Here is a 54085-nt window from a genome sequence, read left to right on the forward strand (position 1 = left end):
CCCGCCGCGCCCACGCTGCTCCTCCATGTCCGTCACGCTGGACGCCGGGTGCCGGTGGCGGCGTCACCCGGCGAGGTCATCACACGTACTCCCCTGGAAGTACGCGTCGGCGCGGGCGGCGGAACGGTGAGAGGGCGGGGGTTACGACGCCGCCGGCAGGCCGACCGAACGGGCGAGGCGGTCCACCGCGTGCCGGAAGAACCTCTCGCGGTCCTCCACGACCCGGTGGAACTGCCCGAACAGTTCGAACCCGACCAGCCCGAACAGCTCGGCCCAGGCCGCCACCATCGCCACCACCACCTCCGGGGGGAGATCGGGCGCGAGGTCGGCGGCCATCCGCTCGGCCTCCGGCCGCAGGCCGGCCGACAGGGGCGGCAGCGCCAGAGCGGAGCAGCGGTGTGCGTCCCGCAGGATGTCGAAGGCGAGGAAGGCCAGGCGGGAGGCGGCCGGCACGGTGGTGTCGGGTGCCTTGTAGCCGGGGACCGGCGAACCGTAGATCAGCGCGTACTCGTGCGAGTGCCCGAGCGCCCAGGTACGCGCGCCCTCGCACATCACGGTCCAGCGCCGGGCCGGCGAGGTGTCGGCGACCTCGTCGTGGACCGTTTCGACGGCCTCGCCGAGGGAGTTGTAAGCGTCGATGATGAGAGCGGTCAGCAAGTCGTCGCGGCTGGGGAAGTACCGGTACAGGGCGGAGGACGCCATGCCCAGTTCACGGGCCACGGCTCGCAGCGAGAGCTTGGCGGCGCCTTCCGCCGCGAGCTGTCTGCGGGCCTCCTCCTTGATCGCCGCGGTAACTTCGATCCTGGCCCGTGCACGGGCGCCGTGTGCGGTGCTCATGGAATCAGTCTTCCATGAAATCAGAGCGCCGCACACAAACAAGAGCGGCAGACGCAAAAGAGAGCAGCGCTCTTGCCTGGCAGCGTCAGGCCATGCAGACTGGCATCAACAAACAGAGAGCAGCGCTCACAAAAAGGGGCGGCGCTCTCCATGCGTTCCGCATCTCCTTCGCCACGCCACTTTGGCGACCCGACTTGTTCTCACCTGGAGGCCCTCATGTCCACGCACGTCAAGAAGCCCGGCTGGTTCACCGTCAACGTCCTCAACCGCCTCGTGGCGTGGCTGACCCGCCGCGGGCTGAGCGTCTGGGGGTCCAGGGTGCTTGCGGTCCGCGGCCGCAAGAGCGGCCAGTGGCGGACCACCCCGGTCAATCTGATGACCCTGGACGGTGCTCAGTACCTCGTCGCGCCCCGGGGCCACGTCCAGTGGACGCACAACATGCGGGCGGCCGGCGGCGGCGAACTGCACCTCGGGAAGGACGTCGAGGTCTTCACCGCGACCGAGGTCGCCGACGACGACAAGCCACCGCTGCTGCGCGCCTACCTCAAGCGCTGGAAGGCGGAGGTCGGTGCCTTCTTCAACGGAGTGGGCCCGGACTCCTCCGACGAGGAGCTGCGCCACATCGCCCCCGACCACCCGGTCTTCCGGATCACGGTCACGAACTGACGGACGCGCCCCCTGCCTCGGAACCACTCCCGGTCCCGGAACCACTCCCGGCACCGGAGCCGTCCCCGGCACCGGAGCCACCACCCGAAGGACGCCGGTCCAGCGCGGTCATGGCGCGGTGGACCAGCGGATGGGTACGGACCAGCTCGCCGAGCGTCGTCGAACCGCGGGTGATGTCCCGGAAGGCGTTCCAGGCCGGGCGGAAGCCGGTGAGGACGGCGTGGAACACCCCGGGGCGCCGCTCGAACGCGGCCAGCATCCGCTTGCCCACGCTCATCTCGGTACCGAGCCCCGCCTTGACCGCGAAGGCGTAGTTCAGCGCCTGCCGGCGTGTGTCCACGGCATCGTGGGCCTCGGCGATGCGCACCGCCCACTCCCCCGCCAGCCGGCCCGAGCGCAACGCGAAGGAGATGCCCTCGCGGGTCCACGGTTCCAGAAGCCCGGCGGCGTCCCCGCACACGAGCACCCGTCCGCGCGACAGTGGAGAGTCGTCCGCCCGGCACCGGGTCAAGTGGCCGGAGGAGATGCTCGGTTCGAAGCCGGCGAGACCGAGCCGTCCGATGAAGTCCTCCAAGTACCGCTTGGTCGCGGCGCCTTCACCACGCTGGGAGATCACGCCGACGGTCAGCGTGTCGCCCTTGGGGAAGACCCAGCCGTAACTGCCGGGCATCGGGCCCCAGTCGATGAGTACCCGCCCCTTCCAGTCCTCGGCGACGGTGTCCGGCACCGGGATCTCCGCCTCCAGGCCCAGGTCGACCTGGGCCACCTTGACCCCGACGTGTGCTCCTATGCGGCCGGCGCTGCCGTCCGCGCCGACCACGGCCCGCGCGAGCACGGTCTCGCCGCCCTGCAGGACAAGCGCGACCGTGCGGCGGTCCGGTACCGCCGAGCCGTGCTGCTCGACCCGCTGCACGGCGGCACCGGTGCGCACCTCGGCGCCGGCCTTCTGCGCGTGCTCCACCAGTTGGTGGTCGAACTCGGGCCGGTTGATCAGCCCGAACAGCATCTGCCGGGACCGGCGGGTACGGGGGAAGCGGCCGTTGATCGAGAACGTCACCGCGTGCACCCGGTCCTTCAGCGGAAGCTCGAAGCCGGGCGGCAGGGAGTCCCGCGAAGGGCCGATGATGCCGCCACCGCACGTTTTGTAGCGCGGCAGTTCCGCCTTCTCCAGCAACAGCACGCGCCGTCCCGCGACCGCTGCCGCGTAGGCGGCCGAGGCCCCCGCGGGCCCCGCGCCCACCACAACGACGTCCCATACCTGCCGCGCGTCGTCCGCCGAAGAGTTCTCGCTGCTCACGATGGTCTACTGCTCCCGATCCAGCCGCCTGCCTCCCCCGTGCTCTCGGCTTCACTCGAGCAGGGGGTACCCCATCTGTCCACCGCATACTACGGCGACGATCACTCGAAACCGCTGTGGGAGGATCGTGCGGCATGGGTGCCCCGTACACCGGACCTCACCCGTGCTCCACGATCGCCTCGCCCACGAACGTACGCACACGTACAACGTCGCACCCACAAGGAGCGTGCCCATGTCGTCGAATCCGGTCGCCGTGACCGTCGCCTCACTGATGCCCAGGGCGAAGGAGGAGCTCGCCGAACTGGTGGCCTTCAAATCGGTGGCGGACTTCGGCCAGTTCCCGCGCAGCGAGAGCGAAGGCGCCGCCCGCTGGGTCGCGGACGCGCTCACGGCCGAGGGATTCCAGGACGTGGCCCTCCTCGACACCCCCGACGGCACCCAGTCGGTGTACGGCTTCCTTCCCGGCCCCGAGGGCGCCAGGACGGTGCTCCTGTACGCCCACTACGACGTGCAGCCGCCGCTGGACGAGGCCGGCTGGGACACCCCGCCGTTCGAGCTCACCGAGCGGGACGGCCGCTGGTACGGGCGCGGGGCCGCCGACTGCAAGGGGGGTGTGATCATGCACCTGCTGGCGCTGCGCGCGCTCAAGGCCGACGGCGGCGTTCCCGTCAACGTCAAGGTGATCGCCGAGGGTTCGGAGGAGCAGGGCACCGGCGGCCTGGAACGGTACGCCGAGCAGCACCCCGAACTGCTGGCGGCCGACACCATCGTCATCGGCGACAGCGGCAATTTCCGCGCCGGTCTGCCGACGGTGACCGCCACCCTTCGCGGTATGACGCTCCTGCGGCTGCGTGTCGACACACTCGAAGGCAACCTGCACTCGGGCCAGTTCGGCGGCGCCGCGCCGGACGCCCTGGCCGCCCTGGTCCGCGTCCTGGACTCGCTGCGCGCCGAGGACGGCAGCACGACCGTCGACGGGCTGCCCGGCGACAGCGCCTGGGACGGGCTGCAGTACGACGACGAGCAGTTCCGCAAGGACGCCAAGGTCCTCGACGGCGTGGAGCTGATCGGCTCCGGCACGGTCGCCGACCGCATCTGGGCGCGCCCGGCCGTCACCGTCCTCGGCATCGACTGCCCGCCGGTCGTCGGCGCCACCCCGTCCGTGCAGGCGAGTGCCCGCGCACTGATCAGCCTGCGCGTGCCGCCGGGTGTCGACGCGGCCGAGGCGACCACGCTGCTCCGGGCGCACCTGGAGGCGCACACGCCGTGGGGTGCGCGGGTGAGCACCGAGCACATCGGACAGGGGCAGGCGTTCCGCGCCGACACCACCAGCCCGGCCTACCGGGCCATGGCCGACGCGATGGCGGTCGCGTACCCGGGCCAGGAGATGAGTTACGCGGGGCAGGGCGGATCCATCCCGCTGTGCAACACCCTCGCGGGCCTCTACCCGCAGGCGGAGATCCTGCTCATCGGCCTGAGCGAGCCGGAGGCGCAGATCCACGCGGTCAACGAGAGCGTCTCACCCGACGAGCTGGAACGGCTGTCGGTCACGGAGGCACTGTTCCTGCGCAACTACGCGTCCGCGGCCGAGTCCACGGGCTGATCCCGCCCGCGCGGCACGGCTGCGGTGCGACGCCCGGCCGGGGAACCACGTGCCGGGCCGGGCGTCGCAGTCGCACCGGAAACAGGCCGCGCCAGGCCGCGCGGGGTCCGGCCGCGTTCCGGACGTCAGCCGACCGGTACCCCCGCTTCCAGATACATCGCCTTCCCCCGTTCCCGTGCCCGCAGGGCGCGGCGGAGCCGTTCGTAGCGCACCGGCGGCAGCATGTCGGCGGCCTCCGTTTCGGAGACGAAGCGCCAGTCGCGGAGTTCGGGGCCGGGCAGTAGCAGCCGCGCGGCATCGGCGGCGTGGAGACGGCCACCGTCGAAGAGCAGGCGCAGGCCGCCGTAGGCGGGCGGCGCGGGCGGCTCCCAGTCGACGACGAGCAGGGCCGGCACGTCGTCGAGGCGGATGCCGGTCTCCTCGGCGACTTCGCGCATGCCCGCGCGCGCGGGCGCCTCACCGGGTTCGACGACCCCGCCGGGGAACTCCCAGCCCGGCTTGTAGGTCGGGTCGACGAGCAGCACTCTGTCGCGCTCGTCGAAGAGGAGGACACCGGCGGCTACGGTCTCGGCGCTCGGCTCGGGCGTCTGCACGATGTCGCAGGCGGGCGCCTCGCCGCTGCCGACCGCCTCGGCGATCCGGACGGCGGTGTCGTACGGGCTCAGCGGGCCGGTGCCGACCGGATAGGCGTCGGCGGTGAGCCAGGAGGCCAGAGCGGCTTTGTACGGCTCGATGTGGTCGTAGGACCACTGCCGGATCCGTATCTCGCCGTCCGGGAGGTCCGGCGGAACCTCCCGGCCCGCTATTCGCTCACGCAGGATCGTTTCCGCCGGAGCGAGGAGGACATGCCGGACCGGAATACGGCGGGCCGCGAGGCCACCGAAGATCTCGTCGCGGTAATCCTGTCTCAGCAGGGTCATGGGAACGACCAGGGTCCCCCCGAGTTCGGCGAGCATCGCCGCCGCCGTGTCGATCACGAGCCGGCGCCAGATGGGAAGGTCCTGGAAGTCGCCGGCCTCGGCCAGGCGTTTGGGCGGAAGCAGATGACTGAGCGCCCCGCCGACGACCTCGGGGTCGAAGAGCGCGCTGTTCGGGATCAGTTCGATCAGTTCCCGTGCGATCGTGGTCTTCCCCGCACCGAACGCACCGTTGATCCAGACGATCACGGTTCCCCCCTCTTCTGTTGGGCCCCCTGTGGCTTGCCCGCTCCACCCTGCCACGGAAACCAGCCCCAGTTGAGAACGCACACCAACGGCGCCGGTGCCCCTTTCGGAAGGAGGCGCCGACGCCATGGGGGGGGTGCGGTGGGCCCGTCAGCCCTTGGCCTCCCGGTCGCCGTCGGCCGCGTCGGCCGGGCCGTCGTCGGTGACGGTGTGGTCGAGGGTGCTGAGTGCGTCGCCGACGGGGAGGCCGTCGAAGCCCTCACCGTGCGCGTGCGACGGAGTGACCGCCGCGACGACGAAACCGGTGGCCAGGGAGGCGATGGCAAGCATGCTGCGCTTCTTCATGCCGGGCTCAACGGCCGAAGCCGCCCCGGGGTCACGCACGGACACGTACGACGCGTGAACGCTCCTGCGGGCACCCGTGCCCCGGCCGCGGTCAGACGCCCGCCGCCGCCGGGTCCGTCCGCCGCGTCAGGGCAGCCGCCGCGGCGCCCACCAGCCCGGCGTCGGTGCCCATCCGCGCCGGTGTCACCACGAGACGCTGGACGAACGACAGCGTCGCGTACTCGGTCAGGGCCTGGCGCAGGGGGGCGAAGAGGACTTCGCCCGCCTTGCCCACTCCCCCGCCGACCACGGCGATGTCGATCTCGACGAGCGTCGCGGTGGCCGCGATTCCGGCGGCCAGCGCCCGCGCGGCCCGCGCGAACGACGCCACGGCCGCCGGGTCCCCGGCGCGGGCGGCGGTGGCCACCGCGGCGGCGGAGGTGTCGCTGTCCGGTCCGGGGAGCCAGCCGTTCGCCAGGGCCCGACGGGCGATGTTGGGCCCGCTCGCGATGCGCTCCACACAGCCGCGCGAGCCGCACGGGCACGGGTCACCGTCGAGATCCACACTGATGTGGCCGATGTGCCCCGTGTTGCCGGTCGGCCCGGGATGCAGTCGGCCGCCCAGCACGAGTCCGCCGCCGACCCCGGTCGAGACGACCATGCACAGCGCGTTGTCGTGGCCGCGGGCGGCGCCCTGCCAGTGTTCGGCCGCTGTGATCGCCACACCGTCGCCGATCAGTTCCACGGGCAGTCCACCGGTCGCCGCCCGGACCCCGGCGACCAGCGGGTAATCACGCCAGCCGGGCACGTTCACCGGGCTCACCGTGCCCGCGGAGGCGTCCACGGGGCCCGCGCTGCCGATGCCGACAGCGCTCGCGTGCCCCCACAGCGGGGACGCGGTGAGCTCGCCCAGCACCGCCTCGACCGCCCGCATCACGGTGTCGCCGTCCTCCTTGGCGGGCGTCGGCCGCTGGGCCCGGACCAGTATTCGGCCCTGCCCGTCCACCAGCGCACCGGCGATCTTGGTGCCGCCGATGTCGAGCGCTGCCACGAGGTCGGTGTGCATCAGTCTCGGTTCTCCCCGTCAACCATGAGAAAGGCGCTGAAACAGCCCGTGCGCGGCCACGAACCGACACACGGGGCGAGCCGCACCCCGATGTCGCGATCGCTCGCGGGCCAGGATGCGCGGTGGACAGTGTCCCTGAGCCTGACAACGTTGTCCAGGCTCTATGCTCGACGCCACATCCTCATACAACCCCATGGATCCACACAGCCCGTGGTCGACAGAACAGGACACCGCACCGTGCCGGAGACACCCCACCGCACCCACCGCCTCTCAGGGTCCCGTTACGGCAACCGTCCGACCATGAAGGACGTGGCGGCCCGTGCCGGGGTCGGCCTGAAGACGGTCTCCCGGGTGGTCAACGGCGAACCCGGGGTCACGCCGGAGACGGAGCGCCGGGTGCAGGAGTCCATCGAGGCCCTCGGTTTCCGCCGCAACGACAGCGCGCGAGTGCTGCGCAAGGGCCGTACCGCCAGCGTGGGCCTGGTGCTGGAGGATCTCGCGGACCCGTTCTACGGTCCGCTGAGCCGGGCGGTCGAGGAGGTCGCCCGCGCACACGGCGCGCTGCTGATCAACGGTTCCAGCGCGGAGGACGCCGACCGCGAGCAGGAGTTGGTGCTGGCACTGTGCGCCCGCCGGGTGGACGGCCTGGTGGTGATTCCGGCCGGTGACGACCACCGGTATCTCGAGCCGGAGCTCAAGGCGGGTGTCGCCACGGTCTTCGTGGACCGGCCGGCAGGCCGGATAGACGCCGACGTCGTCGTGTCGGACAACTATGGCGGCGCCCGTGACGGCGTGGCCCATCTCATCGCCCACGGGCACCGCAGGATCGGTTTCATCGGTGACATGCCCGGCATCCACACCGCGTCCGAGCGGTTGCGCGGCTACCGTACCGCCATGGAGGACGCGGGCATACCGGTGGAGGACGCCTGGATGTCCCTGGGGGTCACCGACCCCGAGCGGGTGCGCCGGGCCACCGAGGAGATGCTGTCCCGCCCTGATCCGGTCACGGCTGTCTTCACGGGCAACAACCGGGTGACGGTCACCGTGATCCGGGTCCTGAGCGAGCGGTCCCGCCCTGTCGCGCTCGTCGGCTTCGACGACATCGAGCTCGCCGATCTGCTCCGGCCTGGGCTCACGGTCGTCGCCCAGGACTCCGCGGCCCTCGGCCGGACCGCCGCCGAACGCCTCTTCCGCCAGCTGGACGGCACCCTGCTCGCCCCCGAGCGGATCGAGCTGCCGACCAAGCTGATCACGCGCGGCTCGGGCGAGCTGCCCCCGGCGGACTGAGCCCCCGTGTCCACGAGGATCCGAACGGACGGCGCACGCCACGCGGGTGACCGCTCCCGTTGCTCAAGTGACCGCGCACACCACACGAAGGACGCGGACCGTACGCTGCGGGCGCTGGGCCTGGCCGAGGCGCCGCGCGAGCATCCGTTGCGGTACCCGGGTTCGTGGCCGCGGGAGTCGGGGCTGCTGGACGGGGACCGGCTGCTGCCGCTGGACCGCCTGGTCCACGAGGACCGGGTGCCCGTCCTGGCCGTCGGGTCCAACGCCTCCCCCGGCCAACTGCGGTACAAGATGGATGAGTTCGGGGTCTCCTCACCCATCCCCATGGTGCGGGCCCGGGTGAGCGGCGTCGACGTGGGTGTCTCGGCGCATGTGAGCCGCATGGGATATGTGTCCGCGTCACCGGTCGACGCCCCGGGAACAGTAAGGGAGTTGTTCGTCATCTGGCTCGACGCCGAGCAGCTCGCGGTGATCGACGCGAGCGAGGGCGTACCCCTGCCGGACGGCAACTACGACCGCGTCTGGCTGCCCTCACCCGCCGTCCGCATCGAACTCCCCGACGGTACCGCGCTCCCCGGCAGCCACGCGTACGTCAACCGGCACGGCGTCCTCCACGACGGCACCCGGGCCCCACGCGGCCACCCCGGCCAACGTCCGCTGCTCACCGAACTCCTGCTGCGTTCAAGGGCATTGAGGGAACTGTTCGGCGTCTCCGCCGAACAGTTCAGCGCGCGGGCCCGCGCCGACCCGGCGCTCTGCGCGCGGGGCACCCGGGTCTTCGCCGAGGAGCGTCTGGTGACGGCGTCGGGTCTGGAGCGGTACGTACGGTCCCGGTGGACGGGAAGTCCGGGCACCGGCCTGTCGTTGCCGCCGCCCCTCACGTAGCCGACGCGAACGCGCCGGTCACCATGGAGCATCGCGGAACGCGGCTCCCGCACGACTGTTTCGCAGAGGTGGCGGCTACGGTGCGGAGGCCTTCGGGTCACCGCGGCGCGGGGACGCGAAGCCCTCCAGGTCGGTGCGGGTGAGACCGGTCGCCCGCGCCACCTCGGCGTGGTCCAGGGCGCCGCAGTCCAGGCCGCGCAGCAGGTGGCCGGCGAGGGCCTTGGCGGTGGCGGGCTCGTCCATGACGTCGCCTGCGGTCCGGGCGGTGTACCGGGCGAGCCGGGCGGCGGCCTGTTCGAAGCTCTCGCGGTAGAAGGCGAAGACGGCCGCGTAGCGGGTGGGCAGATGCCCGGGGTGCATGTCCCAGCCCTGGTAGTAGGCGCGGGCCAGGGCCCGGCGGGTGAGGCCGTGGTGCAGCCGCCAGGCGGCGTGGACCTGTGCGGTCGGGCCGACGGGCAGGACGTTGGTGGAGCCGTCCGAGACGCGTACGCCGGTGCCCGCGGCGGCGACCTGCATGACGGCCTTGGCGTGGTCGGCGGCCGGGTGGTCACCGGCCTGGTGGGCGGCGGAGATTCCGAGGCAGGCGCTGTAGTCGAAGGTGCCGTAGTGCAGCCCTGTGGCACGCCCTTCGGCGGCCTGGATCATCCGGGCGACGGTGGCGGTGCCGTCGGCGGCGAGAATGGCCTGGCTGGTCTCGATCTGGATTTCGAAGCCGAGTCGGCCGGGTTCCAGCCCGCGCGCCCTCTCGAATGCCTCCAGAAGCCGCACCATGGCGGTGACCTGCTCGGGAGAGGTGACCTTGGGCAGCGTCAGCACCAGCCCTCCGGGCAGCGGGCCGGCCTCGGCCAGGCCGGTGAGAAAGATGTCGAGGGTGCGGATGCCCCGGTCGCGCACCGCGGCCTCCATGCACTTCATCCGGATGCCCGCGTACGGGGCCGCCGTGCCGTCCCGGTGCGCCTCGGCGATCCGCCGCGCGGCGCGGGCGGCGGTCTCGTCCTCCTCGGCGTCGGGGCGGTTGCCGTAGCCGTCCTCGAAGTCGACGCGCAGGTCTTCCACGGGTTCGCGCTCCAGCTTGGCGCGGACGCGGCCGTACACCGCCTCGGCCAGGGCGGGGTCCATCCCGACGGCGGCGGCGAACGAGGCGGCGTCCGGAGCGTGTTCGTCGAGAGCGGCCAGGGCCTGATCGCCCCAGGAGCGGAGGGTACCGGCGGTGAAGACGTCGCCGGGGACGTAGACGGTGTGGACGGGCTGACGGGTGCCGGGGTCTCCGGGGTAGCGGCGCTCCAGCTCGGCGTCGACCGGCGCCAGGAAGGCGCTGATCTCCGCGCCGACGGCACCCGCGATACTCGTGGCCACCTGCTCCTGTCGGCCCTGGCTCATTCCACGCCCTCCAGATCCTTCACGCCCCGCAACACGCCCGCCCCACACTTTCCGCGATACGGAATCAACAATCCGTTGAATGAAGTTATCGGGCGGCCTTCGCGCCGGTCAACACCACCTCATGCCCCTCTTGCATCTCGATCCACTCCGCCATCTCGGCATGTTCACGTCCATCTGGCACCGTCTGACACGGAACCACGCACCGCCCGGCACCGCACCACCCCGCACACCGACGTACGTCCGGCTCGCCCGGACACCGCCGCGCAGCACCAGCGAAGGAGCTCCTGTGCCGAACCACAGCCGAGTCACGCGCCGCCTGGGACTGAAGACCGCGCTCGCCGCCTCCGTCGCCCTTCCGCTCTCCAGTACAGCACTGCCTCCCGAGCCCGCCTCGGCACAGGAACGCCAGGAACGCCCGGGCGGGCCGCTCGAGGTCATGTCGTTCAACCTGCGCTTCGCCAGTACGGTGGAGCCCCACAGCTGGGCCGCCCGCAGACCCGTGATGCGCCGACTGCTGCGCCGCGAGCGGCCGCACGTCATCGGCACCCAGGAGGGCCTCCACCAGCAACTGCGCGACATCGAGGCGGACCTGGGGTCGTCCTACGACTGGATCGGCACCGGCCGGGCGGGCGGCAGCCTCGACGAGTTCATGGGGATCCTCTACGACACCCGCCGGCTCGCCCCCCTGGAGTACGACCACTTCTGGCTCTCCGACACGCCGTACCTGATCGCCTCGAACACCTGGGGCAACGCCCACATCCGCATGGTCACCTGGGTCCGCTTCCGCGATCTGCGCGCCGGTGACCGGGAGTTCTACGTGCTCAACACCCACCTGGACAACGCGAGCCAGTACGCGCGCGAGCGGGCCGCCGCCCTGATCGCCGAGCGCGTCACCGGGCTGGCCCGCTCCCTGCCCGTGATCGTGACGGGGGACTTCAACGTCGCCGCCCACGGGAACCCGGTGTACGACACGGTGCTGGGCGCCGGTCTCGTCGACACCTGGGACGCGGCGGCCGAGCGGGGCGAGGCGTACGGGACGTTCCACGGGTACGAACCGCCGGTGCCGGGCGGTGCCCGTATCGACTGGGTCCTGGCCACGCCCGGCGTCAGGGTGCACCGGGCGTCGGTCAACATCTTCGCGCAGGACGGCCGGTTCCCGAGCGACCATCTGCCGGTGCAGGCGTCGCTCACCCTCGGACAGCCGGGGCAGCCCCGTTCCTGAACAGGCGAAGGCTCCTACGACCGCGTCGGACGAGGTCGTAGGAGCCCGGTGGCCTTGTACGGCCGGGAAGGGATCAGCCCTTGCGGGTGTTGATCTCCTCGGTGAGCTGCGGGACGACGTCGAACAGGTCGCCGACGACGCCGTAGTCGACCAGGTCGAAGATCGGGGCCTCGGCGTCCTTGTTGACCGCCACGATCGTCTTCGAGGTCTGCATGCCCGCGCGGTGCTGGATCGCACCGGAGATGCCGGAGGCGATGTACAGCTGCGGCGACACGCTCTTGCCGGTCTGGCCGACCTGGTTGGTGTGCGGGTACCAGCCGGCGTCGACCGCGGCACGCGAGGCACCGACGGCCGCGCCGAGGGAGTCGGCGAGCGCCTCGATGACCGCGAAGCTCTCCGCGCCGCCCACGCCACGGCCACCGGAGACCACGATCGCGGCCTCGGTCAGCTCGGGGCGGCCACTCGACTCGCGCGGGGTGCGGCCGGTGACCTTGGTGCCCCTCGCCTGCTCGGAGAAGGTCACGGACAGCGCCTCGACCGCGCCGGCGGCCGGGGCCGGCTCCACCGCGGCCGAGTTCGGCTTGACGGTGATGACCGGGGTGCCCCGGCAGACACGGGACTTGGTGGTGTAGCCGGCGGCGAACACCGACTGCGTGGCCACCGGGCCCGCCTCGCCGGCCTCCAGGTCGACGGCGTCGGTGATGAGGCCGGAGCCCAGGCGCAGCGCGAGGCGGGCGGCGATCTCCTTGCCCTCGGTGGAGGAGGGGACGAGAACGGCGGCCGGGGACACCTGCTCGTGGGCGGCCTGCAGGGCGTCCACCTTCGGTACGACCAGGTAGTCGGCGTACTCGGCGGCCTCGTGGGTCAGGACCCGCGCCGCGCCGTGCTCGGCCAGCGTGGCGGCGGTGCCGGCGGCACCCGCCCCCAGCGCGACGGCGACCGGCTCGCCGATGCGGCGGGCCAGCGTCAAAAGCTCCAGGGTCGGCTTGCGGACGGCGCCGTCCACGTGGTCGACGTAGACGAGAACTTCAGCCATGGGACTTCTTCTCTCCTGCTTGCGAAGTGTGAGGGGCGGGAAGCGAGTTGAGCCCCGGGGCTCAGATGAACTTCTGGCTCGCGAGGAACTCGGCAAGCTGCTTGCCGCCCTCGCCCTCGTCCTTGACGATCGTGCCCGCGGTGCGGGCCGGGCGCTCGGTCGCGGAGTCGACCACACTCCAGGCGCCCTGCAGGCCGACCTCGTCGGCCTCGAGGCCGAGGTCGGACAGGTCCCAGGACTGAACCGGCTTCTTCTTCGCCGCCATGATGCCCTTGAAGGACGGGTAACGCGCCTCGCCCGACTGGTCGGTGACCGACACCACCGCCGGCAGCGACGCCTCGAGCCGCTCGGACGCGGCGTCGCCGTCCCGGCGGCCCGACACCGTGCCGTCCTCGAGGGAGACCTCGGAGAGCAGCGTCACCTGCGGCACGCCCAGGCGCTCCGCGAGCAGCGCCGGCACCACACCCATGACGCCGTCGGTGGAGGCCATGCCGGAGACGACCAGGTCGTAGCCGGCCTTCTCGATCGCCTTGGCCAGCACCAGGGAGGTGCCGAGCGCGTCGGTGCCGTGCAGGTCGTCGTCCTCGACGTGGATCGCCTTGTCCGCGCCCATGGACAGCGCCTTGCGCAGCGCGTCCTTGGCGTCCTCGGGGCCCACCGTCAACACGGTGATCTCCACGTCGTCGTCGGAGTTCCCCGCAATCTGCAGCGCCTGCTCGACCGCGTACTCGTCCAGCTCGGAGAGCAGACCGTCCACATCGTCGCGGTCGACGGTCAGGTCATCGGCGAAGTGCCGGTCGCCGGTGGCGTCGGGCACGTACTTCACTGTGACAACGATCCTCAAGCTCACGCCGGCTCTCCTACTGCAATCGTCATTTCTGGCTGCCTGCCTTCAGGCAGCATAGGCGCCTCAAACGGCCGTTCCCGATCGGGGCGATCCACGTTTCCGAGCGAAATATTACTCGCCAGTACAACCAGTTCGTTCCCGCTGAGCAAGCGCTTTGAACTGTGACCTTCGCAACGCAGCGTAACCGGAACTCGATCGGCACGCAGCAGCAGTCGCCCCGGAGCCGGTCACGCAGGGCGTGGAAACATCCCCGGTGGTGAAAAAAGAGGAGCGGGCGGCCCACTCCGTCATACGGCCTCGCCGAGTGCGGCGATCACATCGGCCTTGCGCGGCTGGCCGGTGGCGCGCCGGACGACGCTGCCGTCGGCGTCGAGGACCAGCACAGTGGGGGTCTTGAGGATGTCCAGTCGGCGCACGAGATCCAGGTGGGCCTCGGCGTCGATCTCCACATGGGCCACGCCGGGAACCAGGCCGGCCACCTCGCCGAGCACCCTCCGGGTCGCCCGGCAGGGCGCACAGAACGCGCTGGAGAACTGGACGAGGGTGGCTCGTTCACCGAGGTCCGCGCCGAGCTCCGCCGCCCTCAGCCGCTTGCCGTCGTCCCGCCCTCGCACCCGTATTCTCCCGCTCCGCCGCCGCTGCAGCACTCCGAAGGCGCTCGCCGCCGCGAGCACCAGCACACACACCATGAGTCCGGTCCTCATCTGTCGAAGCATTCACGAGACCGCAAAGATTCCCGGCACCCGCACGGGTTTCCCGTGCGGAATGCTCGATCCATGGACATCGACGTGAGAGGGCCCCGCTTCGGGGCTGCCGTGACGACCGTGGTGCTGGCCGTGGTGCTGATCACCGGGAACGTGTGGCTGCTGGCCTGGCAGACGCTGGCGTTCGCCTGCGGCATGGCGGGCGGGGTCGGCCGCTCGCCGTACGGCTGGTTGTTCCGGCGTGTCCTGCGGCCACGGATCGGACCGGCGACGGACTTCGAGGCTCCCGAACCGCCGCGGTTCGCGCAGGCGGTGGGGCTGGTCTTCACCGTCGTCGGGCTCGTCGGCTTCGCCCTCGGACCCGACTGGCTGGGCCTCGCCGCGATCGGCGCCGCGCTCGCGGCGGCCTTCCTCAACGCCCTGTTCGGTTACTGCCTGGGGTGCGAGATGTACCTGCTCCTGCGGCGGATGACGGTGCGCACGGGGTAATGGCGACGCAAAAGTCCGAGGTGGATCAGGGGAGTGGACGTGACAAGAATCTCGCCGCAGGCAGGCGCCGGGGCTGGTCCGTCGGTCGTTCTTGGGGCACCATCAGCGACAAGCCGTAAACCTACGGCTGCGTAACTTCGGCTGGGAGTCCCCCTTCCCAGGCAGAGCAGGAAGGGTTCCACCGCACCCATGGCAGAACTCGTCTACCGTCCCGTGATCGGTTTCGCCCAGACTCTGTTCAAGGCGTGGGACCTCAAGATCGACTGCCGGGGTTCGGAGAACATCCCGCGTACGGGCGGCGCCGTACTGGTGAGCAACCACATCAGCTACCTGGACTTCGTCTTCAACGGCCTCGCGGCGCTGCCGCAGAAGCGGCTCGTGCGCTTCATGGCGAAGGACGCCGTGTTCCGGCACAAGATCTCGGGTCCGCTGATGCGCGGAATGAGGCACATCCCCGTGGACCGCAATCAGGGCGACGCGGCGTACGCGCACGCGCTCGCCTCGCTGCGGTCGGGCGAGATCGTGGGTGTCTTCCCGGAGGCGACGATCTCCCAGTCCTTCACGCTGAAGAGCTTCAAGTCGGGTGCCGCGCGCATGGCGCAGGAGGCGGGCGTACCGCTGATCCCGATGGCGGTGTGGGGCACCCAACGGCTGTGGACCAAGGGACACCCCCGCAACTTCAAGCGCAGCCACACCCCGATCACCATGCGCGTCGGCGAGGCGATCGAGGCGTCCAGGGACAAGTACGCGGGCGCGATCACCCGGCAGCTGCGGGGGCGGGTACAGGAACTGCTGGAGGCCGCGCAGCGCGCCTACCCGGTGCGCCCCAAGGGCCAGGACGACACCTGGTGGATGCCGGCCCACCTCGGCGGCACGGCGCCGACCCCGGAGCAGGTCCGCGCGGCCGAGGCGCGCTGAGCCGCCGTCGGCGTGCGCGTCATGATCCGGCGCGGTCCGGCAGCGCGGTGGGGAGCGCCCGCCACAGGTGCGGGCGGTCCCGCGCGGCCTTGAGCACGTTCAGCACGACGGGATGCGGTGCGGCATACAGAAGCGGGTAATCCGTCTCACCGGCGGCCGGATCGGGCGTGAAGGCCAGTCGCTCGCCGTCCAGGGAGAAGCGGGCGTCGGCTCCCGGCCCGTTGCCCCGGGGGTCCTGCCGGTGCCAGGCACCGGCGAACCGCACGGCGACCAGACCGTGCAGCACCCCGAGGTTCTGATAGCACAGCGCGGTCGGAATGTCCTCGGCCCGCAGCAATGCGGCCAGCGCGTGGGCCTTGGCGTAGCAGATCCCGGTGCGCTGCTCCAGGACGTCGGAGGCCCGCCAGGTGACGCGGGGATCGCCGGAGTCCTGTGAGTGCGGGATGGTGTCGCGCACGAACTCGAAGGCCGTCCGCGCATACTCATACGAGTCGGCTGCTCCGGCCGCGAGCCTGGCGGCAGTCTCGCGGACCAGGCGGTGGCGGTGGCGGTGGCGGTGGTCGATCGTCTCATCGACAGCCAGATAGGCGGAGAGATCCGGGATTTCCTGGATGGTCTGCATACCAATGGAGCATAGGTATGCACCCAACCGAAGTTCAATGAATTTTCGATTGACTGCATACCTATGCGAAAATTTTGACTGCGCGACGGCCGCTAGCGGGCCATCTCCTCCTTGAGGGCCGCCACGAACGTGTCCACGTCGTCCTCGGTGGTGTCGAAGGCGCACATCCAGCGGACGTCGCCCGCGGCCTCGTCCCAGAAGTAGAAGCGGAAGCGCTTCTGCAGGCGCTCGGTCACGGCGTGCGGCAGGCGGGCGAAGACGGCGTTGGCCTGGACCGGGTGAAGGATCTCCACGCCGTGCACGGCGCGCACGCCCTCGGCGAGGCGCTGGGCCATCTCGTTGGCGTGCCGGGCGTTGCGCAGCCACAGGTCCCGCGCGAGCAGGGCCTCCAACTGCACCGAGACGAAGCGCATCTTGGACGCGAGCTGCATGGACAGCTTGCGCAGGTGCTTCATGTGGCTGACGGCGTCCTGGTTCAGCACCACGACCGCCTCGCCGAACAGGGCACCGTTCTTGGTGCCGCCCAGGGAGAGCAGGTCGACGCCGGCCGCGTTGGTGAAGGTGCGCATCGGCACGTCCAGGGCGGCGGCGGCGTTGGCCAGCCGGGAGCCGTCGACGTGTACCTTCATCCCGTGGGCGTGCGCGTGCTCGCACAGGGCGCGCATCTCGTCCGGCGTGTACACCGTGCCCAGCTCGGTGGCCTGGGCGATGGACACCACCTGCGGCATCGCACGGTGCTCGTCCTCCCAGCCGTACGCCTGCCGGTCGATCAGCTCGGGGGTGAGCTTGCCGTCGGGGGTGGGCACGGTGAGGAGCTTGATCCCGCCGACGCGTTCCGGTGCCCCGCCCTCGTCGACGTTGATGTGCGCGCTCTCGGCGCAGATCACGGCGCCCCAGCGGTCGGTGACCGCCTGGAGTGCGACGACGTTGGCGCCGGTGCCGTTGAAGACCGGGAAGGCCTCGGCGGTGGGGCCGAAGTGGCTGCGGATCACCTGCTGGAGGTTCTCCGTGTACGCGTCCTCGCCGTATGCGACCTGATGCCCGCCGTTGGCCAGGGCCAGGGCGGCGAGCACCTCCGGGTGGGCTCCGGCGTAGTTGTCGCTGGCGAAGCCGCGGATGTCCGGGTCGTGATGGCGGCGCGCGTCGGTGCGGGGTGGATTCACGGCTTCTCGGTCAGCCACAGACGGTTTCCGTTCAACTCCGCGGCGGGCTTGTCCCAGACGCCGGCGATCGCCTCGGCGAGATCCTTGACGTCCGTGAAGCCCGCGAACTTCGCGTTGGGGCGGTCGGCGCGCATCGCGTCGTGCACCAACGCCTTCACCACCAGGATCACAGCCGCCGATGTCGGCCCCTGCTCGCCCCCCGCCTTGCGGAAGTAGTCGCCCATGGCCAGCGTCCACGCCTCGGCGGCGGCCTTGGCGGCCGCGTAGGCGGCGTTGCCCGCGGTGGGCTTGCTGGCGCCGGCCGCGCTGATCAGGACGTACCGGCCTCGGTCGCTGCGCTGCAGCCCCTCGTGGAAGGCGAGGGAGGTGTGCAGCACGGTGCGCACCAGCAGCAGTTCCAACAGGTCCCAGTCGTCCAGGCTGGTCTTGGTGAAGGTCTCGCTGCCGCGCCAGCCGCCGACAAGATGGACCAGGCCGTCGACCCGGCCGAACTCCCTCTCGGTACGCGCGGCCCACTCGCGGGTGGAGTCCAGGTCGAGCAGGTCGACCGTGTCACCGGTGACGGTGGAGCCGCCGTGCGCGTAGCGCGCCGCGTCCACGGCCTCCGCCAACCGCTCCGGGTCGTTGTCGGAGCCGACGACGGTCGCCCCCGCCTCGGCCAGCCTGAGCAGTGTCGCCCGCCCCGCGGGTCCCCCCGCGCCGGCCACCGCGATCACCGCACCGTCGAGCGCCCCGTTCCCCATGGTCCTCGCCTCCTGAACAGTGGTGTGAACGAGATCGCTCACGCGGCGATCCGCTCGGTGCTGTCCGCCGTGATGCCCCTGGTCGAGGCGATCACGTTCTTCAGCTTCTTGGACAGTGCCTCATAGAACATGCTCAGCGGAAACTCGTCCGGGAGCACGTCATCGACGAGTTTGCGCGGCGGCTGCGTCAGGTCCAGGGCGTCGGGACCCTTGGCCCACTTGGATCCCGGGTGCGGGGAGAGATAGCGGGAGACCAGCTCGTACCCGGCGAACCAGTGGACGAGCTTGGGGCGGTCGATGCCGTCGCGGTACAGCGTCTCGATCTCGGCGCACAGCTGGTTGGTGACCTGCGGGGCACGGTCCCAGTCGATGGTGAGCTTGTTGTCGGTCCAACGGACGACGTCGTGCTGGTGCAGGTAGGCGAAGAGCAGTTGGCCGCCGAGGCCGTCGTAGTTGCGGACCCGCTCGCCGGTGACCGGGAAGCGGAACATGCGGTCGAACAGCACCGCGACCTGCACGTCACGGGCCTGCGGGACGCCGTCGCCGGCGAGCTTCACGGCCTCCTTGAAGGCCGTGAGGTCGCAGCGCAGCTCCTCCAGGCCGTACATCCAGAACGGCTGGCGCTGCTTGATCATGAACGGGTCGAAGGGCAGGTCGCCGTGGCTGTGGGTGCGGTCGTGCACCATGTCCCACAGGACGAACGCCTCCTCGCAGCGCTTCTGGTCGTGCACCAGCGCGGCGACGTCGTCGGGCAGCTCCAGTCCCAGGAGGTCGACGGCGGCGGCGGACACCCTGCGGAAGCGGGCGGCCTCGCGGTCGCAGAAGATGCCGCCCCAGGTGAACCGCTCGGGGGCCTCGCGCACGGCGATGGTCTCGGGGAAGAGCACCGCGGAGTTGGTGTCGTAGCCCGCGGTGAAGTCCTCGAACGAGATGCCGCAGAACAGCGGGTTGTCGTAGCGGGTGCGCTCCAGCTCGGCCAGCCAGTCGGGCCAGACCATGCGCAGCACGACCGCCTCGAGATTGCGGTCCGGATTGCCGTTCTGCGTGTACATCGGGAAGACGACCAGGTGCTGGAGGCCGTCCTCGCGGCGCGCGGCCGGGTGGAAGGCCAGCAGCGAGTCCAGGAAGTCGGGCACCTCGAAGCCGCCCTCGGCCCAGCGGGTCAGATCCTTCGCCAGGGCCTCGTGATAGGCGCGGTCGTGCGGGAGCAGCGGGGACAGCTCGTCGAGCGCGTCGACCACCCGGCGCACCTCGAACTCGGCCTCGGCGCGGGCCGGGGCTCCCTCGGCATCGAGGTCGATCGATCCGTCCTTCGCCTGCCAGGGTCTGATCCGCTCCACGGCATCCTTGAGCGCGGGCCACGCCGGGTGCTCGACCACCCTGGCCGCCGAAGGAACGGCCCCCTCCGTACCCACCTGCACAAGAATTTCCGTCATATCCCATCCTCCAGCGAAGAAACTGCGTACGCCGACCGTATACATACGAGGTTTCTCCCAGCAAGGGACACTTCCGTAAATTATCCTGCGCCACCCTGACTGTCACCGCACTTTTTCCTGTCCATCACGCGACTGAGTGACACTCTTCGACTTCGATGTTCAGCATCTGGACGGGGCGGGCATAGGCGATACGGTCCAGGAGGGCCGCAGGGACGCGGTCCCGCGTCGCCGTCGACGGAAGCGAGTCGCATCTTGAACTTCCTCACCATCGGTCACCGCGGAGTCATGGGTGTCGAGCCCGAGAACACCCTCCGGTCCTTCGTCGCCGCCCAGGAGGCCGGTCTCGACGTCATCGAACTCGATCTGCATCTGAGCAAGGACGGCGCGCTCGTCGTCATGCACGACACGGACCTGGACCGCACGACGGACGGCACAGGCCCGATCGCCGACCGGACCGTCGCCGAACTGCGCGCCCTGGACGCCGGACGCGGCGAGCGCGTCCCCGTCTTCGAGGAGGTGCTGGACGCCGTCCACGCACCGTTGCAGGCCGAGATCAAGGACGTGCAGGCGGCCAGGACCCTGGCCGAGGTGATGAACCGGCGGAATCTGGCGGGCCGGATCGAGGTGTCCTCGTTCCACGACGACGCGATCGCCGAGATCGCCCGTCTGGTGCCCGGGGTACGCACCGCCCTCATCGCGAGCCTCTACAGCCCGGATGTGGTGAAGCGGGCGGTCGGCGTCGGCGCGTCGACCGTCTGCCTGAACATCCGCCGCCTCACCCTGGAGATCGTCGAGCAGGCCCGCAAGGCGGACCTGAGGATCATCGGCTGGGTGGTGAACACGCAGGACCACCTCAGACTGGTCCGGGCCCTCGGGCTCGACGGCGCGACCACCGACTACCCGGAGATCAAACGCACCGGCCGCTTCACCGCGTGACAGTCGGGCCGGCTCCGCCCAGGGCCACGTCCAGCGGCAGCCGGGACCGTGCGTTCGGCCGTCAGGACAGTTCCTTGACCAGCAGCTCGAACTGCAGGTCGGCGCGGAGCGGAATGCCGAACCGCTCGTCGCCGTACGGGAAGGGAGTCGTCCTGCCCGTACGGCGGTAACCGCGCCGCTCGTACCAGGCGATCAGGTCCTCGCGCACCGTGATCACGGTCATGTGCATCTCGTGTGCGCCCCAGGTGTCCCGCACCTGCCGCTCGGCGTGAGCGATGATCGTCTTTCCGAGCCCGGCACCCTGGAGCCCGGGGCTGACCGCGAACATGCCGAAGTAGGCGTGGTCACCGCGGTGCTCGAGCTGACAGCAGGCGACGATCCGGCCCTCGCGCTCCACTGTCAGCAGCCGGCTGTCCGGCGACTTGACGACCTCCCGCACGCCTTCCGGGTCGGTCCGCTGCCCCTGGAGGATGCCGGCCTCGGTGGTCCACCCGGCCCGGCTGGGGTCACCCCGGTACGCCGACTCGATCAGCGCGACGAGACCGTCCACATCGGCGTCGGTGGCGTCACGGAAGGTGAGTGCGCTCTCGGTGACGGATTCCATGGGGCCCTTCTCCGCTTCTTCGCTCAAGTTCTTCGCTCAGGTCGTCCGCAGACCGCGGCACGCAGTCCGCAAATGCGCCGGCTGTACCGGTTGTCGGCGTGGCTCGGCCACGGACGAGGTTATCCCGGCCGCTACGCTCGGCCGCATGGTGCATGTACTGGGCAGCCGGATCCTCCTTCGTCCCACCGATCCCGAGCGCTCCCGCGTCTTCTACGGCGAGCAGTTGGGCCTCGCGGTGTACCGCGAGTTCGCCACCGGCCCGGAGCGCGGCACGGTCTACTTCCTCGGCGGCGGTTTCCTGGAGCTGTCCGGCCGGTCCGACACCCCGGCGGACACGGCGGACCCCGCGGTGAGGCTGTGGCTCCAGGTGGCGGACGTGACGGCAGTCCACGGGGAGCTGAAGGACAAGGGCGTCGAGATCGTCCGGCCGCCGGTGAAGGAGCCGTGGGGCCTGATCGAGATGTGGATCGCCGACCCGGACGGCACGCCGATCGTCCTCGTGGAGATCCCGGCCGACCATCCGCTGCGGTACCGGCCGGGGATCTGAGACCGGGTACGGGCAATCCCGACGGCCGGGGTCCGTCACGTCCGCGGGGCGCCCAGGCGTCCTTCCAGCCGGCCCAGCAGCTCGGCGAGCAGCGAGGCCAGCTCGCCGAGCGCCGGTCCGTCCAGGCCGGACAGCACGGCACTCTCGTAGGCGAGCTGCGCGGGCATCACCCTGTCGACCGCGTCCCGCCCGGCGTCGGTCAGGCGGACCCGGGCCACTCGGCGGTCGCGGGGGTCACCGCGGCGCTCCACCAGGCCGTGCGCGGAGAGCTGCTTGAGGCGCTTGGTGACGGCGGCGCCCGAGGAGAAGGTCTCGCGCGCCAGTTCGCCCGGGGTCAGTTCGCGACCGGTGCGGCGCAGCGCGCCGAGCAGGTCGAACTCGGGGCGGGTCAGTCCGGCCCGGCCGAGCGGGGCGTCCTCGGCCTGTTGGAGCAGGGCGGCGCAGCGGTTGACGCGCCCGATGATCTCCATGGGCCCGGTGTCGAGGCCGGGGTACACCGCCCGCCACTGCCGGACCACCTCTGCGACGGTGTCCTGGCCGGTCACCGATGTGCCTTCGCCGGTGGGGACTCTCGCGCCGACCGGGGGAGCCTCGTCCGCCGGGGGTCCCCCGTCGGCCCGGTGGGCCCCTTCGGCGGGATGTCCTCCGTCGGCCGGGGGTCGTTCGGTCGCCCTCATGGCCGTACGTCCTCCGTGTCGTTGCCCGTGTCGTCGTTCGTGCCCTTGCCGGTGCCGGTGCCCGCCTTCGTGCCGGCACCCGGACTCATGCCTGAACCTGTGCCCGGGTTCGTGCCTGTGCCCGCGCCCTGGTTCGTCTCCTCGCCGGAGCCGGCCGCCAGGCCCTGGCGTCGTACCGTCGCCGCGAGCGTACGGTGTCCCGCCTGCTCGGCGAGCACGACCCCCTCCTGCGGCAGCGTGCGAAGCCACCATTCGCCCGCGGCCGCGTCGGCGGTGGCCCGCAGGTCGACAAGGGCGGCGGCCAGGCCGCGCCTGGCGGTCTCCAGGGCGGTGGGGTCGGCCTGCGGGTCGGCCAGGAGCCGGGCCGCGTGTTCGCGCCGGAGGCCCGCCGTGGTGAGCGCCGTCGCGACGCGGTTGCCCGCCCGCCGGTTGGTGACGGCCAGGGCGGCGGCGAAGCCGACCAGTGCGCCGACGAGGGTGTCCACCACACGGCCGGTGATCAGGGAGCCGGTCGCCTGGTAACCGGGGAACTCGGTGACGAGCAGGGCCAGCGGGGTCACACAGACGCTGCCGAGCCAGTAGTTGCGGCCGATGAGCGCCTCGGCACCGAAGTTGAAGAGGAGGCAGCACAGGACGAGGGCGAGCGGTCCGAGGTTGGCGATCGGGGCGATGGCCGCGAAGAGCAGCACGCCGACGAGGTTGCCGACGACCCGCTGCACGGTCCTGCTCCAGGTGAGGGTGATGTTGGCCTGGTAGAGCGCGGCGGCTGTGGTCAGGGCCCAGTAGGGCCGCCCGACGCCGAGGGCGAGGGAGGCGTATCCGGCGAGGCCGCAGCCGAGGGCGGTGCGTACGGCGATGGGGGTGAGCGGTCCCAGCCGGGACCACAGCGAGCGAGGGGGGACGGCGCGCTCGGCGGTCACACCGAGGAGTTCGTCGGCCTCCGAGCGGGGGGCGTCGGCGCCCGGGACACGGCCTGCGCTGCGCAGCTCGCGGGCCTGGGCGCGCAGCCGCGCGGGGTCGGCTTCGGCCGGCGCGGCGAGCGCGATCTCGGCGCGGATGACCAGCCGTTCGAGGGCCCGGCGGGTGGCGACGGAGCGGGGCCCGGTGAGGAGCAGACACTGCCAGGCGGCCTGCACGGCGGCGTAGGCGGAGGCACGGGCCCGCGCGTGGCCGTCGCCGGTGCCGCCGGTATCGACGTACGCGGCGGTGGCGTTCAGGGCGTCGGCGGTGGCGCGGCGCTCGGGGCCGTGCGGCCGGACCAGTACGGGCGCCATGCCGACCAGCCAGGCCCAGACCCCGGCCACCGCGGCCAGTGCGATATGGCCGGGGACCTGTCCGAGGGTCTGGGGGACGAACAGCGAGGCGGAGCTGACGAAGGTGAGGATCACGTTGCTGGGCGGGCCGATGCGCGTGACGTCGCACAGCACCTTCTGTGCGGCGGCCAGCAGGGCGCCGATGGTGACCAGGATCACGGCGTTGCTGGTGAGCGAGGCGGCGACCAGGGCAACGGCAAGGCCCCCGACCATGCCGAGCCCCACTCCCGCGAGCGCCTTGGCGCGGGCGGCGTACGGACGATTGTGGGCGTAGAGGGCACACAGGGAACCGGCCATGGTGTAGACCGCGAGGTCGAGCCGGCCTAGGGCGACCAGGGTCAGGGTGGGCGGTGCGACCGCGACCACCACGCTGAAGGCGGGTTTGAACCAGATGTTGGAGGGCCGCCCGACGCGCAGCACGTCGATCAGTGGGAACCGTCGACGCTTCGGCGCCGGCTCTGTTTTGGGGGCGGGACGGGGGGTCGCACTGCTCATGACGTATAAGATTACCAGACCTTTTACTCGTAAAATATCTTCATGACCTGCGATGCTCCCCCGAATGCCCCCCGTGTACCCCTGTGCGCTCGCGTGCACACCTTCGAGCGCGGGCATGCCTTGACCGACCGTGGAGCGGGACCACCCGTGCGGCGGGGGCGGCCCCAGGGGGAGGTTCGCGTGCACGGACCGACGGCGTCCGGCTGGCTGCTGGTCGCGCTCTGCGCGGCGACCGGCACCTACTGCCTGCTGCGGATGCGCAGCAGCGTCGAGGAGCAGCGCCGTGCCGCGGGCGGCGAGGCGCTGATGGGCTTCGGCATGGCGGCGATGGCCGTACCGGCGGCGGTCTTCACACCGCCCTCGTGGGCGTGGCCCGTCTACGCGGTGGTGTTCGGTGCGGCGGGGCTGCACGCCCTGTGGGCGGCCCGCGCGGGCGCCCACCATCTGCACCATCCACTGGGCGCCGGGGCCATGGTCTACATGGCGGTGGCGATGGCCGTCTCCCCCGGACCGGGACAGGGGCAGGGGCACCCGCACGGGAGCTCGGGCATACCCCTGCTGACCGGCGTCCTGCTGCTCTACTTCACCGGATACGTACTGGTCACAGGCGTACGACTGGTGCCGGTGACCACCGTGGCGGGAAACCCGGCACCAGGGGCCGGCGGGGCCTCGGGCTGGGGGGACCGGCCGGAGCTGGCACGGGCGTGCCGACTGTCCATGGGCATCGCGATGGTGGCGATGCTGCTGACGATGTGAGGCGGGCAGGTGGCGGCCGGTCCACGGGCGGGACCGTTGCCTACGTCACTTTGCCCCGGTGGGCCGTACCCGGGAGTGGTGTGCACTCATAGGCTGAACGCATGATGCTCCCCGCGGCACTGTTGCTGCTCGGCGTCCTGATCGCCGTCACCGGCCCCCGATTGCTGGCGCGGGCCGACTGGACGGACCGTGAGCCGGTGGTGGCGCTGTGGGTGTGGCAGTGCGTGGTCGCGGCGGTGCTGCTGTGCTGTGCCCTGTCGATGACGTTCAGCGCGGCGGCCGCCTCGAACGCGGTCGGCCGCCCCGTGTTCGCGACGGCACCGCGCGGCGTCGTGGAGGCCTACGCCCTGGGCACGGCCGGGCCCCTGGCGGCGACCACCGCGGTCGCCCTGGCGTGCGGTGGGCTGTGGACCGCGGCGATGCTGGTCCGCGAGATCGTACGGGCCCGTGCCCGGCGGCGGGCCCGCCGGGCCGAGCTTCTGGTGCGGGCGCCGCTGCTGCCCGGCGAGGAGCCCGGCGCCGGCCGGCTGGTGGTTCTGGAGGGCGCACACCCCGACGCGTGGTGGCTGCCCGGCACCCCGCCCCGGCTGGTCGTCACCACGGCCGCGCTGCGTCGGCTGAAGGGCCGCCGGCTGGACGCCGTCCTCGCGCATGAGCGGGGACACGCGCAGGCCCGGCACGACTGGCTGCAGCACTGCTCCTCGGCGCTCGCCGACGGCTTTCCGCAGGTACCGGTGTTCGCCGCGTTCCGCGACGAGATGCACCGGCTGGTCGAACTCGCCGCCGACGACACGGCCTCCCGCCGCTTCGGCCGACTGACCACTGCCCTGGCGCTGGTCGAGCTCAACGAGCACCGCGGGGTGTTCGGCCCCTGCCCGTCCCCGCAGGGCCAGGTCCCGGCCCGGGTGCACCGGCTACTGACTCCCCCGAACCGGCTACCGGCGTGGCACCGGCTGCGGCTGACGGCCATGGCGTCGCTGGTGCCGGTGATCCCGGTACTGGTGGCGTTCGTACCGGGGCTGCGGGCGCTTGGCTAGGGCCTCTCGTGTGGATCATGCCGGGCTCGCGGGCCCCGGCACCGCACCTCGCCGCGTCGTCGTCGGTCCCCAGGGCTCTCCCCTGGCTCCCTCCTCCGTCTTGCGATGCTCCCCACTGCCTGAAAGGCGTGGGCGGTGCCCCCCCAGCACCGGGCACCGCTCCCTGATCCGGCCTGACCCGAACGAAAGACCCTAAGGCCCGCCCCGGGGCCACAGCGGGGCCTCGGGTGCGCAGGGCGCCGGGGTGAGAGAAAACGGGGCCTACGGGCTCACAAGGCTGACGGCAGATGAGGGACTGGCTTCGAGCCCCAGGGGTCGGCGAGGATCGCTGTATGCCCTCCTCCCACACCCCTCCCGTCGGCCTCGAGCCACCGCCCCGTCCACCGGAGCACCGCTCGTCCGCGGTTCTCCTCGGTGTGCCGGCCGTGTGCTCGGTCGTGCTGCTGATCCTGGTCGTCGCGCAGTGGTCCCCGCTGATCGGCCTGGACCGCGACATCGCCTCGGCCTTCCACCGCTGGGCGGTCGACGAACCGGGACTGACGCAGACGGCTCGCGTCCTGACGGACTGGGTCTGGGACCCATGGACCATGCGCCTGCTGTGCGGGGCGGTCGCACTGCTGCTGTGGTACCGGTACGCGGCCCGGTGGACCGCGGTGTGGCTGGTGGTGACGTGCGCCGTGGCGACGATGGTGCAGCAGGTCCTGAAGGCGGCGGTGGGCCGCGCCCGCCCCGTGTGGACGGACCCGGTGGACTCGGCCCACTACGCGGCCTTTCCTTCGGGTCACGCCATGACCGCCACCGTCACCTGCGGTCTCCTGCTCTGGCTGCTGCACCGGCACGGAGTGGGCCGGTCCGTGTGGGGCTGGGCCGTTGTCCTGGCGACGCTCTCGGTCATCGGCGTCGGTCTCACCCGCGTCTGGCTCGGCGTCCACTGGCCCACGGACGTACTCGGCGGCTGGCTCCTCGGCATCGTGGTCGTGGCCGTGGCGGTACGGATCCACCGGCGTCAGTACCCGTAAGAGACACAAGAGATCCCGGTCCCCGCCGCTCCGGCAACCCGGCCGAGCGGGCCCGCGCCTCCCCTATGCCGCTCTCCTTGGGCGATCCCCCGCGTCGCCCAAGGAGGGCGGCAGCCCGGAGTGACCCACGAGGGGCCCCACCGAACGCGTTGAGTATAGTTGGCTGCCAACCAGTCAACGCAGGAGTCCAGCATGTCCCCGCGCAGCGCCTCGGTCAATGAAGAGTTGCGAAGGCGTTCGAAGGAGCGGCTTCTCCAGGCCGCCGTCGAGCTGGTGAGCGAGCGCGGCTACGAGGCGACGACGCTCGGCGACATCGCCGATCGCGCGGGTTCCGCGCGGGGCCTGGTGTCGTACTACTTCCCGGGGAAGCGCCAGCTGGTGCAGTCCGCCGTGCACCGCCTGATGCACCGGACGCTCGAGGAGGCGCTGGAGCGCGAACCGCGAACCGATGACGGGCAGGAGCGGATGGCGCGGGCCATCGACGCGGTCCTGGGCCTGGCCCGGGACCGTCCCGTGCTGATGCGCCAGCACATGGCCGGGCTGCTGCAGGCCGAGGGTTTCCTGCCCTGCCCCGAGCAGCGGCGTCTGGCGGAACTGCTGAGCGACACCGTCGCCCGGTACGGCTCGGAGCAGGTCGCCAGCGACTATCCGATGCTGCGCGCCCTGCTGATGGGCGCCGTGTACTCGGCCCTGATGCCGGGTGCGCCGATGCCCGTCGCGGTGCTGCGCGAGGAGCTGTTCAAGCGGTACCGGCTCGACCGGGAACTGGGTGTCCCGCCGGACACCGAGGTGCCCGGCGGGACGGGTGCGACCGGCCCGTCGGACCGTTCCGGTGACACGGAACGGTCCGACGGATCGAACCACTCGAGTGGAACGGCCGGCTTGGAAGGTACGGGCGGCACGGAAGGTACGGGCGGCACGGACGCGCCGGACCGGACGGATGTGTCGCGGTTCTTCGCGACCGGGGCGGCACCGGAGTCTTTGGCGCCCGCCCGTCGGCCCGAGCCGGACGCTCAGTCGAAGTAGTCCGGCTGCGTCTGCACGTTGAGCTCACGCAGATGGACCCCGCGGGCCGGGTCCGTGCGCCGGTCGTCGATCTTCAGAACGTCGAAGCCCTTGGCGATGTCGTTCGAGTAGATGTAGCCGTTGTAGTAGTACGCCGACCACGAACCGCCCGTGACGAGCCGGTCGGTGCTCAGCGGACCCCGCTCGAAGTAGGCGATCTCCTTCGGCTTCGAGGAGTCGGTGAAGTCCCAGACGGAGACCCCGCCCTGGTACCAGGCCTGGACCATGAGGTCCTTGCCCTTGACCGGGATCAGCGAGCCGTTGTGGGCGACGCAGTTCTCGGTGTCGGCCTGGTGACGCGGGATCTTGTAGTAGCTGCGGAAGACGAGCCTGCTCTTGTCGCCCTTGCCGACGACGTCGTAGATGCCGTTCGCGCCGCGGTCCGGTCCGACCTCCGCGTTGCAGGTGGCGGCGCCGCCACCGCCCAGCTCGTCGGTGAACACGACCTTGTTGGCCTTCTGGTTGAAGGTCGCGGAGTGCCAGAAAGCGAAGTTGACGTTGTCCTGCACCCGTTCGATCACCTTGGGACGCTCGGGGTTCTTGATGGAGAACAGGATGCCGTCGCCCATGCAGGCACCGGCGGCCAGGTCCTTGGAGGGCAGCACGGTGATGTCGTGGCAGCCCGTGGTCTTGGAGACGCCCGGGTTGGTGGGGCCGCCCGGGTTGCCGCCGCCGTCGGGGCCCTCACCGGGGAACAGCACCGGGAATCCGACCACGGCCGCCTTGTGCGGGGCCTTGCGCGGCACCTTGATGACGGAGATGCCGTCGTGCGGCGGCTGGCAGTCGGGGTAGGCGGCGTTCGGCGAGTACGAGGAGACGTAGACGTAGACGTTCTTGCCCTCGGGCACCAGCGTGTGGGTGTGCGAGCCGCAGGCGGTCTCGACGGCGGCGACGTAGCGCGGGTTGCGCTTGTCGCTGATGTCGAAGACCTTCATGCCCTCCCACGAGGACTTCTCGGTCACCGGCTGCGTGGTGCTGTTGCAACTGCTGTCGCTGCGCGAGGAGTCGGTGGAGAGGAACAGCAGATCACCGGAGACGGAGATGTCGTTCTGGGAGCCGGGACACAGCACCTGGGACACCGTCTTCGGCGACTTCGGGTTGCTGATGTCGTAGACGGTGAAGCCGTCGTAGTTTCCGGCGAAGGCGTACCGGCCCTGGAAGGCCAGGTCCGAATTGGTGCCGGTCAGCGCGTCCTTGGGGACGTGGGCGACATGGCGGATGTTGTCGGAGTGGACGACCTCGTCCTGGGCGGGTATCTCGCCCTGTGCGATGGCCTCGCGCGCCTCGGCCTGCGCGCTCTTCGATATCTCCTTCGAAGCGGGCGGCGCGTCCCCCGGGTCGGGGGTCGCCGCGGCCGGCGCGGCGGTCAGGAGCGCGGCGAGCAGCCCGCCGGCCGCTGCGACAACTCCCAGCCGTCTGCGCCGGGTTCGGGGAACATTCAACAGGATCACTGTTTTCCTCCCTTGTTCCGTTCGACTCGGAACGGGTTCTGCTCCGGCAGTATGGTCCTGAGCATGCACATATCAACAGTGGGCAACACACTCGCAACGAAGTTTTTTGATCACTGCCGCGCGGAAGCGTGCTAGGACAGTCGTCAGCACTCACGAGGTGCCGTGCCACCCTCCCCCAGAGGGGATACCCCCAGCCACAGGAGGTCCCGTGTTCCACCGCCGTGCGTCACGCGCGTCCGTCGTCGCGACCGGGCTGATCGCCCTGGCCGTACTCGGGCTCACGGGCTGCGACTCCGATACGGACGATGTCAAGTCAGCCTCGGCGAGCGGCCCTTCGGTGATCGCGCCGGGCGAGCCCGGAGGGCCGAACCGGACCCTGTCGGCCGAGGAGGCGGCGGAGCAGCGCGTCGAGGACGACTCCCCCAACTCCGCGGACGTCTCCTACACCCGCATGATGATCGAGCACCACTCCCAGGCCCTGGAGATGACCGAACTCGTCCCGGACCGCGCCGAGTCGACAAAGACAGTCAAGCTGGCCGAACGGATCGCCGCGTCCCAGCAGCCGGAGATCAAGATGATGGAGGGCTGGCTGACGACGCACGGCAAGTCCAAGAAGGCCGGCGGGCACGACCACTCGACGATGCCCGGGATGGCGACCCCGGGCCAGCTCAAGAACCTGCGCGCGGCCGAGGGGAAGGCCTTCGACCAGCTCTTCCTCACGCTGATGATCACCCATCACGAGGGGGCGATCACCATGGCCACGGAGGTGAAGGCGCAGGGCAACAACATTCAGATCGAGGAGATGGCCGACGACGTGGTCGCCCAGCAGACGAGCGAGATCACACGGATGCGCTCCCTACTCTGACGCCCGCCGGACGTGACGCGGCGTCAGCAGGCCCGCGTCACGCGCCCGTCCGATGACCCTGAGTGCTCCGCGCCGACTGTATCCGGTCGCGCACATCACGGCGAGGACCGGGTCGGTGCCCTCCTCCTGGGCCGCGCGGTACTCCCGTGCCACGAGGCGTCTCCCCACGGGCTCCCGCGGCCGGACCGCACGGCGTCGGCGCTCCCCCGCGCCGGGCGGCGGGGCTCCGACGGCGGAGCCGCCCTCGGCGGGCGGATCGCCGTCCGCCACCGGCCGGACCTCGGCGGCCGGTTCGCCGCCGGCAGCCGACTCCGTGCCGGCCGTCCCGTGGTCGGCAGCCGCCCCGCCATCGGCACCGCAGGCCTGGGCGAGCGGCCCCTCGATCCAGTCGGCGAACAGCGCCAGATCCTCCAACGACAGCGCGGGCCGGGCCCGTACGTCCTCGACGCAGACGCAGAGCCCGGACACCAGGGCGAGCGCCTCGACACCGGCCCCGTCGGCGAAGACGAGCCGCACATGGAACCAGCGCGTCGCGTGCTCGCCCTCCCGCACCTCCCAGGCGGGCCACACGGACACCGCCCCGTCCGCCGGAGAACGATCGGAAAGATGGAGAAAAGATTCCTCAAGCACGCGCGCTACGTAATCACGTGATCACTTTCCATACGAAAGAACACGCACCTCGACTGTCGGACGGCACCCTGTCAGCGCAGCGCGGGCCGTTGGCGCCCTGAAAGTCACTCCGTCGCACACTCCGTCCCGTTGAGGGTGAAGGCGTTCGGGGCCGCGCTGTTGCCGCTGTGGCCCGCCTGGTAGCCGATGCTCACGCTCGCGCCGGGCGCGATCGTGCCGTTGTACGGGGCATGGGCCGCCGTCACCGCACCGGATGCCGGAGTGTACGTGGCTCCCCACCCACCGGTGAGGGTCTGCCCGGCGGGCAGGGTGAAGCGGAGCTGCCAGCCGTTGACTGTCGACGTACCGGTGTTGGTGACAGTGACCGAGGCGGTCAGCCCGGTGTTCCAGGCGTTGACCGTGACGGCGACCCGGCATCCGCTGGGCTGCGGCTGCGGTGCCGGGCCCGCGTCGTCGAGGCCGAAGAAGGTGATCACCCGGGACGCCATGCCGTAGGCGTAGAGGTTGTGGCCCACGCCCTGAAGGCTGACGGCCTCCACGGGCGCCTGATCGTGCGTGGCCCCGTAGCGCGTCCGGGTCCAGTTGGCCGAGGGCGAGTCGGTGGCGGCCGGGGCCCCGCCGACACCCAGCACGTTCGTCCACTGCTCGATCTCCTCACCGAAGTTGGGGTACCGCAGCACGTCGTCCTCGGTGCCGTGCCACAGCTGCATGCGCGGGCGGGGACCGGTGTAGCCGGGGTACGCGCTCCGGACCAGGTCGCCCCACGCCTGCGGTGTGCGGTTCACGGTGCCGCCCGAGCAGGCGCTGTTCCATTCGGACCCGTCCGTCGTGGCGAAGCAGCCGAACGGCACGCCCGCGAAAGCCGAACCGGCGGCGAAGACGTCGGGGTAGTCGCCGAGCAGCACGTTCGTCATCATCGCGCCGGAGGAGATCCCGGTGGCGAACACCCTGTCGGTGTCGGCGCCGTACGTGCGGACGGTCCAGTCGACCATGGACTTGATGCCGACGGGGTCGCTGCCGCCACCGCGACGCAGAGCCTGGGGCGAGGAGACGTCGAAGCACTTGCTGGCGCGGGTGACGGACGGGTACACGACGATGAACCCGTAGCGGTCGGCGAGCGAGGCGTACTCGGTGCCGGTGTACATCGCCGGGCCTGATCCGGTGCAGTAGTGCACGGCCACGACGACCGTCGGACGCGGGGTGACGCTGTCCGGCACGTACAGGTACATCTCGAGCCCACTGGGGTTGGTCCCGAAATCGGTGACCCTGGTGAGCATGGCGGTGGGGGCCGCCTCCTCACGGGTGGGGGCCGGCTCCCGGGCCGAGGCCGCCGGCGCCATGAGCACGGTGGCGACGAGCAACGGCAGCAGCGCGGCAAGGAGCACGGTGACCGAAGCTCCGGACGGTCGGTGGCGCCTCGGGGTGATGCGAGGGGTGTCTGACATGCCTGGGCCCTTCCTGTGCGGAGGAGGACAGCCGCACGGACGGCGGTAGGGCGCATGGTGACATGAGCATGGCCTTCATGGAAGCGCTCCCACGCATTCAGCGGAATGCGCTCGCTGCCACAACGGACAGCTGATGATGGACCGCCCAAGGCGTTGACCAGAAAGCGCTTACCGTCTACGTTCCGTTCAGCGATGTGAACTGACCGCGCGGTGCGACGCCTCCGCGCCCCGACATCGCCGCATCCCCCACATCACGACAGAAGGAACCGGAATATGACTTCCGCGACACGACCACGCGCCTACGGGCGTGCACTGACCGGAGCGCTGGCCACCCTCAGCCTCTCGCTTGGCATGATCATGACCACCGGAGCGTCCTCGGCGAGCGCCGCCACTTGGCCGACCGCCAACGGCAGTGAGGGCGTCTCCTCCACCATCTCGGTGTCCGGCACCAAGGACTACGGGCTGAAGCGCCTCTACGGCACCGGCGCCCTCGGCTCGGGCAGTCAGGACGAGGACCAGGGCCCGATCCTGGAACTGGCGGACGGCGCGGTCCTGAAGAACGTCATCCTCGGCGCCCCCGCGGCCGACGGCATCCACTGCAAGGGCTCCTGCACGCTGCAGAACGTGTGGTGGGAGGACGTCGGCGAGGACGCGGCCACGTTCAAGGGCAAGTCGTCGTCCTCGGTCTACACCGTCAGCGGCGGCGGGGCCAAGGAAGCCAGCGACAAGGTGTTCCAGTTCAACGGCGCCGGAACGCTGAACGTGTCGAACTTCGCGGTCAAGAACTTCGGCACCTTCGTGCGCTCCTGCGGCAACTGCTCGACGCAGTACAAGCGCACGATCAATCTCAACGCCATCGAGGTGAGCTGGAAGGGCAGCCGGATCGCCGGCATCAACACCAACTACGGCGACAGCGTGACCCTGCGCAGCATCAAGATCGTCGGGGACAGCAGCAAGAAGATCGTCCCCTGCCAGAAGTACATCGGCAACAACAGCGGTGCCGAGCCCAGCAGCAACGGGTCGGGCGCCGACGGTACGTACTGCAAGTACGCGTCGTCCGACATCACCTACCAGTAGTCCCTCCGGCCGCAGCCCCCCACGGTGAGAGCGGCGGCCGTACGCGGTGCCCACGAGGCGCCGCGTACGGCCGCCGTCCCATGTCCGGCAGCCGGCCCTCGCTCACCCGGCCGATTCACCGCACCGCTCCGCCGCACCGCTCCGACCTGCGTCGGCGCCTGATCCAGAGCTGGCTGTCAGTGGTGGGGTGCAGACTGGCCGGTGTCCGGAACGAGGACGTCGACGAAGACGTCGCGGAGGTGATCGGCATGTCCGAGGTACTGCTCGCCGTGGGCACCCGCAAAGGTCTGTTCATCGGGCGGCGGCGGGGTAACGACTGGGAGTTCGACGAAAGCCCTTACTTCAACGCGCAGGCGGTGTACTCGGTCGCCGTCGACACCCGCGGTCCGGCACCGAGACTGCTGGTCGGTGGTGACAGCGCACACTGGGGCCCGTCCGTGTTCCACTCCGACGACCTGGGCCGGACCTGGACCGAACCGGCGCGGCCCGCCGTCAAGTTCCCCAAGGACACGGGGGCGTCGCTGGAGCGGGTCTGGCAGCTCCATCCGGCGGCCGCGGAGCCGGACGTGGTGTACGCGGGCACGGAACCGGCCGCGCTCTACCGCTCGGAGGACCGCGGGGAGACCTTCGACCTGGTCCGGCCGCTGTGGGAGCATCCGACCCGTTCCCGATGGGTGCCGGGCGGCGGCGGTGAGGGCCTGCACACCGTGCTGACCGACGAGCGGGATCCGCGGGCGGTGACGGTCGCCGTGTCCACGGCGGGCGTGTTCCGCACGCTGGACGGCTGTTCGAGCTGGGCCCCGTCCAACTCCGGGGTCTCCGCGGTGTTCCTGCCGGATCCGAATCCGGAGTTCGGCCAGTGCGTGCACAAGGTGGCCCGGGACGCGGTGACACCGGACCGACTGTATCTGCAGAACCACTGGGGTGTGTACCGCAGCGACGACGCGGGCGCGCACTGGACCGACATCGGTGCCGGGCTGCCGTCGACGTTCGGCTTCGCGGTCGTGGCCCATCCGCATCGGGGTGACACGGCGTACGTGTTCCCGATCAACGCCGACTCCGATCGCGTACCGGCCGACCGGCGCTGCCGCGTCTACCGCACGACGGACGCGGGCCGAAGCTGGGAGCCGCTCGGCGCGGGCCTGCCGCAGGGCGATCACTACGGCACGGTGCTGCGCGACGCGATGTGCCACGACGGCGCCGACCCGGCGGGCGTGTACTTCGGGAACCGCAACGGCGAGGTGTACGCGTCGGCCGACGACGGCGACAGCTGGCGGCAGCTCGCCGCGCATCTGCCGGACGTGCTGTGCGTCCGGGCCGCGGCTCTCCCGTGAAACGAATCGACTGAAGCCCGAAGAATCGGACCCACTGGCCCCGGAGGTGCAGCCGCCTGCTGCCCCGAGAAGCGAACCACCCGCCGTCCCGCCGGCTGGAGGAGCCTCGGGGCAGCCCTGCGACGGCGAACCGGAAGCACGACCTCACTGTCTGCGTGCCGTCACGATTCCGCACGGACGGGATTTCAGCGTCTCCTCCGGCATCCTCTCGGCATCATCAACGTGATCGGCCGAACACTCGGAACACTCGGACCGGATGACCGCACACGGGGGACCGTCATGCGTACCGCGCACAAGAGCTGGAAGACCTATGCCCTGGGAGCCGCGGTCCTGACCGCCCTCCTTTCCGTTACGGCCCTCGCCCCGACGGCGCTACCCGGCCGGCGCGTTCGCCTCCTGGGCGGACGGCAGTCGCCAGTCCACGGGGGCGGCGCCCTGCCGGACCAGGTAGTCGTTGGCCCGGCTGAACGGGCGCGAGCCGAAGAAGCCGCGGTCCGCCGACATGGGCGAGGGGTGCGCCGACTCGATCGCCGGATAGTCCCCCAGCAGCGGGCGCAGGTTGCGCGCGTCCCTCCCCCACAGAATCGACACCAGCGGCCCGCCCCGCGCAGCCAGGGCGCGGATGGCCTGCTCGGTGACTTCCTCCCAGCCCTTGCCCCGGTGCGCGGCGGGCTTGCGCGGGGCGGTGGTGAGCGCCCGGTTGAGCAGCAGGACACCCTGTTCGGTCCACGGGGTCAGATCACCGTTGACGGGCCTGGGCAGGCCCAGGTCGGTGTTCAGCTCCCGGTAGATGTTCTCGAGGCTGCCCGGCAGCGACCGCACGTCCGGCGACACCGCGAAGCTCAGCCCGATCGCCATTCCCGGTGTCGGATAAGGGTCCTGACCGACGATCAGAACCCTTACGTCGTCGAAGGGTTGCTGGAACGCCCGCAGGACATTCGCTCCCGCCGGGAGGTACGTCCGGCCGGCCGCGACCTCCGCGCGCAGGAAGTCCCCCATGGCCGCGACGCGTCCGGCCACCGGTTCCAGGGCCTTTGCCCAGCCGGGCTCAACAAGTTCATGCAAGGGTCGTGGTGCCACGGCGGATCACTCTACTGGCTCGCACCGACACCCCTGGCCCAGCAGTCCGTTTCATGCGTCGGGGGCGTCCTGGGGCGCTACTCTTCCTCCCCGTCGAGGTCGAGGCCCGGGAAGAGAGGAGAGCCCGTTGCGTCCGTCCGAGAACGGTCCGCCGACCCGGCAGGGGGCGGCGGCGAGAGGCGCGACGGTCGCCGGGCCCGGATTCGTCGCCGTGGACTCCGGGGGCTCGGGGCTGCGGGTCGTCGTGGGTACCGCCGGACGCGGTCCGCTCGCCCGGGGTGCGTCCGGGGAGCCGGTGCGGACCGGCTCCCGGGGGATCGACCCCGGACATCTGATGGAACACCTGGCGCCCATGGCCCGGGGACTGGCCGCCGAGGCCGGCATCGGGCGGCTGGACACGGCGGTCGTCGGCGCGGCGGGGCTGGCCAGCCTCGGGGACGCGCTGCGTGCCGAGCTGCCGGCAGCACTGGCCCGGGAACTGGGTGTGTGCCGCGTCGCTCTGGCCGCCGATGCCGTCACCGCCTACGTCGGCGCCCTGGGGCCGCGACCGGGTGCCGTGGTCGCCGCCGGTACGGGTCTGATCGCCGTCGGCACCGATCTGGCCGGCTGGCGCCGGGCGGACGGCTGGGGGCATCTGCTCGGCGACTGCGGCGGCGGCGCGTGGATCGGGCGGGCCGGCTTGGAGGCGGCGCTGCGCGCCCATGACGGACGGGACGGCGGCTCCGGCCGCCTGCTGGAACTCGCCGAGGAGACGTTCGGCCCGGCGGCGACGCTTCCCGGCCGCCTGTATCCGCGCACCGACCGGGCGGCCGTCCTCGCCTCCTTCGCACCCCGGGTGGCCGAGTGCGCCGACGGTGACGCCGTCGCCGCGGACATTCTGCGGGCGGCCGCCCGGCACATGGCGGACTCGGCGGCGGCCGTCTGCCCGGAGACGGGCTCGGGATGGGGCGGGGGGCCGAGGTCGGCCGGAGGGTCGGGGTCGGGGGAGGGCCCGGACGCGGGCGAGCCGCTGGTGGCGTTCACCGGTGGTCTGCTCAATCTGGGCGACCCCCTCCTCGTCCCCCTGGGCGAGGAGCTGGCGAAACGGCTGCCGTGGGCACGGCGGGTGGCGGCGGAAGGAGATCCGTTGCACGGGGCGGTACGTATCGCCACGGACCTCGCGACCGATTCGTTCACCCTTCCGGGTGACGAGAAGATGCTGTGCGTGACGAGCCCGGCAGGTGAGGGGGGCGCCGACGTGCCCGATGTCCATACGTAACACATCAGACAAAAATGAACATAGTCCGCGCAGGCGCACCCTCCCCGAACAGGGGAGTCCAGGAAACCACTAACATTCCGCTCCATGAGCACCCCCACTGGGCCCGCGTCCGGCCTGCCAGTACGAATGCCGCGCCCCCGCCAGCCCGGACGGCACCGCCGTCCCGAGCCTCTGGTGGCTCCCGAAGGCGCGCCCGCGCTCGTCCTCGCCGTGCCGGGTACTCCCAGCAGCGCCACCCGCTCCCTCGCCGACGAGGTCATCAGCATCGCCCGTTCCGAGCTGCCGGGCCTGGACGCCCGGCCCGGTTACCTCGACGGGGACGACGCGGAGTTTCCCACGCTGCAGTCGGTACTGGCGCACGCCGCAGAGGAGCGCACCGCCCGTTTCGAGCAGGCGCGCGCGGCCGGCCTGGACGCCAAGGAGCCGGACGGCCCCGTCGCCGTCGTCGTGCCGCTGCTCGCCGGTCCGGACAGTGCGCTGCTGCGCCAGGTCCGTCAGGCCTTGATGGACAGCCGTGTCGCCGCCGAGCTGACCGACGTGCTCGGCCCGCACCCGCTGCTCGCGGAGGCGCTGCACGTACGGCTGTCCGAGGCCGGACTGGCTCGCGCCGACCGCGCCCGCCTGTTCACCGTGGCGACCGCCGCGGACGGCATCATCCTCGCTTCCGTGGGCGGTGACGAGGCCGTACAGGCGGCCGGGATCACCGGCATGCTGCTCGCCGCGCGCCTTGCCGTGCCGGTGATGGCGGCGGCCCTGGACGAGGAGGGCTCGATCGCGTCGGTGGCCGAGCAGCTGCGCGACTCCGGTTCGCAGCAGCTGGCGCTCGCGCCGTACCTGATCGGCCCCGAGGTCGACGCGAGCCTGGTCGAGGAGGCCGCGAAGGAGGTGGGCTGCTCCGCCGCCGAGGCGCTGGGCCCCTACCCGGCGATCGGCAAGCTCGCCCTGGCCAAGTACACCTCCGCGCTGGGTATCAGCCCGCAGCAGACGCAGAGCACTCCGGCGAACTGACCCCGGGCGGGCTCATCCGCTCCACGACGCAGGCGCCGAACAGGCCCGCTCCGACCACTGGGGCGGGCCTTTCGGCGTGTGCGGCCGGGATCGACGCGGCGCCCCGAGCCGCGCGTGCGGGCGGGCCCGTCACTCAGGGTCCGTACACGCGGGGAACCGCTCAGCCGACGACCACGCACGACGCCGCCGTCACCGGGATCGAGCCGCGGCGCCGGGGCATTCCGGTGTCCGGGTCGACCGCGAACCAGGTCACGTCCCCGGAGCGCTCGTTCGCCACGTACAGGAAGCCGTGGGACTCGATGAGCGCGCGGGGCCAGTGGCCGCCGCAGGGGACGGTGGCGATCAGCCGCAGCCCGGCCGCCCCCTCCGTCCCGGCCGCCCCGTCGCTTCCGGCCGAGCGGTCGAGGCGGTCCGCGCCCTGCTCGACCGCGAACACCGACAGGACGTCCTCTCCGCGGGTCGCGGTCCATACGAAGCGGCCGTCGGGCGAGACGGCGACGCCCGACGGGTAGGCGTCGCCGGACGGGGCACCGGGCAGGACGGGAATCTCGGTGAGCGGCCGCAGCGTGCCCTCGACGGCGTCCCAGCGGCAGACGGTCAGGGTGGGGCTGAGTTCGTTGAGGAGGTACGCACGCGTGCCGTCCGGGTGGAAGACCAGGTGGCGCGGGCCCGAGCCGGGGCGCAGCGCCACCTCGCGGTGCCGCGCGGGAGCCCCGTCGGCCAGGGTGTACACCCGTACCGAGTCCGTGCCGAGGTCGACGCCGACCGCCCAGCGGCCGCTCGGGTCGGGCTGCACCTGGTGGGCATGCGGTCGCTGCCGGCGGTGCGGGCCAAGGCCCGGGCCGGTGGGCGGGAACACCCCGGACGCGGAGCGTGCCAGGCTCCCGTCGGCGCGGACGGGGACGGCGGTGACGCTGCCCGAACCGTAGTTGGCGGTGAGGACGTGTCCGGCGAAAAGGCAGAGGTGGGTCGGCCCGTTCCCGTGGACCGGCACCGCGGGTCCGGCCTGCTCCGGTGTGTCCCTCCCCTCCCCGACCCCGTCGCCGGGTACCCGGAACGCGGCCACGGCCCCTTCGGCTGTCTCACTGACCGCGTAGAGCGTCCGTCCGTCGGGAGAGAGCGCCAGGCAGGAGGGGTCGGGCAGGCCGTTCACGGTGCTCAGCACGGTCAGGGCGCCGTCGTCGGGAGTGAGGGCGGCGGTGACGATGCCCGGACCGCCCGCCGTCGTGAACGATCCTATGAACGCCAACCGTCTGCCGTTCGTCATGCCCGTGTCCCCCACGCTCACGCCTGATCCCCTCTCGCTTCCCGCCGGCCGGGGTGACGCTAGCAGTCGATCGCTAAAGGTCTGGACCAGGAGGGGTGCTCCGCCCGGCCCCGCAGGCCATCGCCCTCAGGCCCCGACCAGCGGAGCCCCGGACGGTGCCCGCAGGGGTGCGGCGAGTTCGGCGAGGGCCCGCTCCCGGCCGTGGAGATGGGCCAGGGCCGGTTCCGTCACCGCCGGGGGCGCCCGCACGGCGATGTCGTCCCTGCCGTCGATGAGCGCCTCGACCGCCCTCTCCACGCGCCGGCACGCGGCGGCCAGGCGGTCGTCGTGGGAGGCCTCCGGGTCGGCGGCGACAAGGACGAGGCCCCGGATCTCCCGGGCGCAGTCGTCGAGCAGCGCCAACACCGCGCGGGCGCGCCGCTTGCGGCCGAGCATGGGGTTCAGCAGGTGCACGAGCGGGGCGACCGAGAGCCGCACCCGGGCGAGCAGCTGTTCCAGCTCGGCCGCCTTCGGCCAAGTGGCCGACGGAGTGCCAACGGCCAACGACGGGTGGCTCAACAGTCCAGCCGGTCGTTCGGTCGGTCGGTCGGCCATGGGTACAGTCGGAAACGATCACCGAGCAGCGAGGCCTGCACGACGAGCGGCGAACCCGCAGAAGCCGAGCGGCGAACCCGCAGGCCAGGAGGCCGGGCACCATGGCCGTGGACGAGCTGGGCAACCGCATCCTGCGGCTGCTGCTGGAGCAGCCGCGCACCAGCGTGCGGGAGTACGTCCGAGTCCTCGGGATCGCGCGCGGCTCTCTCCAGGCACGCCTCGACCGGATGGAACGCGAGGGAGTGATCACCGGGACGGGTCCGGCCCTCTCCGCCGCCGCGCTGGGTCATCCGGTGCTGGCGTTCGTGCACATCGAGGTCATGCAGGGGCATCTGGACGAGGTCGGCGACGAACTGGCCGCCGTGTCGGAGATCATTGAGGCGTTCTCGATCACCGGTGGCGGAGATCTGCTGACCCGGGCCGTGGCGCGTGACAACGCGCATCTCGAGGACGTGGTCCAAAAGCTGATCAACCTGTCCGGCGTGGTCCGCACCCGCACCCAGGTGGCCCTGCGCGAGCGCGTCCCGCACCGGCTGCTGCCGCTGGTGGAGTCGATCGGCCGGACGGCTCGTTCCTGGAGTCCTTGCTCACTCCCGGAGTCCTTGCCCGCCCCTGGAGTCCTTCTGCCGTCCGGAGCTTGGCATCCTGGGCCCCATGAGCACTTTCGACGCACTCTCGGTCGTCTTCGATCTCGACGGAACGCTCGTGGACAGCGAGCCGAACTACTTACGAGGCGGGCTGGCTGACCCTCGCCGAGCACGGCGTGCCGGACTTCTCCTGGGCGGAGCACGAGCGCTACGTGGGGATCAGCACCCGGGAGACGATCGCCGACTGGCGGGAGCGGTACGGGCTCCGGGCCTCGGTGAAGGACCTGCTGGAGGTCAAGAACGGCCACTATCTCCGGCTGGCCCGCGCCTCGACGCAGGTGTACCCCGAGATGCGCAGGTTCGTCGAGCTGCTGGCCGCCGATGGCGTACCGATGGCCGTGGCCTCCGGTTCCTCACCCGAGGCGATCGAGGCGATCCTGGCCGGCACGGGCCTGGACGCTCATCTGCGTACGGTCGTCTCGGCGGAGGAGGTGCCGCGCGGCAAGCCCGCTCCCGACGTCTTCCTGGAGGCGGCCCGTCGGCTCGGGACGGTCCCCGCCGACTGCGTGGTGCTGGAGGACGCCACCCCGGGCGCCGCCGCGGCGTACGCCGCGGGCATGCGCTGCATCGCGATTCCGTACGTCGCGGCGCAGGCCGACGCCCCGGAGTTCGCCACCGCCGCGCTGCTGTTGCGCGGCGGGCAGCGGGAGTTCACGGCACGGGCCGCGTACGAGTGGCTGACGCGCTCCGCCCGGCCGGCCTGACCGGCACCCGGCCGGCCTGACCGGCACCCGGCCGGTTTGACGGGCACCCGCCCGACGGGGCCGCGCGGCACGGCGGCCCCGGTCCAGGACCCTGGCGCCATGGGGCGGATGTCACCGGCGAACGTCCGGATCCGCCCCCCGGCCTGTCGACACCCTCCCGACCCGTTGACGCTCTCCCGCCCCCTCCCTATCGTCTGGTCGATCATTCGCATGACGTTCGTAATGTCGAACCTCTGGGTTCGATGCCCAGCCTCGATCAGAGGAGCGTTCATGGCACGGCCTCTCTCCAGACGAACCCTCTTGCGGACCTCGGCCCTCGCGGCAACGGCGACCGCGGTCTCCGCCGCGGCCACCGGACGAGCCACCGCCGCTCCGGGCGCACCGGGCACCGCAACAGCCGCCACCGGCGCTGCCGCCGCCTTCACCACCGTCGTACCGTCCGCGTGGACGGTGCGTCCGTTCGGGCTGGAGGACGTGACGCTCGGTCCGGGCGTCTTCGCCGACAAGCGGCAGCTGATGCACGATCACGTCCGGGGCTACGACGTGCGCCGGCTGCTCCAGGTGTTCCGCGTCAACGCGGGCCTGTCCGCCGGTGGCGCGGTCGCTCCCGGCGGCTGGGAAGGGCTGGACGGGGAGGCCAACGGCAATCTGCGCGGGCATTACACGGGCCATTTCCTGACCATGCTGGCGCAGGCGTACCGCAGCACCGGCGAGCGGGTGTTCGCGGACCGGATCGGGACCATGATCGGGGCCCTGACCGAGGTGCGGGAGGCGTTGCGCCACGACCCCACGCTGCAGACCCTGTTCCTCGGCCCGGTCAACCTGGTCGTCCGCGACCCGTCGACCGGGCACCTGCGGTGCGCGCTGTACGGCAACGCCGGTCTCTCCGGCGATCTGCTGCCCTCGTTCACCCCGGTCGCCGGGAAGCCGCTGCATCACACGCTGAACGGCGTCGAGTTCGCGCCCTTCGCCGAGGGGACCGAGACCCGACGCACGCCTACTTCCGGCGCTCGGAGCCGCGTGTGATCTTCGGCACCTCCGACTCCGGCGTCGCCAACCCCGCTCGGAGCGACGGTGTCACCCTGCTGGACGAGATCTGGGCGGAAGCCCCCTTCGGCAGCAGGAGCACGCTGGTCACGCGGGTGCGGGCAACGGTCGCCGACAGGGTATCCGCCCGCCTGCTGAGCGGAACGGACGGCGACAAAGTCGTGCGTACTGCGCGAAACGCCTCGTACGCGGCCTGAGTTCATGAAAAGGGGCACCCGATGTCGTACGGCCGCACCGGTCGCCGCCGTCGGGTGCCCCGCCGGAGCACCGGCGGAACGCCGCCGCATTCCGGCAGAAGATTTCTTCCGGAACGGTGATTGTCCTGCCACTCCCATCCGTACTCACTGGTGTTGGGCTGTTGATACACCAGGAGGAACGATGCGCATCTCGCGCAGCACGGCAGGAACCGCGTTCGTGGGCGGAGCCATGGTTCTCACCCTCACCGCGCTCGCCTACCCCACCATGCTGGGCGTGCAGACCACATCGAGCACCCAGGACCGGGTCGTCGCCAACACGCAGTACGGCCAGCTGACCGAGGCCGACCGTGACTTCGTGGTCAAGGTGCGTGCGGCCGGGCTGTGGGAACACCCCCTGGGCCTGCTGGCGATGGAGCGGGGTACGACGCCGGAGATGAAGGAGGCGGGAGAGCACCTGGTCGTCGGGCACGGACGGCTCGACGAGAGCTGCCGCAGGATCTCCCTCGAACTGGGCATCACCCTGCCCAACCAGGCCTCGCCCCAGCAGCAGCAGTTCGTGGAGACCATCAAGTCCACCAACGACAAGGAGTTCGACACCACGGCCGTGAACATCATGCGGGTGACGCACGGTCAGATCTTCTCGGTGATCGCCAAGGTCCGGGCCAACACCAGGAACACCCTGGTGCGGCAGCTTGCGGACCAGGCCAACGACACCGTGCTCGACCACATCACGGTGTTGGAGAAGACCGGACTGGTCAATCACGAGCAGGTCAACTTCCAGCAGACCAGCCCGCCCAAGATGCCCCAGGAGCAGGTGACGCCGCCGGCCCCGCAGGCGGGCTCCCCGGTACTGGTGCTCGAGATCCCCGAGAACCTGAAGGACCTCAATACGGTCTCCCCGGCGCCGACACCGGCCGAGACGGTGAAGTAGAAGTCCCGGCCACCGGGAGACGGACGTCAGGACCCGCGGCGGGGTTTGCCCCGGCGCGGGTTCTTCGGTGTGCCGCCGGTGCCCTTCCGCCGTCCGCGGCCGGCCGGCCCGCCCGCCGCCGGCTGCCGCCGGGCACCGCCCTTCTCGGCGGCGGCGCGCCTGGGCTTCTCCTGCGCGGAAGGCCGGGGCTGGGTGCGACCCCGGGTGCTGTTGATGGTCCGGCCGCGGACGATCCCGATGAAGTCCTCCACCAGGTCGGTGGTCGAGGCCTCGGGCCACGCCAGCGCCACACTCGACTCGGGGGCGTCCTTGAGCGGCCGGTGGGTGAGGTCCTTGCGGTGGTGCAGCCGCGCCAGGGACAGCGGTACGACGAGCACGCCGATCCCGGCCGCGACGAGCTCGACGGCGTCGGCAGTGGTCGCGGGGCGTTCGAGGGCGGACCTCCCGGGCAGGGTCTCCCAGGCGAGGACGTCGTCGAGGGGGTGCAGCACGATCTCGTCGGCCAGGTCCTCCGGGGACACCTCGTCGACCGCCGTCACGAGGTGGTCCTTGGGAACCACGACGACCGTCTGTTCGGTGTAAAGGGGGATCGCGCTGAGCATCGTCCGGTCGACGGGCAGCCGGACGAGGCCCGCGTCTGCGTCACCGGCCAGCAGCAGGCCGCCCGTCTGAGCGGCGGGCACCTGGGTGAGGGTCAGCGGGACACCGGGCAGCCGCTCGTTCCAGACGCGCACCCACTTGCCGGGCATCACCCCGGGCGCGTACACGAGCCGGAACGACGGGGATACATCCGAGCCTGTCACTCGACCAGGTTACCGTCCGTGGCCACGGGCCGGGACCGCCGATCACGATCACCGGTCCTGGTCGACTGATCACGCCAAGGGGCTGTGGTCGTCGATCGTGGTCGGCAGTCGCGCGTACGGTCGATACCCTGGACACCATGACGTCGCACCAAAACACCCAGACGATGAAGCCCGCGACCGCGGCGAAGAAACTGGGTGTGTACCTCGAGGCCACACCCGCCGAGTTCCGGGAGGGTGTCGTCTCACGCGCCGAGCTGAACGCGCTCCAGGCAGACCCACCCCCGTGGCTGCAGGAACTGCGGCGCAACGGCCCGCACCCCCGCCCCGTGGTCGCGTCGAGGCTGGACGTCTCCATCGCCGGTCTCGCCCGCGGCGGAATCACCGAGCCGCTCACCACGGAGCAGATCGACGCCCTCAGGGAGGAACGCCCCGAGTGGCTGGAGCGTGAGCAGGCCACTCAGGCCGAGGTACGCAAGGAAGCGGAGCGCATCAAGCAGCGGAACGCGGAGCGCGCGAAGCGCGACAGCTGACCACGGCGCGCCCTCCGCTCCGCTCTCCTCATGTCACGCCCCTGGCGTCGAACACCCCCGAACAAGCTTTCCTGTCGGGGGTGTTCTCGTTCGGGTGGAACGCCTCATGACGCGGAACCGAGGGAACGCACACCTGCAGCACCCTTCCGGCGCATAGAAATATCTATCACCATGGCTGCACGCCGGGCCGGCGCGCACGCCCGTGAGGCCGTCGGCCCGGATCCAGTACGCGCCCGCAGCGGCGCGGCCGACCGTGCCCGGGGTGGGACATGCAGAGCGTCAGATGGAAACAGGCCGTCGAATGGCTGGCCGCCGCGGCCCGGGATCCCCGTGAGTGCAAACGGCAGTGGGACCACGGCACGGGGACGGCCCTGCTGGCGGCAGGGCGCTACTGGGACGTGCTCAGCGTGCCCGACCGGCTCGGGCTGCTCGCCCTGGACCTCCTGTGGAACGACCCGCTGAAGGTGCCCGGCCCCACCCTGGTGGACGTCACGGCCCGCCGCGTCGGCTTCTTCCTGCCGCCCGACCCGGCCAGCGAGTGGATCGGGTTCGGCGTACGGCACGTCGGCCGGGGCTCCTGGGTGGCGGTGCCCCCGCCGTACCGGCCCACCGGCCGCCTGGAATGGCTCGTCCCCCCGGACGGCACCGGCACCCTGCACTCCCCCGCCACCCTCGAACAGGCCCTCCGCACGGCCACCGGCACCCTCGCCGTCCTGACTCCGGCGGGGGCGGAGGCGCCGGAGTCAGGGGGCTGGTGAATGCCTCGGGACGGTTCGGCCCGAGGATCGTGAATGCGCCGGTCGCCACCACCGGCCTCACGCCGGCCGGGGTTCACGCGGATTCCGGTCGGTCACTCCGTGACGAACTCCTCCGTCCGGGCCAGCACTCCTTCCGCGAGCCCGCGGAACTCCCGATAGCAGGTCTGCACGTACTTCTGCGTACTGCCGAGCGCGCCGTCGGCCGTCTTCAGGTCGAACATGGGCTTCCGTGCGTCGTGGGCGAGAGGCATGAGGCTGCGGTAGTCGCGCATGGTGGCGATCCTGTGGCGGTCGTCCCCAGGGCCCTGGGGACTTTCACCCAGCACGGCGGCGGAGTAGACCCAGGGGATGCGCTCCAGCCACCGCTCGTACGCCTTGACCGGCCGGTCAAGGCGCATTTCGGGTTGCATGATCACATAGCCCAGTGGCCGCATCTCAGCGCGTGGCGCGGAAAAACCGTCAGGCACCCGGGGCAGGACCAACTGCTGCCAGTCCCTGCGCCAGTCACGCAGCGTGGGACCGAGGTTACTGAGCCCCTAGAGCTGTCGGCCGGCCTTCGGGGCTCGTGAGGTGCAGCGAGGAGAGCTGCACCTCCACGGAGCGCCCGTTCTCCTCGATGACCTCGGGTCCCACCATGGACGGCAGGTAGGCCTGCCGGAACAGGTCGAGGTCCATGTCGTCAAGCGTCGCGCGCGGCACGGGCCGGGAGTCGAAGGGACCGTCACCGGCTCTGCGCCGTTCAGTGAGAACGCGCTCGTCCTCGCGAGTCGCCTTGCGCGTGGTGGGGCCCGGACGGACCCAGACCACGCCCTCGAAACGCACGGGCAGCGCGGCCGACGCCTCCACATGAATGTGGACCACGGGCTTTCCCCGGTAGACGGCGGCCTGCACGGTGAAGGACGGGCGATCCAGGATCCGTCCGTCGTCCCGCAGGTCGGTCAGCGCCAGCAGGGTCCGGTCACTGACGTCCACATCGTCGATGGGGCTGCCGTCGTCCGCCACTCCGATGAGGATGTCTCCGCCACCCTTGCCGGCGAGGTCGTTGGCCATGGCGCACACCGCGTTACCGATGGCGTCCCCACGCTTCCCGTCCCGCTTGGCTGTCCGCTTGAACTCGAGGGTCGGGGTCTCGCACGTGCCGAGGGAGTCGGCCAGGTCTGCTACACGTCCGTTCACACCGCGTATTGTGCCGGTTTCCCGTTCCGGGAGTGCTGATGGTGACACCCGCCCGCCACCGGTTCCCCATGCCCACGGTGGGAAGCCGGTAGGTCGGCGGCAGAGCATGCCGCCGCTCCGTGGTTCACCGCGGAGCACCGTGCCGCATGCGGTGGACCGCTTGGGCGGCCTGGGGCGCGACATGGGCCGTGGGGAGCAACCCGGGTGACGTCCGACGGCTACACGTCCTCATCGGCGACCGAGCCCCAGGCCGGCAGCGGCACGCCGTCGGATGCGCTGATCCGGACCACCTCGCACCCCGCCCTCCGGACGGCGGCGAAGAGGCATTGCCGAGCCGCCTCGGCGTCCCCCGGCGGAAACGAGGTCCGGATCCCGCGCGGGCGGGACATCTCGCACATGAGCAGCCAGTCCGTGTCGACGGTCGCGAAGCAGTCCTGGCCCGACTCACCGTCCTCCGAGCGCCGACTGCCCCGCTCCACGGCGCCGAGTCTGCGCGGCTGATCGAACGGCTGGTGGGAGAGACATGAGCGTGGAGCAGGTACCCGAGGACGTGAACGGACTCCGCTGGTTGAAGAGCAGCTACAGCGGGTCGGGGGGCGGCGACTGCGTGGAGGTCGCTGCTGGCGTGGACGCCATATATGTGCGGGACTCGAAGACTGTGGGCAGTGGTCCGGTGCTGCGGGTCGGCCGGGGAGAGTGGACGGCGTTCGTGGCGCTCACGGCCAAGTGATCCGAATCTCCTGCTGTGCAAACCATCGGCTCGCCGCCAATGGCCCGACTCCCTGACGATGTCGTCGCGGTCGCGACCGGGCGCAGCCGGCGGAGGCGGCGGAAGCAGGGCCCCGGGTCCGGGTTGACCCTCGACCTTGTCGAGGCATCAGGGTCTCGGGTGTGGAGAGCGAGATGCGCAGCATTGGTGAGATGGCCCAAGGCAGCGGCCTGAGCGTGAGCGCCCTGCGGTTCTACGACCGTGCCGGTGTGCTCGTACCCGCCTGGGTCGATCCGGTGAGCGGCTACCGCTGGTACGCCCCCGGACAACTGGACGAGGCCCGGCTGCTGGCGCGGCTGCGGCGGGCCGGGATGCCCCTGGCCGACATCCGGCTGGTGCTGGCCGGCTGGGTCGGCGCGGACACCGATCTCGTACAGCAGCTCCTTGAGGCGCACCTGCGCCGCCTGGAACGAGGGCTGTCCGATGCCCGCGGTGAGTTCTCCACGCTCCGAGCCCTACTCGACGACAGGGAGAAATCCATGACCCCGCTCCGTACCGCCACGGCCCGGCCCGCCCTTGCCTCGCCCGAGCTGGCCGCCGCGTTGGACGCGGTCCGCTTCGCGGCCGGTACCGACCCCGAGCTGCCGCTGCTCGCCGGGGTCCTCTTCGACCTCGAGGGCGACGCGTTGCGCCTCGTGGCCACCGACCGGTACCGGCTGGCTGTCGCGCGGGTCCCGGTCACCGGGCACGGCGGGCCGCGCGTGCAGGTCGTGGTGCCGCTGCCACTCGTCGACGCGATGCGGGCACTGGCCGGCGGCCCCGAGCCCGTACGGCTCGCCGTGGACGGTGACCGGGTAACACTGGAGACCGGGGGCGGTCGCCAGGTGGCCGGTCAGTCCCTCGATCACGACTTCCCGGACTATCTCCGTCTGGTCCACCTCCCCGCCGGGCGCCGCGCCGTGGTCGACGTGGCCGCCTTCCGGGAGGCGGTGCGGGAGGGGCCCGTCCGTACGGGCGAGGTGCGCGAGGAGGACGGGGCGGTCTTCGACGTCAGTGTGATCGAGGCCGGCGCCGACGGCACGGTGCATGTCTGCGAGGACGGTACGGACGGAGACGGCCGGGTGAACGGGGACGGCGGCGTGAACGGGGACGGCGGCCGTGTCGCGGTCAACCGTGCGTTCCTGCTGGACGCCCTCGACGCCGGGGCCCGTGACCGGCTGGTCCTGGAGTTCGGCGCTCCCACGGCGCCCGTCGCGATCCGCCGGCCGGACGACGAGGACACGTTCTCCCTGCTGATGCCGGTCCGGCTGGACGCCTAGGGACTCAGTGGAAGTCCCGTGCTCCACGGCCCCGGTCAGGGCTGGGAGCACGGGATCCGGGCGGCAAAGGGGGGTTGGCCCGGCGCTATGGCCGTTCGGTCCTTCCGCCCTCCACCGGCTCCAGCGTCTCCAGGGCGGGGGCCATGGCGGAAGCGGGGGCGGGTGTGGCCTCGGCGGGGGCGGGAATGCCGTCCGCGGGGGCCTTCTTCCTGGTCAGGCGGAGGGCGATGGGCTCGGTGTAGCGGGCGGTGAGCGGGCCCAGGATGACCAGGATCAGGACGTACGAGGTGGCCAGCGGACCGAGCTGGGGCTCGATGCCGGCGGTGACCGCAAGCCCGGCGATGACGATGGAGAACTCGCCGCGGGCGACCAGCGTGCCGCCCGCGCGCCAGCGGCCCTTCCCGGAGATTCCGGCCCGTCGGGCGGCCCACCAGCCGGTGGCTATCTTCGTCAGCGCGGTGACGACGGCCAGCACGAAGGCGGGCAGGATCACCGGCGGGATGGACTGCGGGTCGGTGTGCAGTCCGAAGAAGACGAAGAACACCGCGGCGAACAGGTCGCGCAGCGGTGCCAGCAGGTTGTGCGCGCCCTCGGCGGCCTCCCCGGACAGGGCGATGCCGACCAGGAACGCTCCCACCGCGGCCGACACCTGCAACTGCTGGGCGAGACCGGCGACGAGCAGGGTCAGACCGAGGACCACCAGCAGCAGTTTCTCCGCGTCGTCGCTGGAGACGAAGCGTGAGATGACCCGCCCGTAGCGGACGGCGACGAACAGGACGAGTCCGGCGACACCGAGCGCGATGGCCAGCGTGACGCTTCCCGCGGCGAGGCCGACGCCGGCCAGCAGGGCGGTGACGATCGGCAGGTAGACCGCCATCGCCAGGTCCTCCAGAACCAAGATGCTGAGGATCACCGGGGTCTCCCGGTTGCCGAGCCGTCCGAGGTCGCTGAGGACCTTGGCGATGACGCCGGAGGAGGAGATCCAGGTGACACCGGCGAGCGCCACGGCGGCGACCGGGCCCCAGCCGAGCAGCAGGGCCAGGATCGCGCCGGGCACGGCGTTCAGCAGCATGTCGACCAGGCCGGCCGGGTACTGGGACTTGAGGTTGGAGACCAGGTCGCTGGCCGTGTACTCCAGGCCGAGCATGAGCAGCAGCAGGATCACGCCGATCTCGGCGCCGATCGCGACGAACTCCTCGCTCGCGCCGAGCGGCAGCAGCCCGCCCTCGCCGAAGGCCAGACCCGCCAGCAGGTAGAGCGGGATGGGGGAGAACTGCAGACGCCCGGCGAGGCGGCCCAGCAGACCGAGCCCGAGAATGATCGCGCCGAACTCGATCAGGAAAATTGCGGAAGAGTGCATATGCTCATTCCCGCCCGAGGATCTCGGCGGCGGTCTCGATGCCCTCCCGGGTGCCGATGACGATGAGTGTGTCCCCGCCCGCCAGGCGGAAGTCGGGCGTCGGGGACGGGATCGCCTCGGCCCTGCGCAGTACGGCCACGATCGAGGCTCCGGTGTCGGTGCGGATCCTGGTCTCGCCCAGCACCCTGCCGTTCCAGTGCGAGGCGGCGGACAGTTCGATGCGCTCGGCGACCAGGCCCAGGTCGGTCGTGTGCAGCAGGTTCGGGCTGTGGTGAGCGGGCGTCAGCGCGTCGATCAGGGCGGCCGATTCGGCGACGTTCAGCCGCAGCGACTGGGCGCAGGCGTCCGGGTCGTCGGAACGGTAGACATTGACCGTGCGTGCGCCGTCCCGGTGCGCGATCACGGACAGGTGCTGGTGCTCACGCGTGGTGAGATCGTATTTCACACCGATGCCCGGCAGTGGCGTGGTGCTCATCCGTGGAGCAGGCACAGCCCGTCCCCTTCCCGGTTTTCTTCTGGTCATCCGTACATGGGTGGGGACCCTCATCGCGCTGATGGCCAGCCCCCGTGGAGACATCGTGTCATCCCGCGATCTCGCCGAGATATTGGGTAACGCCACGGATGGACAACAGTTGTGACGGCCACCGACCATCCCCCCGGGGGTCCTGGAGTGCTGCCATGCCGTGCGCGGTGACGTGCCGTGCGCGGGGCTGGAACCGGCAGCTCCGGAAACCTTCTGGTCCGGCCGGCCGTGGGGTGTGGCCCATGGGCCCCATGGCGGCAAGGCGTGCCCGTGGGACGATTCTTATGACGTACCGATTCAGGAGGCGTAATGAGTGGTCTGGTCGTAGTGGGAGTCGACGGATCGGCATCGGGCCTCGCCGCGGTGGGGGCCGCGGCCGAGGAGGCCAGGCGTCGCGAGGCCGGGCTGCGGGTGGTGCATGCGTTCCTCTGGCCCGCCATGCATGTGCCGCTGGGCCCCTCACCGCTGGGACCACCCGAGGGCGGTCTGCGGACCATGGTCGAGAAGCTGGTGGCCGAGGCGGTGGAGCACGCCAAGTCCGTGGCGCCGGACGTGGAGGTCTCGCACGCCGTGGTGACGGGGGAACCGCTGACCGTGCTGGAGGCGCAGTCCCTCAATGCGGAACTCGTCGTCGTCGGGTCCCGTGGCATGGGAGGTTTCGTCGGGCTTCTGGTGGGATCGACGGCGGTGCACCTGGCGAGCCACGGGCGGTGCCCGGTGCTGGTCGTGCGGGAGACGGGCGCCTCGGACGGGCCTGTGCTGGTCGGGGTCGACGGTTCCCCGGCGGGCGCGAAGGCGATCGACTTCGCCTTCGCCGAGGCGTCGCTGCGCGGGGCCGAACTGGTCGCGCTGCACTCCTGGACCACCTGGAACGCGCCGGCACCCCCGCCGCAGGACGAGAAGGCTCCCTACACGAGCGGGCCCGACGAGCGGAGGGCGGGCGAGGAGCGTCTGCTGGCCGAGGCACTGGCCGGGCAGCAGGAGCGGCACCCCGGTGTGAAGGTGCGGCACGAGGTCGTGCACGGCGGCACGCGCGAAGCACTCATCGAGGCGAGCCGTACGGCGCAGTTGCTGGTGGTCGGGGCCCGGGGGCGGGGCGGGTTCTCAGGACTGCTGCTCGGCTCGGTCAGCCAGGCGATGCTGCACCACGCCCACTGCCCGGTGGCGGTCGTCCGCGGCAGCGGCGGGGAGAAGGACGGGGGCGCGTAGCCCGCTCCCCCTTCGGAGCTTCCGGGCCGGTACGGTGCCCTGCTCGCGGGTACTTCGGTACACGCGGGCAGGGCAGGGCCGGGACGCACCCGCACGGGACGCATCCGCCACGGGGAGTGCCCGGCCGGGACGGGAGTGGACGGTGAATGACGCGGTGATGGTCGGAGTGGACGGATCACCGTCCAGTCTCGCCGCTGTGGACGTCGCGGCCCGTGAGGCGCGGCTGCGCGGCGCACAGCTACGGATCGTGCACGCCTTCAGCCGCCCGTCCGACCTGGACCCGATGATCCACGGCGTCCTGGCACAGGCAGAACAGCGGGCCGCAGACGTGGCGCCGGGCCGGGAGGTGTCCAGGACCGTGGCGTCCGGGGACACCCTGACGGTGCTGCGGAGCGAGTCGCGCCACGCGGTACTGGCGGTGGTCGGCGGGCGGGGCCGCGGCGGGTTCGGGGACCTGCTGCTGGGCTCGACGGTCGTGCAGCTTGCCGCCCACGGTTTCTGCCCGGTCATGGCGGTGCGGGGACGCCCCGATCCGCAGGGGCCCGTACTCCTCGCCGTGGACGGTTCGCCCGCCGGGGCCGCGGCGGCCGGGTTCGCCTTCGCCGAGGCGGCGCTGCGGAAGGCCCCGCTGATCGCGCTGCACGTGTGGAACACCTGGAGCGAGCCGACACCGTACGAGGGCCCCGCCAACCCGCTGAACATGGTGGTCGACCTGGACCAGCTCCGCGAGAAGCACCGGCGCCGGCTGGAGGAGACCCTGGCTCCATGGCGGGCCGCTCATCCGGAGGTGTCCGTGGAACCGCTCCTGGAGCGGTCCCGGGTGCGGCACGCGCTGCTGGAGGCCGCCAAGGAGGCCCAGCTGCTGGTGGCGGGGGCACGGGGACACGGCGGATTCACCGGGATGCTGCTGGGTTCGGTGAGCCAGGCGCTGTTGTACCACGCCGACTGCCCGGTCACCGTCGTCCGTGGCGAGCGGTGATCCATCGACGGCACGACAGGGCGACGGCACGACAGGACCATGTACACGACGCGGGTCTCCGGTCAGGTGAACGCTCCCCGGCCGGCCGTCTACCGGGCGCTGGTGAGCGCGGACGCGATCGCGCGGTGGCGGGTGCCGCCGGGCATGCGGGGCATGCGGGGCGAGGTGCACGAGTTCGAGGCGCGCGAGGGCGGCAGGTTCCGGGTGTCGCTCACGTACGACGCACCGGACGCGGCCGGCAAGTCGGCCGCGCGCACCGACACTTACCACGGCAGCTTCGCGCGGCTCGTGCCGGACGAGGTGGTGGTGGAGGTGCTCGAGTTCGAGGCCGAGGACCCGGCGCTGCGCGGCACGATGACCATGACGACCACGCTCACGGACACCGACGGCGGCGGCACCGTCGTCCTGGTGGTCCACGAGGGTGTCCCCGACGCCGTGCCCGCCGCGGACAACGAGGCGGGGGCCCGCTGGGCGCTGACCCGTCTCGCCCGGTTCGTGGAATCGGGCGGCGCCGCTTCCTCCTGAAGCCGTCCGTCCCGCCTCCTCTCCGGACGCTTCGGACCTCCGAACCCTCCGGATGCTCCAAATCTGCGCACTCTCCGCGCTCTCCGGCAAAACCCGCTTCGGTCGGGGCCCGCCGGAGAGCCGCGCTCAGTTACCCACGCCGAGGCCCGGCATGAACGCGGCCGGGTAGCGGTCGCCGCGTGCCGAGCCCAGGGGCACCGCCTTCTCGATCTCCGCGAGGTCGTCCGCGGTGAGGTCCAGCTCCATCGCGGGCAGCGCCTCGGCCAGCCTCTCGCGGGTGCGTGCGCCGACCAGCGGCACGATGTCCTCACCCTGTGCGGCCACCCAGGCGATGGCCGGCTGGGCGACGGTGCACCCCTTGAACTGCGAGACCATGGTCACTCCGGACCAGGGTCGGCTACTGCTCGTGTTCACCCCGGCGGACGCCGAGGCCCGCGAGCGGCTGGGGCTGCTCCGGGTGCTCGGCGTCGAGGAGTTCCCCACGGGGGCGGCGGACAGCCTCGTGCGATGAGGCGGCCGCTC

53 protein-coding genes and 7 pseudogenes are annotated in these 54085 nt (G+C 71.4%); 31 read left to right on the forward strand and 29 right to left on the reverse strand.

Annotated features, from left to right (window positions below; genetic code table 11):
• Nucleotides 1-141: 141 nt before the first annotated feature.
• Entirely contained in the window at nucleotides 142-837 is a 696-nt protein-coding gene (locus ACFPZI_RS16845) for a TetR/AcrR family transcriptional regulator (RefSeq protein ID WP_381363826.1), read from the reverse strand.
• 216 nt (nucleotides 838-1053) lie between these two features.
• Between ACFPZI_RS16845 and ACFPZI_RS16850 the strand changes: the two genes are divergently transcribed.
• A complete protein-coding gene (locus tag ACFPZI_RS16850) occupies nucleotides 1054-1503 on the forward strand; it encodes a nitroreductase family deazaflavin-dependent oxidoreductase (RefSeq protein WP_381363828.1) in 450 nt (149 codons plus the stop codon).
• Here the strand turns inward: ACFPZI_RS16850 and ACFPZI_RS16855 are convergent.
• Complete coding sequence (locus ACFPZI_RS16855) at nucleotides 1493-2800, reverse strand: geranylgeranyl reductase family protein (protein ID WP_381363830.1); 1308 nt, start codon at nucleotides 2798-2800, stop codon at nucleotides 1493-1495. The genes ACFPZI_RS16850 and ACFPZI_RS16855 overlap by 11 nt on opposite strands.
• 232 nt (nucleotides 2801-3032) lie before the next feature.
• On the opposite strand from ACFPZI_RS16855, the gene ACFPZI_RS16860 reads away from it, so the two are divergent.
• A complete protein-coding gene (locus ACFPZI_RS16860; protein WP_381363832.1) occupies nucleotides 3033-4403 on the forward strand; it encodes a dipeptidase in 1371 nt (456 codons plus the stop codon).
• Nucleotides 4404-4528: 125 nt separating this feature from the next.
• On the opposite strand, the gene ACFPZI_RS16865 is transcribed toward ACFPZI_RS16860, so the two are convergent.
• The 3 genes from ACFPZI_RS16865 to ACFPZI_RS16875 form a co-directional block, all read right to left on the reverse strand.
• Complete coding sequence (locus ACFPZI_RS16865; protein WP_381363834.1) at nucleotides 4529-5569, reverse strand: NUDIX hydrolase; 1041 nt, start codon at nucleotides 5567-5569, stop codon at nucleotides 4529-4531.
• Nucleotides 5570-5716: 147 nt separating this feature from the next.
• Nucleotides 5717-5911: a hypothetical protein gene (locus ACFPZI_RS16870; protein ID WP_381363836.1), complete on the reverse strand. Its 195-nt coding sequence runs from the start codon at nucleotides 5909-5911 to the stop codon at nucleotides 5717-5719.
• A gap of 91 nt (nucleotides 5912-6002) precedes the next feature.
• Nucleotides 6003-6956: an ROK family protein gene (locus ACFPZI_RS16875; RefSeq protein ID WP_381363837.1), complete on the reverse strand. Its 954-nt coding sequence runs from the start codon at nucleotides 6954-6956 to the stop codon at nucleotides 6003-6005.
• A gap of 210 nt (nucleotides 6957-7166) precedes the next feature.
• Between ACFPZI_RS16875 and ACFPZI_RS16880 the strand changes: the two genes are divergently transcribed.
• Complete coding sequence (locus ACFPZI_RS16880) at nucleotides 7167-8243, forward strand: LacI family DNA-binding transcriptional regulator (protein WP_381363839.1); 1077 nt, start codon at nucleotides 7167-7169, stop codon at nucleotides 8241-8243.
• A 147-nt stretch (nucleotides 8244-8390) separates the two neighbouring features.
• Complete coding sequence (locus ACFPZI_RS16885; RefSeq protein WP_381364098.1) at nucleotides 8391-9128, forward strand: hypothetical protein; 738 nt, start codon at nucleotides 8391-8393, stop codon at nucleotides 9126-9128.
• A gap of 75 nt (nucleotides 9129-9203) precedes the next feature.
• Here ACFPZI_RS16885 and ACFPZI_RS16890 read toward each other — a convergent pair whose 3' ends face one another.
• Entirely contained in the window at nucleotides 9204-10508 is a 1305-nt protein-coding gene (locus ACFPZI_RS16890; protein ID WP_381363841.1) for a DUF6986 family protein, read from the reverse strand.
• Between the two features lie 286 nt (nucleotides 10509-10794).
• Between ACFPZI_RS16890 and ACFPZI_RS16895 the strand changes: the two genes are divergently transcribed.
• Entirely contained in the window at nucleotides 10795-11730 is a 936-nt protein-coding gene (locus ACFPZI_RS16895) for an endonuclease/exonuclease/phosphatase family protein (RefSeq protein ID WP_381363842.1), read from the forward strand.
• A 73-nt stretch (nucleotides 11731-11803) separates the two neighbouring features.
• Here ACFPZI_RS16895 and ACFPZI_RS16900 read toward each other — a convergent pair whose 3' ends face one another.
• The 3 genes from ACFPZI_RS16900 to ACFPZI_RS16910 all read right to left on the reverse strand — a co-directional run bounded on the left by ACFPZI_RS16900 (nucleotide 11804) and on the right by ACFPZI_RS16910 (nucleotide 14317).
• Nucleotides 11804-12766, reverse strand: coding sequence for an electron transfer flavoprotein subunit alpha/FixB family protein (locus ACFPZI_RS16900; RefSeq protein ID WP_381363843.1), 963 nt, complete (start codon nucleotides 12764-12766; stop codon nucleotides 11804-11806).
• Between the two features lie 61 nt (nucleotides 12767-12827).
• A complete protein-coding gene (locus tag ACFPZI_RS16905) occupies nucleotides 12828-13616 on the reverse strand; it encodes an electron transfer flavoprotein subunit beta/FixA family protein (RefSeq protein WP_381363845.1) in 789 nt (262 codons plus the stop codon).
• Between the two features lie 284 nt (nucleotides 13617-13900).
• Nucleotides 13901-14317: a thioredoxin family protein gene (locus ACFPZI_RS16910; protein WP_381363847.1), complete on the reverse strand. Its 417-nt coding sequence runs from the start codon at nucleotides 14315-14317 to the stop codon at nucleotides 13901-13903.
• Nucleotides 14318-14389: 72 nt separating this feature from the next.
• Between ACFPZI_RS16910 and ACFPZI_RS16915 the strand changes: the two genes are divergently transcribed.
• Entirely contained in the window at nucleotides 14390-14806 is a 417-nt protein-coding gene (locus tag ACFPZI_RS16915) for a DUF4395 domain-containing protein (protein WP_381363848.1), read from the forward strand.
• Nucleotides 14807-14995: 189 nt separating this feature from the next.
• Nucleotides 14996-15724 carry a lysophospholipid acyltransferase family protein gene (locus tag ACFPZI_RS16920; RefSeq protein WP_381363850.1) on the forward strand — a complete coding sequence of 243 codons (729 nt, stop codon included), beginning with the start codon at nucleotides 14996-14998 and terminating at the stop codon, nucleotides 15722-15724.
• A 19-nt stretch (nucleotides 15725-15743) separates the two neighbouring features.
• Here the strand turns inward: ACFPZI_RS16920 and ACFPZI_RS16925 are convergent, their stop codons facing one another.
• The 4 genes from ACFPZI_RS16925 to ACFPZI_RS16940 all read right to left on the reverse strand — a co-directional run bounded on the left by ACFPZI_RS16925 (nucleotide 15744) and on the right by ACFPZI_RS16940 (nucleotide 19688).
• A complete protein-coding gene (locus ACFPZI_RS16925) occupies nucleotides 15744-16346 on the reverse strand; it encodes a transglutaminase domain-containing protein (protein WP_381363852.1) in 603 nt (200 codons plus the stop codon).
• A 92-nt stretch (nucleotides 16347-16438) separates the two neighbouring features.
• Nucleotides 16439-17509 carry a threonine aldolase family protein gene (locus ACFPZI_RS16930; RefSeq protein ID WP_381363853.1) on the reverse strand — a complete coding sequence of 357 codons (1071 nt, stop codon included), beginning with the start codon at nucleotides 17507-17509 and terminating at the stop codon, nucleotides 16439-16441.
• Nucleotides 17506-18252 (reverse strand): SDR family NAD(P)-dependent oxidoreductase, encoded by a 747-nt coding sequence (locus tag ACFPZI_RS16935; protein WP_381364100.1) that lies wholly within the window; start codon nucleotides 18250-18252, stop codon nucleotides 17506-17508. Before ACFPZI_RS16935 ends, ACFPZI_RS16930 begins: the two co-directional genes overlap by 4 nt.
• Before the next feature lie 38 nt (nucleotides 18253-18290).
• A complete protein-coding gene (locus ACFPZI_RS16940; protein ID WP_381363854.1) occupies nucleotides 18291-19688 on the reverse strand; it encodes a DUF6421 family protein in 1398 nt (465 codons plus the stop codon).
• A gap of 252 nt (nucleotides 19689-19940) precedes the next feature.
• Here ACFPZI_RS16940 and ACFPZI_RS16945 point away from each other — a divergent pair, with 252 nt between their 5' ends.
• Nucleotides 19941-20624, forward strand: coding sequence for a glycerophosphodiester phosphodiesterase (locus tag ACFPZI_RS16945; RefSeq protein ID WP_381363856.1), 684 nt, complete (start codon nucleotides 19941-19943; stop codon nucleotides 20622-20624).
• Between the two features lie 61 nt (nucleotides 20625-20685).
• Here ACFPZI_RS16945 and ACFPZI_RS16950 read toward each other — a convergent pair whose 3' ends face one another.
• Entirely contained in the window at nucleotides 20686-21228 is a 543-nt protein-coding gene (locus ACFPZI_RS16950) for a GNAT family N-acetyltransferase (RefSeq protein ID WP_381363858.1), read from the reverse strand.
• A 145-nt stretch (nucleotides 21229-21373) separates the two neighbouring features.
• On the opposite strand from ACFPZI_RS16950, the gene ACFPZI_RS16955 reads away from it, so the two are divergent.
• A complete protein-coding gene (locus tag ACFPZI_RS16955; protein ID WP_381363860.1) occupies nucleotides 21374-21775 on the forward strand; it encodes a VOC family protein in 402 nt (133 codons plus the stop codon).
• 35 nt (nucleotides 21776-21810) lie between these two features.
• On the opposite strand, the gene ACFPZI_RS16960 is transcribed toward ACFPZI_RS16955, so the two are convergent.
• Entirely contained in the window at nucleotides 21811-22452 is a 642-nt protein-coding gene (locus ACFPZI_RS16960) for a MarR family winged helix-turn-helix transcriptional regulator (RefSeq protein WP_381363862.1), read from the reverse strand.
• On the reverse strand, nucleotides 22449-24260 hold the full coding sequence (locus ACFPZI_RS16965; RefSeq protein WP_381363864.1) for an FUSC family protein: 1812 nt from the start codon (nucleotides 24258-24260) through the stop codon (nucleotides 22449-22451). The genes ACFPZI_RS16960 and ACFPZI_RS16965 overlap by 4 nt, the downstream gene beginning before the upstream one ends.
• 180 nt (nucleotides 24261-24440) lie before the next feature.
• On the opposite strand from ACFPZI_RS16965, the gene ACFPZI_RS16970 reads away from it, so the two are divergent.
• From ACFPZI_RS16970 to ACFPZI_RS16985, 4 genes and pseudogenes are all read left to right on the forward strand, one after another.
• Nucleotides 24441-25016 carry a DUF5134 domain-containing protein gene (locus ACFPZI_RS16970; protein ID WP_381363865.1) on the forward strand — a complete coding sequence of 192 codons (576 nt, stop codon included), beginning with the start codon at nucleotides 24441-24443 and terminating at the stop codon, nucleotides 25014-25016.
• Between the two features lie 101 nt (nucleotides 25017-25117).
• Nucleotides 25118-26053 (forward strand): M56 family metallopeptidase, encoded by a 936-nt coding sequence (locus ACFPZI_RS16975; RefSeq protein WP_381363866.1) that lies wholly within the window; start codon nucleotides 25118-25120, stop codon nucleotides 26051-26053.
• A 332-nt stretch (nucleotides 26054-26385) separates the two neighbouring features.
• The gene (locus tag ACFPZI_RS16980) at nucleotides 26386-27072 is read left to right on the forward strand and encodes a phosphatase PAP2 family protein (RefSeq protein ID WP_381363867.1); all 687 of its coding nucleotides are present in this window, start codon (nucleotides 26386-26388) and stop codon (nucleotides 27070-27072) included.
• 192 nt (nucleotides 27073-27264) lie between these two features.
• Nucleotides 27265-27879, forward strand: a pseudogene (locus ACFPZI_RS16985) (TetR/AcrR family transcriptional regulator); the annotation flags it as partial.
• A gap of 206 nt (nucleotides 27880-28085) precedes the next feature.
• Here the strand turns inward: ACFPZI_RS16985 and ACFPZI_RS16990 are convergent.
• Nucleotides 28086-29588 (reverse strand): LVIVD repeat-containing protein, encoded by a 1503-nt coding sequence (locus ACFPZI_RS16990; protein ID WP_381363869.1) that lies wholly within the window; start codon nucleotides 29586-29588, stop codon nucleotides 28086-28088.
• A 208-nt stretch (nucleotides 29589-29796) separates the two neighbouring features.
• Here ACFPZI_RS16990 and ACFPZI_RS16995 point away from each other — a divergent pair, with 208 nt between their 5' ends.
• Nucleotides 29797-30453, forward strand: coding sequence for a DUF305 domain-containing protein (locus ACFPZI_RS16995; protein WP_381363871.1), 657 nt, complete (start codon nucleotides 29797-29799; stop codon nucleotides 30451-30453).
• Here ACFPZI_RS16995 and ACFPZI_RS17000 read toward each other — a convergent pair.
• Both ACFPZI_RS17000 and ACFPZI_RS17005 read right to left on the reverse strand, forming a co-directional pair.
• Complete coding sequence (locus ACFPZI_RS17000) at nucleotides 30445-31029, reverse strand: DUF6214 family protein (protein WP_381363873.1); 585 nt, start codon at nucleotides 31027-31029, stop codon at nucleotides 30445-30447. The two genes, ACFPZI_RS16995 and ACFPZI_RS17000, sit on opposite strands and share 9 nt — an antisense overlap.
• A gap of 158 nt (nucleotides 31030-31187) precedes the next feature.
• Nucleotides 31188-32528 carry an extracellular catalytic domain type 1 short-chain-length polyhydroxyalkanoate depolymerase gene (locus ACFPZI_RS17005; RefSeq protein ID WP_381363875.1) on the reverse strand — a complete coding sequence of 447 codons (1341 nt, stop codon included), beginning with the start codon at nucleotides 32526-32528 and terminating at the stop codon, nucleotides 31188-31190.
• A 273-nt stretch (nucleotides 32529-32801) separates the two neighbouring features.
• Between ACFPZI_RS17005 and ACFPZI_RS17010 the strand changes: the two genes are divergently transcribed.
• The gene (locus ACFPZI_RS17010; RefSeq protein WP_381363877.1) at nucleotides 32802-33605 is read left to right on the forward strand and encodes a pectate lyase; all 804 of its coding nucleotides are present in this window, start codon (nucleotides 32802-32804) and stop codon (nucleotides 33603-33605) included.
• 179 nt (nucleotides 33606-33784) lie between these two features.
• Entirely contained in the window at nucleotides 33785-34939 is a 1155-nt protein-coding gene (locus ACFPZI_RS17015) for a WD40/YVTN/BNR-like repeat-containing protein (RefSeq protein WP_381364102.1), read from the forward strand.
• A 372-nt stretch (nucleotides 34940-35311) separates the two neighbouring features.
• Here ACFPZI_RS17015 and ACFPZI_RS17020 read toward each other — a convergent pair whose 3' ends face one another.
• Nucleotides 35312-36019 (reverse strand): uracil-DNA glycosylase, encoded by a 708-nt coding sequence (locus tag ACFPZI_RS17020; protein WP_381220220.1) that lies wholly within the window; start codon nucleotides 36017-36019, stop codon nucleotides 35312-35314.
• A gap of 211 nt (nucleotides 36020-36230) precedes the next feature.
• On the opposite strand from ACFPZI_RS17020, the gene ACFPZI_RS17025 reads away from it, so the two are divergent.
• Nucleotides 36231-37277, forward strand: a complete 1047-nt coding sequence (locus ACFPZI_RS17025; RefSeq protein ID WP_381364103.1) for an N-acetylglucosamine kinase — start codon at nucleotides 36231-36233, stop codon at nucleotides 37275-37277.
• A gap of 84 nt (nucleotides 37278-37361) precedes the next feature.
• A complete protein-coding gene (locus tag ACFPZI_RS17030) occupies nucleotides 37362-38285 on the forward strand; it encodes a sirohydrochlorin chelatase (protein WP_381363879.1) in 924 nt (307 codons plus the stop codon).
• A 160-nt stretch (nucleotides 38286-38445) separates the two neighbouring features.
• Here the strand turns inward: ACFPZI_RS17030 and ACFPZI_RS17035 are convergent, their stop codons facing one another.
• Nucleotides 38446-39552 carry a lactonase family protein gene (locus ACFPZI_RS17035; protein ID WP_381363881.1) on the reverse strand — a complete coding sequence of 369 codons (1107 nt, stop codon included), beginning with the start codon at nucleotides 39550-39552 and terminating at the stop codon, nucleotides 38446-38448.
• 126 nt (nucleotides 39553-39678) lie between these two features.
• Nucleotides 39679-40074: pseudogene (locus tag ACFPZI_RS17040) on the reverse strand (FUSC family protein); the annotation flags it as partial.
• 173 nt (nucleotides 40075-40247) lie between these two features.
• On the opposite strand from ACFPZI_RS17040, the pseudogene ACFPZI_RS17045 reads away from it, so the two are divergent.
• The 5 genes and pseudogenes from ACFPZI_RS17045 to ACFPZI_RS17065 form a co-directional block, all read left to right on the forward strand.
• A pseudogene (locus ACFPZI_RS17045) lies at nucleotides 40248-40718 on the forward strand (Lrp/AsnC family transcriptional regulator); the annotation flags it as partial.
• Nucleotides 40719-40800: 82 nt separating this feature from the next.
• Nucleotides 40801-41497, forward strand: a pseudogene (locus tag ACFPZI_RS17050) (HAD family hydrolase).
• A 270-nt stretch (nucleotides 41498-41767) separates the two neighbouring features.
• A pseudogene (locus ACFPZI_RS17055) lies at nucleotides 41768-42292 on the forward strand (beta-L-arabinofuranosidase domain-containing protein); the annotation flags it as partial.
• A gap of 227 nt (nucleotides 42293-42519) precedes the next feature.
• On the forward strand, nucleotides 42520-42741 hold the full coding sequence (locus ACFPZI_RS17060; protein WP_381363882.1) for a hypothetical protein: 222 nt from the start codon (nucleotides 42520-42522) through the stop codon (nucleotides 42739-42741).
• A gap of 181 nt (nucleotides 42742-42922) precedes the next feature.
• A complete protein-coding gene (locus tag ACFPZI_RS17065; RefSeq protein ID WP_381363884.1) occupies nucleotides 42923-43672 on the forward strand; it encodes a DUF4142 domain-containing protein in 750 nt (249 codons plus the stop codon).
• Nucleotides 43673-43698: 26 nt separating this feature from the next.
• On the opposite strand, the gene ACFPZI_RS17070 is transcribed toward ACFPZI_RS17065, so the two are convergent.
• On the reverse strand, nucleotides 43699-44475 hold the full coding sequence (locus ACFPZI_RS17070) for a LysR family transcriptional regulator substrate-binding protein (RefSeq protein WP_381363886.1): 777 nt from the start codon (nucleotides 44473-44475) through the stop codon (nucleotides 43699-43701).
• A gap of 137 nt (nucleotides 44476-44612) precedes the next feature.
• Here ACFPZI_RS17070 and ACFPZI_RS17075 point away from each other — a divergent pair, with 137 nt between their 5' ends.
• Nucleotides 44613-45005 (forward strand): DUF5997 family protein, encoded by a 393-nt coding sequence (locus tag ACFPZI_RS17075; RefSeq protein ID WP_381363888.1) that lies wholly within the window; start codon nucleotides 44613-44615, stop codon nucleotides 45003-45005.
• Between the two features lie 269 nt (nucleotides 45006-45274).
• Entirely contained in the window at nucleotides 45275-45763 is a 489-nt protein-coding gene (locus ACFPZI_RS17080) for a hypothetical protein (RefSeq protein ID WP_381363890.1), read from the forward strand.
• Nucleotides 45764-45855: 92 nt separating this feature from the next.
• On the opposite strand, the gene ACFPZI_RS17085 is transcribed toward ACFPZI_RS17080, so the two are convergent.
• The 3 genes from ACFPZI_RS17085 to ACFPZI_RS17095 all read right to left on the reverse strand — a co-directional run bounded on the left by ACFPZI_RS17085 (nucleotide 45856) and on the right by ACFPZI_RS17095 (nucleotide 47418).
• The gene (locus ACFPZI_RS17085; protein ID WP_381363891.1) at nucleotides 45856-46161 is read right to left on the reverse strand and encodes a hypothetical protein; all 306 of its coding nucleotides are present in this window, start codon (nucleotides 46159-46161) and stop codon (nucleotides 45856-45858) included.
• A 127-nt stretch (nucleotides 46162-46288) separates the two neighbouring features.
• A complete protein-coding gene (locus ACFPZI_RS17090) occupies nucleotides 46289-46939 on the reverse strand; it encodes an AlbA family DNA-binding domain-containing protein (RefSeq protein ID WP_381363893.1) in 651 nt (216 codons plus the stop codon).
• A gap of 218 nt (nucleotides 46940-47157) precedes the next feature.
• On the reverse strand, nucleotides 47158-47418 hold the full coding sequence (locus ACFPZI_RS17095) for a hypothetical protein (protein ID WP_381363895.1): 261 nt from the start codon (nucleotides 47416-47418) through the stop codon (nucleotides 47158-47160).
• A 44-nt stretch (nucleotides 47419-47462) separates the two neighbouring features.
• Here ACFPZI_RS17095 and ACFPZI_RS17100 point away from each other — a divergent pair, with 44 nt between their 5' ends.
• Together ACFPZI_RS17100 and ACFPZI_RS17105 are read left to right on the forward strand one after the other, a co-directional pair.
• Nucleotides 47463-47669, forward strand: coding sequence for a DUF397 domain-containing protein (locus ACFPZI_RS17100; protein ID WP_381363896.1), 207 nt, complete (start codon nucleotides 47463-47465; stop codon nucleotides 47667-47669).
• A gap of 173 nt (nucleotides 47670-47842) precedes the next feature.
• On the forward strand, nucleotides 47843-48967 hold the full coding sequence (locus tag ACFPZI_RS17105; RefSeq protein ID WP_381363898.1) for a DNA polymerase III subunit beta family protein: 1125 nt from the start codon (nucleotides 47843-47845) through the stop codon (nucleotides 48965-48967).
• An 85-nt stretch (nucleotides 48968-49052) separates the two neighbouring features.
• On the opposite strand, the gene ACFPZI_RS17110 is transcribed toward ACFPZI_RS17105, so the two are convergent.
• Both ACFPZI_RS17110 and ACFPZI_RS17115 read right to left on the reverse strand, forming a co-directional pair.
• The gene (locus tag ACFPZI_RS17110; protein ID WP_381363900.1) at nucleotides 49053-50327 is read right to left on the reverse strand and encodes a cation:proton antiporter; all 1275 of its coding nucleotides are present in this window, start codon (nucleotides 50325-50327) and stop codon (nucleotides 49053-49055) included.
• A 4-nt stretch (nucleotides 50328-50331) separates the two neighbouring features.
• Nucleotides 50332-50802 carry a cation:proton antiporter regulatory subunit gene (locus ACFPZI_RS17115; RefSeq protein WP_381363902.1) on the reverse strand — a complete coding sequence of 157 codons (471 nt, stop codon included), beginning with the start codon at nucleotides 50800-50802 and terminating at the stop codon, nucleotides 50332-50334.
• A gap of 357 nt (nucleotides 50803-51159) precedes the next feature.
• Here ACFPZI_RS17115 and ACFPZI_RS17120 point away from each other — a divergent pair, with 357 nt between their 5' ends.
• From ACFPZI_RS17120 to ACFPZI_RS17130, 3 genes are all read left to right on the forward strand, one after another.
• Nucleotides 51160-52059, forward strand: coding sequence for a universal stress protein (locus ACFPZI_RS17120; protein WP_381363904.1), 900 nt, complete (start codon nucleotides 51160-51162; stop codon nucleotides 52057-52059).
• Nucleotides 52060-52201: 142 nt separating this feature from the next.
• Nucleotides 52202-53038 carry a universal stress protein gene (locus tag ACFPZI_RS17125; protein ID WP_381363906.1) on the forward strand — a complete coding sequence of 279 codons (837 nt, stop codon included), beginning with the start codon at nucleotides 52202-52204 and terminating at the stop codon, nucleotides 53036-53038.
• A 39-nt stretch (nucleotides 53039-53077) separates the two neighbouring features.
• Entirely contained in the window at nucleotides 53078-53563 is a 486-nt protein-coding gene (locus ACFPZI_RS17130) for an SRPBCC domain-containing protein (protein ID WP_381363907.1), read from the forward strand.
• 126 nt (nucleotides 53564-53689) lie between these two features.
• Here ACFPZI_RS17130 and ACFPZI_RS17135 read toward each other — a convergent pair.
• Nucleotides 53690-53935, reverse strand: a pseudogene (locus ACFPZI_RS17135) (aldo/keto reductase); the annotation flags it as partial.
• Here ACFPZI_RS17135 and ACFPZI_RS17140 point away from each other — a divergent pair.
• Nucleotides 53922-54074, forward strand: a pseudogene (locus tag ACFPZI_RS17140) (transcriptional regulator); the annotation flags it as partial. The pseudogenes ACFPZI_RS17135 and ACFPZI_RS17140 sit on opposite strands and share 14 nt — an antisense overlap.
• Nucleotides 54075-54085: the final 11 nt, after the last annotated feature.

Source organism: Streptomyces chlorus (assembly GCF_042655885.1).
In the GTDB taxonomy this organism is placed as follows: Bacteria; Actinomycetota; Actinomycetes; order Streptomycetales; family Streptomycetaceae; genus Streptomyces; species Streptomyces chlorus.

Excerpts from the sequence above, each read along its gene's own strand:
- ACFPZI_RS16910 (WP_381363847.1), bottom strand. The coding sequence starts at position 14,317 with ATGAGGACCGGACTCATGGTGTGTGTGCTGGTGCTCGCGGCGGCGAGC.
- ACFPZI_RS16900 (WP_381363843.1), bottom strand. The coding sequence starts at position 12,766 with ATGGCTGAAGTTCTCGTCTACGTCGACCACGTGGACGGCGCCGTCCGC.
- ACFPZI_RS16920 (WP_381363850.1), top strand. The coding sequence starts at position 14,996 with ATGGCAGAACTCGTCTACCGTCCCGTGATCGGTTTCGCCCAGACTCTG.
- ACFPZI_RS17100 (WP_381363896.1), top strand. The coding sequence starts at position 47,463 with ATGAGCGTGGAGCAGGTACCCGAGGACGTGAACGGACTCCGCTGGTTG.
- ACFPZI_RS16935 (WP_381364100.1), bottom strand. The coding sequence starts at position 18,252 with ATGGGGAACGGGGCGCTCGACGGTGCGGTGATCGCGGTGGCCGGCGCG.
- ACFPZI_RS17005 (WP_381363875.1), bottom strand. The coding sequence starts at position 32,528 with ATGTCAGACACCCCTCGCATCACCCCGAGGCGCCACCGACCGTCCGGA.
- ACFPZI_RS16925 (WP_381363852.1), bottom strand. The coding sequence starts at position 16,346 with ATGCAGACCATCCAGGAAATCCCGGATCTCTCCGCCTATCTGGCTGTC.
- ACFPZI_RS16845 (WP_381363826.1), bottom strand. The coding sequence starts at position 837 with ATGAGCACCGCACACGGCGCCCGTGCACGGGCCAGGATCGAAGTTACC.
- ACFPZI_RS17115 (WP_381363902.1), bottom strand. The coding sequence starts at position 50,802 with ATGAGCACCACGCCACTGCCGGGCATCGGTGTGAAATACGATCTCACC.
- ACFPZI_RS17105 (WP_381363898.1), top strand. The coding sequence starts at position 47,843 with ATGCGCAGCATTGGTGAGATGGCCCAAGGCAGCGGCCTGAGCGTGAGC.
- ACFPZI_RS16955 (WP_381363860.1), top strand. The coding sequence starts at position 21,374 with ATGGTGCATGTACTGGGCAGCCGGATCCTCCTTCGTCCCACCGATCCC.
- ACFPZI_RS17130 (WP_381363907.1), top strand. The coding sequence starts at position 53,078 with ATGTACACGACGCGGGTCTCCGGTCAGGTGAACGCTCCCCGGCCGGCC.
- ACFPZI_RS16975 (WP_381363866.1), top strand. The coding sequence starts at position 25,118 with ATGATGCTCCCCGCGGCACTGTTGCTGCTCGGCGTCCTGATCGCCGTC.
- ACFPZI_RS17120 (WP_381363904.1), top strand. The coding sequence starts at position 51,160 with ATGAGTGGTCTGGTCGTAGTGGGAGTCGACGGATCGGCATCGGGCCTC.
- ACFPZI_RS17110 (WP_381363900.1), bottom strand. The coding sequence starts at position 50,327 with ATGCACTCTTCCGCAATTTTCCTGATCGAGTTCGGCGCGATCATTCTC.
- ACFPZI_RS16870 (WP_381363836.1), bottom strand. The coding sequence starts at position 5,911 with ATGAAGAAGCGCAGCATGCTTGCCATCGCCTCCCTGGCCACCGGTTTC.
- ACFPZI_RS17030 (WP_381363879.1), top strand. The coding sequence starts at position 37,362 with ATGAGCACCCCCACTGGGCCCGCGTCCGGCCTGCCAGTACGAATGCCG.
- ACFPZI_RS16960 (WP_381363862.1), bottom strand. The coding sequence starts at position 22,452 with ATGAGGGCGACCGAACGACCCCCGGCCGACGGAGGACATCCCGCCGAA.
- ACFPZI_RS16980 (WP_381363867.1), top strand. The coding sequence starts at position 26,386 with ATGCCCTCCTCCCACACCCCTCCCGTCGGCCTCGAGCCACCGCCCCGT.
- ACFPZI_RS16875 (WP_381363837.1), bottom strand. The coding sequence starts at position 6,956 with ATGCACACCGACCTCGTGGCAGCGCTCGACATCGGCGGCACCAAGATC.
- ACFPZI_RS17010 (WP_381363877.1), top strand. The coding sequence starts at position 32,802 with ATGACTTCCGCGACACGACCACGCGCCTACGGGCGTGCACTGACCGGA.
- ACFPZI_RS16850 (WP_381363828.1), top strand. The coding sequence starts at position 1,054 with ATGTCCACGCACGTCAAGAAGCCCGGCTGGTTCACCGTCAACGTCCTC.
- ACFPZI_RS17080 (WP_381363890.1), top strand. The coding sequence starts at position 45,275 with ATGCAGAGCGTCAGATGGAAACAGGCCGTCGAATGGCTGGCCGCCGCG.
- ACFPZI_RS16950 (WP_381363858.1), bottom strand. The coding sequence starts at position 21,228 with ATGGAATCCGTCACCGAGAGCGCACTCACCTTCCGTGACGCCACCGAC.
- ACFPZI_RS16860 (WP_381363832.1), top strand. The coding sequence starts at position 3,033 with ATGTCGTCGAATCCGGTCGCCGTGACCGTCGCCTCACTGATGCCCAGG.
- ACFPZI_RS17065 (WP_381363884.1), top strand. The coding sequence starts at position 42,923 with ATGCGCATCTCGCGCAGCACGGCAGGAACCGCGTTCGTGGGCGGAGCC.
- ACFPZI_RS17085 (WP_381363891.1), bottom strand. The coding sequence starts at position 46,161 with ATGCGCCTTGACCGGCCGGTCAAGGCGTACGAGCGGTGGCTGGAGCGC.
- ACFPZI_RS17035 (WP_381363881.1), bottom strand. The coding sequence starts at position 39,552 with ATGACGAACGGCAGACGGTTGGCGTTCATAGGATCGTTCACGACGGCG.
- ACFPZI_RS16940 (WP_381363854.1), bottom strand. The coding sequence starts at position 19,688 with ATGACGGAAATTCTTGTGCAGGTGGGTACGGAGGGGGCCGTTCCTTCG.
- ACFPZI_RS16965 (WP_381363864.1), bottom strand. The coding sequence starts at position 24,260 with ATGAGCAGTGCGACCCCCCGTCCCGCCCCCAAAACAGAGCCGGCGCCG.
- ACFPZI_RS16915 (WP_381363848.1), top strand. The coding sequence starts at position 14,390 with ATGGACATCGACGTGAGAGGGCCCCGCTTCGGGGCTGCCGTGACGACC.
- ACFPZI_RS16890 (WP_381363841.1), bottom strand. The coding sequence starts at position 10,508 with ATGAGCCAGGGCCGACAGGAGCAGGTGGCCACGAGTATCGCGGGTGCC.
- ACFPZI_RS17075 (WP_381363888.1), top strand. The coding sequence starts at position 44,613 with ATGACGTCGCACCAAAACACCCAGACGATGAAGCCCGCGACCGCGGCG.